Raw genomic sequence first — 56,158 nt, 5'->3', positions numbered from 1 at the left:
CGGCCGCACATCTGGGCGAGGCGCAGGCAGCCAAGAAAGTTGTCGCCGGCGCGAAGGTCGACGCCAAGAAGATCAAGGATCTCAACGGCACGGTCAATCTGTCCACCAGTGACTGCAAGCTGTTGTTGAGCGGCACCGTTGTCGAAGTCTCGGATGGCAGATGCGGGGCTTCCGGCAAATATTGCAAGAGCAGCGCCGGCTCGGCCTGCATCACCGAGCAATAACCCGGCCAACGTTTAGCCGGCCTGGCGGATCTCCGCCTGTTCCTCGGCCCGGAAATGGCTGGGCGGCGATCCGATTACCCGCTTGAAGGCGCGGCTGAAGGAGGCGTCGGATTCGTAGCCGAGGCGCGCCGCGACGACGGAAATCTTGAGCCGGTCGCGGACCAGCCATTGCCGCGCCTGGTGCATCCGTACCTGCGTGACGTACTTTGCCGGTGTTTCGCCGACAATGGTTGCGAAGCGCTCGGCGAAACCTGATCGCGAGGCGCCCATCATCTTCGCCAGAGCGTCCACCGTCCAGTCGCGGCTCGGTTCCAGATGGATCGCGGCCAGCACCCGGCCGATCTCGCGGTCCCTCACCGCCGCGATCCATCCGGAAGAGTCGCCGCAGCCGCGCTCGACCCATGAGCGGATGACGGTCGCGGCGAGCACATCGGCCAGCCGCGCCAGGATGCCGCCGGAGCCGACGCGCTCCATCGTCACCTCGCGGGCCATCGCCTCCAGCAAATGCGGGATACCTGGCTCATAGGCTTCCAACTCATGCGCGCGCATCACGTCCGGCATCATGCCGAGCAAGGGGTGCAAGCCATCGAGATTGAAATACATGCTGCCGAAAAACAGCAAGGTGCCCGGACGGCAGCCGGGCACGCCGTCGTTCGACATGCAATAGACACCCTTGCAGATCTCCTCGACCTCATAGCCGTGGATCGGCGCCGCCTCGATACCCGGCTCGCTCGCCAGCGTGTGGGCTGAACCGCGCGGCAACAACACCGCGTCGCCCGCCTTGAGCTCGACCCATTCGCCGGACGGCTGCAGCAACCAGCAGCCTTTGCGACCGATGAAATGAAACCGTGCCGCCGCCTGAGCCGGAAAATGGATGCCCCAGGGTTCCTTCATCTCGCAACGGCCGTAATCGACGCCTTCGAGGCGCAATCCGCGCAATATGTCTGTCAGCGGATCACCGGTGACAGGGATTTTGGACGAACGGTCAAGCATAATGGTGTTTCTAGCATGGAAACTCCGGACAGTCACTCCCTATGTTGCACTGCAGCCAGATGCTGCGCTGCAACCAGATCGGAGATCCCTCATGACCGAACCCGCGACAGGCGTCATGGACGCCGTTCTCGACCTGACGGAAACCGGCGAACGATCCGAGCCCGCATGGGGGGCGGTGGTCTCCTTGGCGCTCGGAGTCTTCGGCCTGGTGACCGCGGAATTTAGATCGGAAGAGCACACGTCTGANATCTCGGCATCACCGAAGGCGCCGCAGGGCAGGCGGTAACGGCCACCGCCGTCATTGGCGCGATTGCGGCGCCGACAATGGCCATTGTCACCAAGCGGCTGGACCGCAGGCTGGTCATGTGGGCGCTGACGGTGCTGCTTGTGCTGTCAAATCTGGTAGCCGCGTTTGCGTCGTCGCTTCCCGTTCTTCTGATCGCCCGTATCATGCTTGGCATTAGTCTCGGTGGCTTCTGGTCGATGTCAGCAGCCATGGCGATGCGGCTCGTTCCGATGCGGCTGATGCCGCGCGCCATGTCGATCATCCTCACCGGCGTTTCGGTGGCGACGGTCTGTGCGGCTCCGGTCGGCGCCTATGTCGGCGACATCTGGGGATGGCGGACGGCCTTCATGATCGCCGCCGTGGTCGGCGCGCTAGCGCTGCTCGTGCAGGTGGCTACCATTCCGAAGCTGCCGCCGGCAGGTACGGCAGGTTTTCGCACGCTGCTGGAGGTGATGAAGCGGCCGATGATCAGGGTGGCACTGCTGGTGGTGCTGCTGGTCGCCTCGGGACACTTTGCCGGCTTCACCTATGTCCGCCCGTTTCTCGAGAAGGTGCCCGCGCTGGACATCGAGACGATCTCGCTTGTGCTGCTCGCCTACGGCATTGGTGGCTTCTTCGGCAATTTTGCCGGCGGCTTCATGGCGGAACGCAGCCTCAAGGCAGCCGTCAGCCTGGCGCCTCTGCTGATCGCGTTTTCGGCGCTCCTGCTGCTGGTGGTCGGAGGCTCACCCGTCGTGGCTGCAATAGCGGTGGCCAGCTGGGGCTTTGCCTTCGGCGCCGTCCCAGTCGGGCTGCAGACCTGGCTGGTGCGAGCCGCCCCCGATCAGGCGGAAAGCGCCGGCGGGCTGATGGTCATGACGTTCCAGGTCGCCATCGCGTTGGGCGCCGTCTTCGGCGGCCTGCTGGTCGACAATACCGGCGTTGCCAGCGCCTTCGCCTATTGCGCGGCGGCGACGTTGCTTGCGGCATTGGCGGCGTTCTTCCTTGGCCCCAAGCCGATCGACGACCCCAATTCCTAAACGGAACGGCCGTCGAAGTCGAAGACCGGCACGGCGGCGACGTCCAACGCCTCGATGCAATGAATGTTGACATAGGCACTTCGCCCGCTCCCTTCGCCGACATCCTCGGCGAAGGGGTGAATGCCGCAGCTGCGGCAGAAGCGGTGGGCGATGACATGGTTGCCGAAGCTGTAGCGGCCGAGATCATCGCCCCAGGCAAGCACCCGCATGCTCTCATGCGGCACTGCCCATAGCAGTGCACCCTTGCGCGAGCAGATCGAGCAATTGCACCGTACGGCTCCGGTCAGCTCGCCTTCGACCTCGAACGCGACCTTGCCGCAGTGGCAGCTGCCTTCGTAGAGCATCGGGCCTTCCTCCTTCGGTTCGACAGGTGCAAACCTGACCGTGCCGGGCTATGTCTCCTGCGGCCAGTTTGTGGCTGCTACATTAAGACGTTGCAAGCGTGCGGAGTCCGACACCGAAAATGCAATCAGCCCGTGATCGCCTCGAAGCAATTGTTTCGCGTCTTGCTGCTCGCGTGGGCGATGAGAGCGTTTTCGCAAAGCTCTATCCTGAAGCAGCACGGGCGGCGGCCGACGCCGCCGATGCGCGGCGAAAAGCCGGCGTCACGCTCGGGCCGCTCGATGGGGCTATCGTCTCGATCAAGGATCTGTTCGATGTCGCCGGCGAGCCGACGACGGCGGGCTCGCTGCTGCTCGCCACGGCAGCGCCGGCGTTGCGGGATGCCATTGTCGTGGAACGGTTGCGCCAGGCCGGTGCGGTCATCCTCGGCAAGACCAACATGACCGAGTTCGCCTTCACCGCGATCGGCGTCAACCCACATTACGGCACGCCCGGCAATGCAAGTGATGCCCGCCGTATTCCGGGCGGCTCGTCCTCAGGCGCCGCGGTTTCGGTCGGCGAAGGCACCAGCGAAATCTCCATCGGTTCCGATACCGGCGGATCGGTGCGCATTCCGGCATCGTTGAATGGCGTCGTCGGTTTCAAGCCGACGGCGCGGCGCGTGCCGCTCGCGGGTGCGTTTCCGCTGTCGGCCACGCTGGACTCGATCGGTCCGCTGGCCCGCACCGTCGCCGAATGTGCGGCGGCCGACGCAGTGATGGCGGGCGAAAACCTGGCGGCACTGTTGCCGCTTCCGCTGGACGGCCTGCGCATCGGTATTCCGCGCGGCGTGCTGTTCGATGATACGGAGGAAGAGGTCGCGACGACGTTCGACCGGTGTCTTCGCAAGATGGAGCTTAGCGGCGCACGGCTTGTGGAGTTGTCGATCGACGACCTGCTTGTCGATCTGCGCGCGGCAACCAAACGCGCCTCGATCGCGGCAATGGAAGGGGCGGAGATCCATGCCGACTGGCTGGCGACGGGAGCGACGATGCCGGTCGACCCGCGGGTAAGCGGGCCATTGTCGCGCGCCGCCGCCATTCCGGCCCCGGTCTATATCAGAGCAATGCGCCGTCGCGCAGCACTTGCCGCCGCGATGGATGACCGGCTGGCGTCGGTCGACGTGCTGGCCCTGCCGACCACGCCGATGACTGCGCCGACGATCGTCTCGATGACCGGCGACGAGGCCCTGTGCGACAGGACGGAAGGCCTTCTGCTGCGCAACACGCAGGTCGCCAACCAGTTCGATCTTTCAGCCATCTCGCTGCCGATGCCGGGAATGTCGCATCCGGCCGGGCTGATGCTGGTGGCGCGCAATGGCCATGACCACCACCTGCTGCGGATCGCCGCTGCGGTCGAGGCACTGCTTGCAAATTGATCCGATAGCGCGTGTCAGCGCGACGAGCAGTGGCCGCGCTCGTTGTCCTTGGCGGTGCGCTCGATGCTGGTGGCAACCAGCCAAGGCAGGGTGTATCGCTTGCCGTTGAAGGTCCGGGTGCGGTTCTCGATCGAGCCGACAACAACGACCTTGCCGGCATAGAGCTTGTCCGAAAGATCGAGGCCCTTGTCTTGCTGCGGCAGGCGATCGATGTCGATCGAAACGCCTTTGACGAACTTGCCGGTGTCGAGGTCGAGCGCGCTGTTCGATGGACAGGGTGCCATCACGCAGCGCAAGCCGTTGTCGCAGAACACGTAGCTGCCCTGTCCGTTGGCCAAGGCATGCGCCGCCGCCATGCAGACACTGGCGGTCAGCAGGAATTTTGTGGTGTTTCCCATACCGGCAACGTCGCTGGCGAATTCGGGAAAATTGAGGCGTAGCCTTTGCTTAGAAATCGGCAGGGAACCGCCGCCGGTAGTGCTCGACCACTTCGGGATTGCGCAGATTAACCGGCAATCTGTTGGCCAGCACCAGCAAGGCTTCGCCAGCCGCGCCGACGCCCATGCGCATCATCGACTGTTCGGTGATCCCGGCCATGTGCGGGGTGACGATGACGTTGTCAAAGCCGAAGTAGGGATGGTTGGGCGGCAGCGGTTGTGTCGCAAAAACGTCAAGCGCGGCGCCGCCGATGCGGCCCTTCTGCAGGGCCTCGATCAGCGCGTCGTCGTCGATCACCGGCCCGCGCGAAACATTGATCAGCAGCGCATCCGGCTTCATCCGGTCGATACGTTCCCGGCTGATCAGCCCCCGCGTTTCGGGCGTCAGCGGGCAGCACAGAACGATGATGTCGCTCTGCTCGATGAGCGCATCGATCGACAAGAAGCCGACGCTGTCCGGCGCCGGCCGCATGCTGCGCGTCGTTGCCACCACATTCAGATCGAAACCATGGGCGGCGATGTGGCCGACCGCCTGGCCAATTGCGCCGAAGCCGACAATGCCGATCGTCTTGCCGGCAAGCTCATTGGCCATGACGGTGTGTTCGCGGCCGGCCAGCCAGCCCTTCGCCCGCAAGTCGCGGTCCAACACACGAAAGCGCCGAAGCAGCGCCAGTGCCGCGAACATCACATATTCGGCGACCGAGCGCGCGTTCACTCCCGGAACGTTCGCCACCAGCACGCCCGCCGCGTTGGCCGCTTCCATCGGTACCATGTCCAGCCCGGCGCCGTGGCGGATCGCGGCCCTGAGCCTGGTCGCGCCTTCGAAAAGCGCCGCAGGCAAAGGAGCGCGAACGATGATGACATCGGCGTCCCTTGCCTCGGCGGCCAGCGTGTGCGCGTCGAGGGCGGAAGCAACGACGAGTTCGCCGGCCCCTGTCAGCATGGAAGAGGCACGGGGGTGCAGTCTGTGTGTCGACAGGATCTTGGGCATTTCAGGCCTTTTCGAGCGCTGGGCTTTGCGGTTCCGCCTCACGCCCCTCGATCAGCCCCTTCCAATAGCTTTCGGCGCCTTGCAGATGAGCGCTCATCAGCGCCTGGGCGAGGTTGCCGTCGCGGCGCAGCAGCGCCTCGTAGATCTGGATGTGCTCGGCATGCGAGCGCACGCTGCGTTCGGGATCGTTGAAATAGATCGGCAGGCGCATCTCGCCCATCATGTAGTAGACGCTGCAGACATTGTGGAACACACTGTTCTTGGTCGCCCGCACGATCTCGAGGTGGAACTCGCGGTCTTCCCTGGCAAGGCCTTCGCCGGCCGCTATGCGATCCTCTGAGGCCTTCAGGATCTCGCGCAGCCGCTCGAAATTCTCCTCGGTGGCGCGGGAACAGGCAAGTTCGGCGGCCTTGATCTCGTGGATCTTCCGCAACTCGACCGTGTCGTAGATCTGGACAGGATCGAGCGGCAGGCCGGCGCGGGCGAACAGCGCCATAGCCTCGACGCTCGCCTGCTTTGTATCGATGTAGATGCCGGACTTCGCCCGTCGTTCGACGATGCGCATGGCCTCGAGAATGGCCAGCGCCTCGCGGATCTGACCGCGGCTGACGCTGAAATGCTCTGCCAGTTCGCGCTCCGACGGCGTGCGGCCCGTCTCCTTGTCCGAATGGGAGAACAGGTAGGCGGCGAGTTCCGCGAGAAGGTTCTTTTCTTTCATGTCAGCCGTGTTGCGCGTGCGCCTCCAGGAACCGCTCCGAAATAGTGAATCCCAGCCCGGGTCTATCAGGGATCGCTACCATACCGTCCTTTGCTTCGACAGTCTCTTCGATCAGATCGTGGATCATCGGGTTGGCGCCGAGTGAATATTCGACGGTGAAGCTCGCCGGCGAAGCGGCGCAGACATGCAGCCCGGCAAAAAAGCAGGGCGCACCCGCCCAAAGATGCGGCGCAAAGCGCAGATTGAAGGCGCTGGCGATGGTTCCGATCTTCATCGCCTCGCTGATGCCGCCGCAAAAGGCCGGATCCGGCTGGAAGATATCGGCGGATTTGAGCACAGCGAGGTCGCGGAAGGCATAGCGGGTCGCCTCGCTTTCGCCGGTGGCGATCGGGATCGAGCCGCAGGCGCGCACCTCGGCCATGCCGGGCTTGTCGTCGGCGATCACCGGCTCCTCGAACCAGGCGAGATCGAGGTCGCCGGCGAGATGGATGAAGCGCTTGGCTTCGGCCACCGTGTAGGTGCCGTGCGCGTCGACCATCAGGTCGATATCGGGACCGAGCGCCTGTCTTGCGGCGCGGACGCGGGCGGCGGAGACGTGCGGGGCGCCGTCCATGGCGCCGACGCGCATCTTCAGCGCCTTGAAGCCGCCCTTGGCGATGTAGGACTGCAGCTGGTCGCCGATGGCTTCCGCAGTTGCCCAGCCGCCGGAAGCATAGGCCGGCATGCGGTCCAGCTTGCGGCCGCCGAGCAGCCGCCAGACCGGAACGCCGAGCGATTTGCCGAGAATGTCCCACAATGCGATGTCGACGGCGCTGATAGCGGCGATGCTCATGCCGCGTCGTGCCAATTGCGGCATGGCGTGGCCGGCGCGGGCGGCGCTGTCGTGACGCGCGCCATTGTAGAGCATCTCCCAGATGACGCCGATGTCGGCCGGGTCGAGGCCGACCAGCTGCGGCCCGACCTCATGGTTCAGCAAATGGACAAGGGCGCCGTAGCTGCCGGCGCTGCCGGCGGCGTTCTTGCCTTCGCCCCAGCCGACAAGCCCGTCGTCGGTTTCGATGCGCAGGATGGCGGCGTCGAACGTCGCCACCTGACCGAAGTCGCTGCGGTGCTGCTTCGCGGCTTCGATCGGTATGCGAACCCACCAGGCTTGGACCGTCTTGATGCGCATGTTCATCCTCGGCCCGGCCGCGGTGAGGCGGAAGGGCTCTTTCCAAACGGCTTGGCTACTTGATCAGCGGCAGCAGCGTTTCCGCATTGATGCGCATCTGGTCAGTGTAGAATTTTTCCGTGAGCACGCTGGAGCCGTGGTCCTGAATGAATTTCAGCTGCTCTGGCGAGATGTCGACCGGATTGCGTTCGACCATGTCGGGATAGGGGGCTGCCGGCGTGCGGTCGACTGGGGCGACGAATTCATTGGTCAGCGCGCCGTCATAGCCGATCTCCTTCAGCGTGCCGACAATCTTCGGCCAGTCGATCTGCCCGAGGCCGGCAGCGAAGCGGTTGTTGTCGGCGACATGGAAGTCGTACAGGCGCTTGCCGACCTGCCGGATGGCGTCATAGACGTTAAATTCTTCCATGTGGATGTGGTAGGCGTCGAGGCAGACGCCGCATTCGGGGCTGACCGCATCGGCAAGGGCCAGTGCCTGGGCGCCGCGGTTGAACAGGTAGGTTTCGAAGCGGTTGAGCGGCTCGACCGCGATCTTGACGCCGACCTTCTTGGCGTGGGTGAAGCATTCCCGGGTGGCGTCGACCACCCATTTCCATTCCTCTTCCTCGGTGCCGTCCGGCACGACCTTGCCGACGGTGGCGGGAACCAGCGTGATGATCTCGCCGTCGAGCTCGCTGACCATGGTCAGCACGTCCTTGACATATTGCACCGAGCGCTCGCGCTGGCCCTGGTCCTTGGCGGCGAGATTGCGCTCGCCCAGCATCAGCGTCACCGCTCCCCAGCAACGGATGCCGTACTCGTTCAGCAGCGCGCGTGTTTCCTTGGTCTTGTACTGTTCGGGTTCGCCGGAAATCTCGATCGACTCATAGCCGAATTTCTTGATGCGCTTGAGCGTCGTTTCCAGCGGCTCCGCCCGCATCCAATTGTGCGTCGAAAGATGCATGGTCTATCCTTCCCAGAATCGCCTGTACCAGTTCGCCTGCGACGCACTCTGCCGAAGTGCGCTGCATGATTCCTCCCCAAGGCCTCCCAGCATTTTTTGGCAAACTGGTTCGACCAATTGGGCTTGATGGGAGGTCTACAGTAATTTCATCTGGACGGCAAGAAGTGCTACCATCAAGCGCCGTCTCTTGCTTACAGCATTGATTACGTTGAATTATGTTGGGCAGCTCGGCATGGTTGCAGGACTGCGGCCGCGCGTCAAATGGCTTGACCAGATTTCCGCATTTGGTAATACCAGAATAGCGGCGCCGAGCGCGCTGTGCAAAGAGACCAAAGAGGCTGGCCCTGTTTTCAATCGGCGCTATGCTTGGTCGCGAAACATAGGGAGATGCCGATGCCGACGACGATGAAGGGGCCTGGTCTGTTCCTGGCGCAGTTTGCGGGCGACGCCGCTCCGTTCAACTCGCTGGCCTCGATCACCAAATGGGCGGCCGGTCTGGGCTACAAGGGCGTGCAGATCCCGACATGGGACGCCCGGCTGTTCGATCTCGAGAAGGCAGCGTCGTCGAAGGCCTATTGCGACGAGGTGAAGGGCATCTGCGCCGATGCCGGCGTCGAGATCACTGAACTGTCGACGCATCTGCAGGGTCAGCTGGTGGCGGTGCATCCGGCCTACGACGCACAATTCGACGGCTTCGCTCCACCTGCGGTGCACAACAATCCAAAAGCCAGGCAGCAATGGGCGGTCGAGCAGATGAAGTTCGGCGCCAAGGCGTCGAAGAATCTCGGGCTCAAGGCGTCGGTGTCGTTTTGCGGGGCGTTGGCCTTCCCTTACCTCTACCCGTGGCCGCAGCGGCCGGCGGGATTGATCGAGGAAGCATTTGCCGAACTCGGCAAGCGCTGGAAGCCGATCCTCGACGTCTATGACGAGAACGGCGTCGATGTCGGCTACGAAATCCATCCGGGCGAGGACGTGTTCGACGGCGCGACATTCGAGATGTTCCTCGATGCGGTCGGCGGCCACAAGCGCTGCAACATCAACTACGACCCGTCGCACTTCCTGCTGCAGCAGCTCGATTATCTCGAATTCATCGACATCTACCACGAGCGGATCAAGGCGTTCCACGTCAAGGATGCCGAGTTCAATCCGACCGGGCGGCAAGGCGTCTATTCGGGCTACCAGAGCTGGACCAACCGTGCCGGGCGGTTCCGCTCGCTCGGCGACGGACAGGTGGATTTCGGCGGCATCTTCTCCAAGCTTACCCAATACAACTATGATTCATGGGCGGTGCTGGAATGGGAATGCTGCCTGAAGCACCCGGAGGATGGTGCTGCCGAGGGCGCTCCCTTCATCCAGCATCATATCATCAGGGTTACGGAAAAGGCATTCGACGATTTCGCCGGCGGCACGACCGACAAAAAGGTGCTGCGCGGGATGATGGGGATCTAACACAGCTTTCCCTCCCCCTTGAGGGGAGGGTCGATCCGCGCAGCGGATCGGGGTGGGGTCGCTGGGTTGAGCTCGGCATTGACCGACCCTCCCGGCCCTTCGGGCCACCCTCCCTCAAGGGGGAGGGGTATCTCAGACAACGAGGGAGAAAATCATGGTCGGCGCATCGAAGGCGGAAACCGGGGGCGGTCCGATCCGCTACGGCATGGTTGGCGGCGGACAAGGCGCCTTTATCGGCGCGGTGCACCGCATCGCGGCGCGCATGGACAACGAGTTCGTGCTGGTCGCCGGCGCGCTGTCATCGAATCCGGAGCGCGCCAAGGCCTCGGCGGCCGAGCTTGGGCTCGATCCGGCACGCAGCTACGGCTCCTATGCCGAGATGGCCAAGGCGGAGGCCAAGCGGCCGGACGGCATCGAGGTGGTCGCCATCGTCACGCCGAACAATGTGCACGTGCCGGCTGCCAAGGCTTTTCTCGAGGCCGGCATCCACGTCATCTGCGACAAGCCGCTGGCGACGACGCTGGCCGAGGCAAAGAAGCTGGCGGCGCTGGTCGAAAAGACCGGCAAAGTGTTCGTGCTGACGCATAACTACACCGCCTATCCGATGGTGCGGCAGGCACGCGAGATGGTGGCCAAGGGGCAGCTCGGCGATATCCGCATCGTGCAGTCGGAATATCCGCAGGACTGGCTGACCGAGGACCTGGCCGCCACCGGCCAGAAGCAGGCTGCGTGGCGCTCAGACCCCAAGCAGGCGGGTGCGGGCGGTGCGCTGGGTGATATCGGCACCCATGCCTACAACCTTGCCCGTTTCGTCTCCGGGCTGGAGCTCGATTCGTTGTCGGCCGATCTCGATGCCTTCGTGCCGGGGAGGCTGCTCGACGACAACATCAATGTGCTGCTGCGCTTCAAGCCGGTCGGCGGGTCGCACCCGGCCAAGGGCATGGTCTGGGCCAGCCAGGTGGCGCCCGGCCACGAGAACGGGCTGAAATTGCGTATCTACGGCTCGAAGGGCGGGCTCGAATGGGTGCAGGCCGACCCGAACTATCTCTGGTACACGCCGTTCGGCGAGCCGAAGCAGTTGATTACCCGAAATGGCGCCGGCGCGCTCCCCGTCGCGGGGCGCGTCAGCCGCGTCCCGCCAGGGCATCCGGAAGGCTATCTCGAAGGTTTCGCCAACATCTACCAGGAAGCCGCGCGGGCTATTCGTGCGGCGCGCCGGACGGGCGGCAAGCCGGCTAAGGATGTCGTCTTCCCAACCGTGCAAGACGGCGTCGAAGGCATGGCCTTCATCGAAGCCTGCGTGAAGTCGTCGAAGAAGAACGGGGCGTGGACGAAACTCTAATCGCTGCGCCCGGTTAAGGGTGTCCCCCCTCACTCGGATTGCCAGCCGAATTGCAAGGGCAATTCGGGGCAATCCGACTTCTCCCCCAGGGGAGAGGAGATCGCCAGCGCTGCGTCTGACTCTTCTCCCCAGCGGGGAGAAGGTGGCCGCGAAGCGGCCGGATGAGGGGCTTATAGCGAAGTCGGCGGAGGAGCCAGCCGGCCGTCAAAGGGGAGGGGCGTCGATGAAGATCGGCATGTGCATGCTGTTGTGGACGACGGCCGTGTCGAAAAAACACGAGCCGCTGTTGAGAGACATCAAGACGACCGGCTTCGACGGCGTCGAAATACCGGTCTTCTCCGGCGCGCCGGACGGCTACAAGAAGCTCGGTGATCTGCTCGACCGAATCGGGCTGCAACGCACCGCCGTCTCGGCCATGGGCGATCCGGCGATGAACCTGATCTCGCCGGATGCCTCGACGCGCAAGGCCGGTATCGACTACATGAAATGGGCGATCGACTGCGCGCAGGCGCTTGGCGCAGACACGTTGAGCGGCCCGTTGCATTCGACGCTCGGGGCCTTCTCGGGCAGCGGGCCGACGGCGGCCGAGAAAAAACGTTCGATCGCTTCGCAACGCGCTATTGGCGACCATGCCGGCAACAAGAGCGTCACCATCGGGCTGGAGGCGCTCAACCGCTTCGAATGCTATCTGCTCAACACGATGGACGATTTGTCGGAGCATATCGACGCGATCGACCGGCCGCACATCAAGGCGATGTACGACACCTTCCATGCCAACATCGAAGAAGCCGACCCGATCGGCGCCTATACACGCAACCGCAAGAACGTCGTCCATATCCACATTTCGGAGAACGACCGCGGCGTGCCGGGCCGTGGCCATATTCCCTGGGAGGAGACTTTCTCCGCCATCCGTAAGAGCGGCTACGACGATTGGCTGACGATCGAGGCGTTCGGCCGCTCGCTGAAGGATCTGGCCGCGGCCACCAAGGTGTGGCGCGACTTTTCCGAAGGCCCGGAAGCTGTTTACCGCGACGGCTACAGGCACATCAGGAGCGGCTGGAAGAAGGCGGCGTAAAGCCCCTCCCTTCGTCATCCACGGGCGGAGCGGGAGCGAAGCGGACGCGGAGACCCGAGGATCCATGCCGCGACCTTTGAGTCCGACGACGGCGGGTTGTCTTGCGGCCATTCTGAGCCGCTGCGTTTCATGGCCAACGTCACGGCATGGATCCTAGGGTCTACGCCGCGTCGCTTCGCTCCTTGCTCCGCCCTAGGATGACGAGGCGCGGTTAGCAACTGCCGATCACGACGTCAGGTTCATTACCCCTGCTCGGCCTGGATCCTGTTGTAGTCGTGGATCGTCCTGCTCAGGCGGCGGCGCAGGAAATTGGAAATGTTGTCGAAGATGAAAACGACGAGCAGGACCAAGAGCACCATGTAGAAGACGTTGGCCCAGTTGGAGTTGGTGCGCATCGCCTCCCAGAGCTTCAGGCCGATGCCACCGGCACCGACGGCGCCGATGATCGTTGCGCCCCTGGTGTTGGATTCCCACTGGTAGAGCGTCTGGCTGATGAAGACCGGAATCACTTCCGGCAGCACGCCATAGCGCTGCACCAGCAAGCCGTTGGCGCCGGTCGACTGGATGCCCTCGCGCGGCTTGTCGTCGATGTTCTCGAGGCCTTCCGAATAGACTTTGCCGAGCGTGCCGATCTCGGTGAAGAAGATCGCGGCGCTGCCGGCAAGCGGGCCCGGGCCGAAGGCGCGGGTGAAGAACAGCGCCCAGATCAGCATGTCGACCGAACGCATGAAATCGAAGAAGCGCTTGAGCACCTGACTGATCACGCCGCTCGGGGTGATGTTGCGGGCGGCAAAGAAGGCGAGCGGGAAGGCGACGATGCCGCCGAGCAAGGTGCCGAGAAATGCCATGACGATGGTCTGGAACAGCTTCGTCCAGACATCGCCATGCTGCCACTGGGCGTTGTACCAGATGTTGTCGGCGGCCAGCGTGATGTTAGATGTGCCCGGCTTGAGCTGGGGTCCGGACATCAGCAACGAGACCACCTCGCCGGGCGACTTGCCGAAGAAGGGCGAGCGTGTGTCGAAGACGAAATTCGCCCAGCCGAGGAAGCGCTTGCGGACCTTGACGCGATCGACGGTTATGCGGACCTCGCCGGCAAAGCCCATCCTGGCGACGATTTCGTCGTCGTGTGCGGTGATCCAGTCCGGCACCAGGCCGGATATCACCGGCTTGCCGCTGGCCAAGGACACCGGCACCGTCTGGCCATTGGCGACCAGCATCGCCTCGGTCTTGTCGAAGGTAACCGATTTGGCCCGGCCGTCGATCAGAATGGTGTAGGAGCCGTTCGCACTGGTGATGACCCAGTCGGGATGAGGATCTTCGCCGAGCGCGGAAAAACGCGGGTATTTGGGCGTGATCTGAGGCTGATCGAGACGGAATTCCGGCTGCAGATCGTAGCTGATCCATTGCGTCAGAAAGAGCGGCAGGCGCTCCCAGTGGGATTCCCTCAGAACTTGCGGCAGGCTGAAGAACCACAAGGTGTAGACGAGGTAGAGCAGGATGCCGGCGAACAGGACCAGCGGGCCGAAGCGTTTGTACAGGGGCCGCCGGAACACATGGGGGAAGCGCTCCTCGATCGACTGCATCTCATCGGCGGTCATTGCGGCCATGCTCAGGCGCCCATCATGAAAGCCTGCTCGCCGACGAGCTTGCGGCGAAGCCAGGCAGAGAACTGATCGACGAGGAAGATGGTGGTGAACAACAGCAGCACCAGAGCCAGCGTCTTGGCGCCGAAGCCGCGCGAGATGGAGAGCTTCAGCTCCTCGCCGATGCCACCACCCCCGACCGCGCCGATGATGGTCGAGATGCGGACATTGATCTCGATCCTGAGCAGCGTGTAGGACGTGAAATTGGGCAGCACCTGCGGCAGGGCAGCGAAGCGCATGCGCTCGAACCAGTTGGCGCCGACGGCGCGCAGGCCTTCTTCGGCGCGCATGTCGATGTTTTCGTTGATCTCGTAGAAGAGCTTGCCGAGGGCGCCGATCGAATGCAGGCCGATGGCGATGATGGCTGCGACCGGGCCGGTCGAGAGGATGGCTGCGAACAGGCCGGCAATGACGATCTCCGGGAAGGCGCGAAGCAGTTCCATGAAGCGCTTGACGACGAGCCTGAGCACCGGACTGGGCGTCAAGTTGCGCGCCGCGATGAAGGAGAAGGGCACCGCAAAGACGAAGCCGATGAAAGTGGAAACCAGCGCCACGTTGAGCGTGGTGAGCATCAGCTCGAAATATTCGGGTAGATAAAAGCCGCGCCAGAGATAGACGCGGCCAAGCGGGAAGTTGAACTCCTGGCTGCCTTTGTCGTGCGGCGATGCGATGTCGAACAGCGCGCGCCAGACGTCATTCCAGTCCTTGGGAACAAGCCAGCTAAGGAAATCCAGTATGTGCGGCAGCCGATCGAAGAAATGTCCGGCATTGGCCTCGTCGGCGAACCACATGGCTGTGCACATGGCAACAAGCAGCAAGCCGATGCCGAGCGCGGTGTAGAACCGGCGCAAGGACGTCTGGCGTCGCCAGGTGTCGGCCGTCCGCCGGGTCGCGTCTGAACGGATCGTGGCTGAGATGGTCATGATCGGCATGCAAAAAGGGCGGCGCTGGTAAGGCCGCCCTTTTCAATTGCATTCACCCGCCGATCGCGGCTTTGCGGGCTTCGACGATGACGCTGTAGAAGTCCGGCTTCACTGGAACGTAGCCAGTGAAATCGCCGCCTTCGATGGCTTCGAAGCAAGGCTTGTCCTTGGCCGGCAAGCTGGTGAAGAAGTTGGCGAGCTTGGCGCTCATATCGCCGCCGAGCGCGGTGCGCACGACCAGCGGGCCATTCGGGATCAGGCCGGAGCGCCAGACTTCGACGAAGTCGTTGGGGTCGACGGCGCCCTTGGCGACTTCCTTGTGGAAGGTGCCGGACGTGTAACCGTTCTTGAAGTCGCCGATGCCCGAGGAGTCGTCAACCGCCACGTCGACCTTGCCGTCGCGGACGGCGAGAAGGTTGTTCTCGTGGCCGCCATTGAACTGGGTCGAGGCGAAGAAGGTTTCGTTCGAAGCGCCGGTGTCCTTCGGGATCTGGGTCAGCGGGATCAGATAGCCCGACGTCGAATCCGGGTCGGCATAACCGAGCTTCTTGCCCTTGGCCGATTTGATGTCGGTGATGCCGGACGACTTCAGCGCCAGGCCTATCGAATAATAACCGGTCGCACCGTCGGTCTGCTGGGTGGTGAGGATCGGGGTCACCGCGTTCGGATCCTTGAGGTAGACGCTGGCATAGCCCGACGCACCAAGCTCGGCGAAATCGAGCGTGCCGCCGAGCAGGCCCTGGATGACGCCGTCGTAGTCGGCGGCCGGGAACAGCGAGACCTTCTCGAAGCCGAATTCGGACGTCAGGTGATCGGCGAGGCACTGAAAATTGCGCAGCCGGTCCGCTTCATTTTCACCGCCAAGGATACCGATGCGGAATTCCTTGATATCCTGGGCGTGAGCGGCACTGGCCGCGATGGCGAGCAATGAAACCGCGCCAAAAACCATCTTCCTGAACATTGGGTCTCTCTCCTTTGATCCGGCCTCGCGCCGGTTGCGATCGAATTTTGACGAGTGCCTTTGACGCGGGCGGCGATCAGGCCGTTCTCAATAACCAGGAAACGCTGGCTCGAGCGGTCCGGCGGATGCAGCGATTTTCTGTTTGATGGCGACACTGGTCGAGGTGATGGCCTCGGAGATTTCGCCGCCATTGCTGTCGGCGCCATAGACCATGCGCACCGCCTCGCGATTGAGGTCTTCGGGCGGGCCGTCGAAGACGACCTTGCCGGCGGCCATGCCGATGATGCGGTTGCAATAGTTGCGCGCCGTATCCAGCGTATGCAGATTGGTGATGACGGTGATACCCTCGCGCAAATTGATATCCTGCAGCGAATCCATCACCACTTTGGCGTTGAGCGGATCGAGCGAGGCAATCGGCTCGTCGGCGAGCAACACCTTCGGCTGCTGCATCATGGCACGCGCGATCGCAACGCGCTGCTGCTGGCCGCCGGAAAGCGTGCCGGCGGGCTGCAGCGCGGTGCGGGCGATGTCCAGGCGCTCGAGGGCTGCAACCGCCTCGGCGCATTCGTTGCGGGAGAACATGCCGAACAGGTTGGACAGGGTCGAGCGGTGGTTGAGCCGGCCGAGCAGCACATTGGTCAGCACATCGAGGCGCGGCACCAGATTGAACTGCTGGAAGATCATGGCACAGTCGCGTTGCCAACGCCGGAGCGGCGAGCCGCGCAACCCGGAAACCTCGACGCCGTCGAACAGGATGGATCCCTGGCTGGGATCGATGAGGCGGTTGATCATGCGCAGAAGGGTCGATTTGCCGGCGCCGGAGCGGCCGATGACGCCGACCATCTGTCCTTGCGGGATCGAGATGTGAACATTGCTAACGGCGGTGTTCTTGCCGAACCGGCGGGTGACGCCGCGGATTTCGAGCGTAGCTGACATGGTGCAGGCTCCAGTCCAATCGCAATTGAAGGTCTGTTAACCCTCGCTAGCGCAGCTACGTGAACCTGCGGTGTCTGATTGATGTCAGTTTTGTTACCGCCCACAGCCTGGAGCGGGGCGGGATCAACTCGGCGCGAGAAGCTCGAATGGTGAATGGTGATAAGAAAGGCTTTCCTGAGCCTCGAAATTTATTCGCTGCCCGCCATTACCATTCACGATCCTTAGCCACCATACTTCTCCAGAAAAGCCTCCGCCGACAGCTCCCGGAAATCGTCGAGCGCGGCGCGCAGCCTTGCATGATCCCAATCCCACCAGGCGAGCGCCTGATAGCGCTCCGCCGTGCGGCGGTCGAAGCGCTCGCGGATCGGCTTGGCCGGTACGCCGCCGACGATGGTGTAGGGAGTGACGTCCTTCGATACCACTGCGCCGGCACCGACCGCCGCACCGTCGCCAACGGTGACGCCGGGCAGGACGGTCGAGCCATGGCCGAGCCAGGTGTCGTGGCCGATGGTGACGCGTTTGGCGCGGCGCTGAGCGAAGAATTCGCTCTCGTGCTCGGCGTCGTCCCAATAGTCGGAGGCGCGATAGGTGAAATGGTGCAGCGTCGGCCGCCAGGTCGGATGATTGGTGGCATTGATGCGGACGCTGGCGGCGATGTTGGCGAATTTGCCGATTGTCGCGCACCAGACGCTGCAGTCCTGCATCATGTAGGAATAGTCGCCGATCATGCTTTCCGAAACCCGGCTTCGGTCGGCGATCTCGGTCCAGCGGCCGAGCGTCGAGTTCTCGATCTCCGCCGTCTCGTGGACCAGCGGGGCCTCCGACAATTTCCTGGTCATGCGGCGATTTTCCCAGCGGCGAAGGCGGTCACGTCTATGATGCGATCGGCGACGGCTTCGCGCACGTCGTAATCGTGGAAGATGCCGAGCAAAGCGACGCCCGCCGCCTTCTTGGCGGCGATCAGGGAAATCACCACGTCCCGGTTCTTCGCATCAAGCGAAGCGGTCGGCTCGTCGAGCAGCAGGATCGGATGCTCGGTGATGAAGCCGCGCGCGATGTTGACGCGCTGCTGTTCGCCGCCGGAGAACGTCGCCGGCGGCAGCGCCCAGAGTTTTTCCGGCAGGTTCAATTGGGCCAGCAAGTCGCGTGCCTTGCCGCGCGCGGCTTCGCGCTCCTCGCCGCGCTCGACCAGCGGTTCGGCGACGACATCGAGCGCCGAGACGCGCGGCACGGTGCGCAGGAACTGGCTGACATAGCCGATCGTGAGCCGGCGCACGGCTAGCACGGTGCGCGGGCTGGCCGTGGCGAGATCGATGAGCCCGTCCTCGTGCTGGACGATGATCTGGCCTGCGTCGACGGCATAATTGCCGTAAAGCATTTTCAGGATCGAGCTCTTGCCGGCGCCGGACGGGCCGCCGAGCACGGAGCATTCGCCGGCCCTGATCGCGAAAGAGACACCGGCGACGACAGGCAGTTTGATGCCGTCGCGCAGATGCATGGTGAAGCTCTTGGCAACATCGGAGACGACGAGCGGGGTTGCCATCAGAGGGTGCTCCATTCGCCAGTCGTTTGCGGGCCAACACCCCCCTCTGGCCTGCCGGCCATCTCCCCCTCAGGGGGGGAGATTGGCTGTCGCATTCGGTTTCGCCATTCTCCTGTGTCGCAGAACGGGCGGGACATAAAAGCTGCCGATCTCCCCCCTTGAGGGGGAGATGGTCGGCAGGCCAGAGGGGGGTACGCCGGAGCAATCATCGTCACACCTGCAGAATCGAGGAGACAAGCAACTGGGTGTAGGGCGCGCGCGGATCGTCGAGGACGCGGTCGGTGAGGCCGCTTTCGACGACGCGGCCGTCCTTCATCACCATCATGCGCTGCGACAGCAGCCTCGCCACCGCAAGATCATGGGTGACGACGATGGCCGCGAGACCGAGGTCGGTCACCAGCCCGCGCAGCAGATCGAGCAGGCGCGCCTGCACTGAGACATCGAGGCCGCCGGTCGGCTCGTCCATGAACACCAGCCGCGGCCCGGTGACGAGGTTGCGGGCGATCTGCAGGCGCTGGCGCATGCCGCCGGAAAAGGCGCGCGGCTCGTCGTCGATGCGGTCTTCGTCGATCTCGACACGCGACAGCCAGTCGACGGCCGTCGCGCGGATTTTTCCATAGTGACGGTCGCCGACCGCCATCAGCCGTTCGCCGACATTGGCGCCGGCCGACACCGTCATGCGCAGCCCGTCGGCGGGGTTCTGATGGACAAAGCCCCAGTCGGTGCGCATCAGGAAGCGGCGCTCGGCCTCGCTCATGCGGTACAGCTCACGGAACTGGCCGTCGCGCATGCGGTAGCTGGCGGTGCCGGAGCTGGGCAGCAGCCGAGTCGACAGGCAGTTGAGCAAAGTCGTCTTGCCGGAACCCGATTCGCCAACCACCGCCAGCACCTCGCCCGGCCACAGGTCAAAGGTGACGTTCTCGCAGCCGACGCGCGCGCCGTAGAATTTGGACAGCGCCGAAACGCGCAGCAGCGGTGCGTCGGTCATTCAGCTGGCTCCATTTTTCCTGGGGCAAGATGGGTCTCGGGCGCGAGGTGGCCGCGATGGCCTTCGGCGCGCCGCTTCTCNCCGCTTCTCGCAATGATCGGTATCGGAGCAGACGAACATGTGGCCGCCATGGTCGTCGAGGATGACCTCGTCGAGATAGACGTTCTCGGCCGCGCACAGCGCGCAGGGCTGGTCGAAGGTCTGCACTTCGAAGGGATGATCCTCGAAGTCGAGGCTGACCACCTCGGTAAAGGGCGGCAGTGCATAGATGCGCTTTTCGCGGCCGGCGCCGAACAATTGCAAAGCCGGCGAACGATGCATCTTCGGATTATCGAATTTCGGCGTCGGCGAGGGGTCCATGACATAGCGGCCCTCGACCTTGACCGGGTAGGCGTAGGTGGTGGCGATGCGGCCGTGCTTGGCGATGTCCTCGTAGAGCTTCACATGCATGAGGCCGTATTCCTCCAGCGCATGCATTTTGCGCGTCTCGGTCTCGCGCGGCTCGAGGAAGCGCAGCGGCTCGGGGATCGGCACCTGATAGACCAGCACCTGACCGGCACTAAGCGGATATTCAGGGATGCGGTGGCGCGTCTGGATGATGGTCGCCTTGGCCGTCTCGGTGGTGACGGCGACATTGGCGACCTTCTTGAAGAAGGCGCGGATCGAAACCGCATTGGTGGTGTCGTCGGCGCCCTGGTCGATGACCTTGAGTACATCGTCCGGGCCGATGATCGAAGCGGTGACCTGCACGCCGCCGGTGCCCCAGCCATAGGGCATCGGCATTTCGCGCGACGCGAACGGCACCTGATAGCCGGGGATGGCAATGCCCTTGAGGATGGCGCGGCGGATCATCCGCTTGGTCTGCTCGTCGAGATAGGCGAAGTTGTAGGTGGCGATGTCGGTCGGTTGTCCGGTCATTCGGCGGCCTCCCTCTTCTCTTCGGCCTTGCCGGCGTTTTCGCGGGCGTCGTGCGCGGCGCGCATGCGGCGCACGAGGTCGAGCTCGGCCTGAAAATCAACATAGTGTGGCAGCTTCAAATGCTCGACGAAGCCGGTCGCCTGGACATTGTCGGAATGCGAGATGACGAACTCTTCGTCTTGCGCGGCGGCGACGACATCTTCGCCGAATTCGGTTGCACGAAGAGCGCGGTCGCATAGCGCCATGGCCATCGCCTTGCGCTCGCTCTGGCCGAAGACGAGGCCGTACCCGCGGGTGAATTGCGGCGGCGCCTTGGCCGAGCCCTTGAACTGGTTGACCATCTGGCATTCGGTGACGCGGATGCTGCCGAGCGGCACGGCAAAGGGCAGTTCCGGCACGTCCAGTTCCAGTTCGACCTCGCCGATACGAACCTCGCCGACGAAAGGATGGTTGCGCGCATAGCCGCGCTGGGTGGAATAGCCGAGCGCCAGCAGAAACCCCTCGTCACCGCGCGACAGCGCCTGCAGGCGGATATCACGCGCCATCGGGAATTCGAGCGGCTCGCGGGTGATGTCGCCGGGGACATGATCCCCGGGCATGTCGCCGTCGGGCTCGATCAGGCCTTCACGGGCGAGGATGGCGGACACGCGCGGCATCGCCTCCGCCTCGCCTGCACGCTGCTCCGGTTCAGCGACATCGCCGCCGGCGGCAAGCTCGGGGTCGAGCAGCCGGTGGGTATAGTCGAAAGTCGGGCCGAGCAACTGGCCGCCAGGCAGGTCCTTATAGGTCGCCGACACCCGCCGCTCGACCAGCATCGTGCCGGTGTCGATCGCCCTGGTGTAGCCGAAACGCGGCAGCGTCGTGCGATAGGCGCGAACCAGGAAGATCGCCTCGATCATGTCGCCGCGCGCCTGGACGATGGCGAGTGCCGCCAGTTCCCTGTCGTAGAGCGAACCTTCGCTCATCACCCGGTCGACGCCGAGCGCCAGCTGCTCGACGATCTGGTCGAGCCGAAGTGCGGGCACCGAGCGATCGCCGCGCCGGCGGTCGGCGAGCAATTTGTGGGCGTTGCGGATGGCTGCTTCACCGCCTTTTGCCGCGACATACATCCTACGCCTCCATCGTCTTAATGCGCGTCGTGCGCGGCAGGCAGGCAATTGCGTCGGACGTGGCGAGGATGATGTCGACACCCCGCGGAAAGCGCTGATTGTTCTGCTTCCATTGCTCGACGAAATGACGCGGCATTTGCGCCGGCGCGATCGTCGCCGTCCTCTCGATGCCCGGGCCTTCGAGCAGCAGCGGAGCGCCGGAGACGAGATCGCCGACCTCAAGGATCAGCGTCGTCGAACGATCGGGATAATCCTGGGTGCCTTGCGAAAACCCGTCGAGCGCCATCATCTCGGCCGGCGTGGCAATCAGCGCGAAATGCGCGTCGGCCGGGGTGTTGGCCAGCGGCGCGCCGGTATGGAAGCCAAGCCAGGATTTCACCGCCGCCGACCCCTGCAAAGCCGGGTCGAGCCAGAGCGGCGTGTCGTTGTCGCACAGCGCCAGAGCAATGGCACCAGCGGTGGCCGACAGCGGCACGGGGGGGTGGGCGAGGGCCGGCAAGGGCTGCACGCTGCCCGGCCGCGCCATCGCGTCCATCACAGCGCGGAATACGGTCTGCGCGTTGAATACCGGATCGGCGAAGCCGCCTTCGATCGATTGAGTGGCGAGGTCCATCAGTCTTCTCCGCGCACCATTGTGAAGAAATCGACCTTGGTCGCCGCCGTCTCGGCGCGGCGCTGGTCACGGGCCTTGGCCAGTGCCGCCTGCAAGGGCGCGACGAGCCTGGTCTCGACCCCGTTGCGGTGGGCCGGGTCCTGCCACAGCGCATCGGCGATTGCTGCCAGCCTTGCCTTCTGCTTGTCGCGGCCGAGCGCATAGCAGTGGCCGACATGGCCGGACGCAAGCCGCACCGTGGCACGGGTGACCGTCGCCTCGCCGACATTGAACGGCGCGCCGCCGCCGCCGATGCGGCCGCGCACGGTAACCAGGCCGGTTTCGGGGCCACGCAGAAGTTCCGCTTCACAAGGCAGGCCGGCTTCGTCCCAGAGGCGGACAATGTCGTCCCCGGCCGATTGCGCCAGCGTCGCCATTACGGCCTTGCGCTCGGCCTGCTCTCGCGCTTCCCGTCCTCGCATGGCCGCTACTCCTCGTCTGCGTGCATTTGTCGATTGATATAGACAACTATACAAATTATATCTATTATCTAGCGCGTGTCTATGACGTGTACGTGACACGGGCCAAAAGGTCGGCGCAAAGATTGGGGCGGGAAATGATCGGGCAAGCCAACAGCATCGAGCGGCGCAGCGGTGTCGCGCTATGGCGGCAGATCGCCGACCAGATCCTGCATTCGATCGCCGTCGGCGATTTTCCCGAGAATGCCGCGCTGCCGCCTGAGGTGGCACTTGCCGAACGCTATGGCGTCAACCGCCATACGGTGCGCAGCGCTATCGCAGCGCTGGTGCAGGAGGGTGTGCTCAAGGCGGAGCAAGGGCGTGGCACCTTCGTGCTGTCGCGAAAGCGGCTGTCCTATCCGATCGGCGCCCGCACCCGCTTTTCCGAGGGATTGCAAGGACAGGCGTCAGAGCGGCATATCACCTTGCTCGCGTCGTCGGTCGAGCCAGCCAACCGTCGTGTCGCAGAGGGCTTAGGCCTTGTGCAGGGGGCCGACGTGATACGCCTGGAAACGCGGGGCGAAGCCGATGGGATGCCGGTGTCCCGCGCTGCCGGCTGGTTCGATGCCAGGCGCTTTGCCGGCATCGATGCTGCCATGGCAGAAACCGGTTCGATCACGGCATCGCTGGCACGTTTCGGCGTCGACGACTATCTCCGGCAATCGACCGTGCTGTCGGCGCGCCATGCCGATGCCGCCGATCTTGCCGACCTCGACCTGCAGCCCGGCGCCATCGTGCTGGTGACGGTCGCCGTCAACGTCACGCCCGACGGTCAGCCGATCCAGTTTTCGGAGTCGCGCTTCCCGGCCGAGCGGATCGAACTCAAACTGTCGGCGCTTTGAGACGCGGCTATCGTTGTGTCATCCGACCTGGATGACCGCCTTGATCAGCCCGGATTTCTCATGTGCCCAGCGGGCGAGGTCGCGCGGCGTCTCGCCAAGCGTGGTGCGGTGGGTGACTAGCTTTGCCAGCGGCACCGCACCGTTGCGGATTGAAGCGGCGACATGGTCGAAATCGGCGCGCAGAGCGTTGCGGCTGCCGATCAGCATCATCTCGCGCTTGTGGAATTCGGGATCGGAAAAGGCGATGTCGTCCTTGACGACGCTGACCAGCACCAGCGTGCCGCCATGCGCGACATGGGCGAAGGCCGACTGCACCGACTGGGTGTTGCCGGTGGCGTCGAAGACCACGTCAAAACCATCGCCGTCGGTCGCCTGTCGCACCAGATCGGCGGCGGCTCCCCGCGAACCGTCGAGGGTCGCGAAGCCGAGTCCGCTTTCGGCAAAGCCAAGCCGTTCAGCGCTCATGTCGAGCAGCGTCACGTCGAGCCCGGCGATCCGGGCGAACAGCGCCGTGCCGAGGCCGATCGGGCCGGCGCCGATGACCAGGGTACGCGCGCCCGATTGAGCCAGCGAGCGCCGCACCGCATGCGCCCCGATCGCCAGGAATTCGACGGCGGCCGCATCGGCCAGCGACAGGCCGTTTGCCGGATAAAGATTTTGCGCCGGCACCAGGATCTGCTCGCACATGGCGCCGTCGCGATGGACGCCGAGCACCTCGATCCTGACGCAGCAATTCGGCTTGCCTTGCCGGCAGGCGATGCATTTGCCGCAGGCGAGATAGGGATTGACGATCACCGGCTCGCCGACGGTGAGATCGACGCCCTCGCCAACCTCGATCACGGTGCCCGAAACCTCGTGGCCCATGATGCGAGGATAGGCGAGGAACGGGTGCTTGCCGTCGAAAATGTGATAATCGGTGCCGCAGATGCCGACATGGTTGACCGCGACCAGCGCCCAGCCCGAGGGCGGCGCGCCAGGCGCCGGGCGATCTTCCAGGACAAGTTCGCCGGGCGAGCGGCAGACGACGGCTTTCATGCTTCAATCCAGTCGGTTCATGGCACCGCCGGCTCTGCTGTTGCGAGGCCGGCGGCTGTTAGGGGCGATCTATTTGCCGCGGCGGCGCAGCCCGTCGAAATAGACGATGACGATGATCAGCACGCCGGTGATGATGCGCTGCCAGAAGGCGTTGACGTTGAGCAGATTGGCGCCGTTGTTGATGGTGGCAAGGATGAAGGCGCCGAGCAGCGGCCCGTGCACGGAGCCGACAGCGCCGAACAGCGACGTGCCGCCGATCACCGAAGAAGCGATCGCCTGCAATTCCCAGCCCTCGGCCTGCGTCGGATTGCCGATGCCGATGCGCGACGCGAGCAGCACGCCGACGAAGGCCGCACACAGCCCCGACAACGTATAGGCCATGTAGATTGTGCGCTGGACGTTGACGCCCGACAGACGCGATGCCTCGGCGTTGGAGCCGACCGAGAACAGGTAACGGCCCCAGCGGCTGTGGTGCAGGAAGATGTAGGCCGGAATGCCGACCAGGATCACCATCCAGAACAGATTGGGGATGCCGACAAAGGAACTGCGCGAGAACGCGGTGAAGCTGTCGCTGTTGATGTTGATCGAGTTGCCGTTGGTCATCAACAGGCCGATGCCGCGCAGCGAGGTCAGCGTCGCCAGGGTGATGATGAAGGGTGGCAAGCCCATCTTGACGATGCCGAAGCCATGGAACATGCCAATGGCGACGCCGACCAGCAAGGTAATCAGGATGGCTAGGAAAACCGGTGTGCCGGCGTTGATCAGCATCGCGACGATGACGGTGGCGAAGCCGACAACGGCGCCGACGGAAAGGTCGATGCCGCCGGTGATGATGACGAAGGTCTGGCCGACCGCCAGGATGGCGATCATCGACCCTTGCCGCAACAGGTTCGAGATGTTGTTGGCCGAGGCGAAGCTCGGCGTCGCCACCGACAAGATGATCCACAAAAGAACCAGCAGTGCCAGCAGTGTCAGCCCGAACAGGGCGTTGTAGTTGCGTTTCGGCCTTTCGGCAGCGATCGCCTCGGTGCTCATATCCGTCCTCCCGGTCTTTCTTGTTTCTCGGCCAGCGCCTGGGTGAGGATCTCCTCGTGATCAGCGGTATGAAACCCATGCGTGGCCACCAGCTTGCCGCGCCGGAACACGTGCAGCGTGTCGGCGAGCTCATAGACCTCGGGCAGGTAGGACGAGATCAGGATGATGCCGGCGCCCTTGGATAACAGCGCGCCAAACAGGCGGTAGATCTCGGCCTTGGTGCCGACATCGACGCCGACGGTCGGCTCGTCGAAGATGAACAGCTTGGCGCCGTGCGCGAGCCATTTGCCGATGACGATCTTCTGCTGATTGCCGCCGGACAGGCTGGAGGCCAGCGCACTTCGCGTCGGCGTCTTGATGCGCAGGTCGGCGATCTGGCGATCGGCCTGGGCTTTTTCCTGTGCGCGGGAGATCAGCAGATTGCTTGAGATGCGCTTGTAGATCGGCAGATTGAGGTTGAGCCCGACCGGCAGGTTGAGGCAGAGGCCCTGGTCGCGGCGGCTTTCCGGGGCCAGCGCCATGCCGAGCCTGATCGCGTCATGTTCTGAATTGACCTTGACCTCCTTGCCCTCCCAGAGGATCTGGCCGGCCGCCTTGCGGTGGCGGCCATAGAGCGTGGTGACGAACTCGCTGCGGCCGGCGCCGATCAGCCCGTAGAGGCCGACGATCTCGCCGGCGCGGACGGACATCGAGACATTTTCGAAACCCTTGCCGGACAGGTTCCTGGTTTCTACAAGCATCGCGCCCGGGGTGAAATGCTCCTTGTGGTAGACCTGCTCGATCGAGCGGTTGATCATCATCTTGACCAGCTCGGCGTCATTGGTCTCGGCGATATTCCTGGTGCCGACCAGCGTGCCGTCGCGCAGCACCGAGACGCGGTCGGCGAGCTCGAACACTTCTTCCATGCGATGGCTGATGTAGATGATGGTGACGCCTTCGCCCTTCAGCCGGCGGATCAGCGTGAACAGCTGGTCGGCCTCCTTGCGGGTGAGGTAGGCGGTCGGTTCGTCGAAGATCAGGAATTTGGTGCCGCGCACGGTGGCGCGGGCGGCGGCGATCAACTGCTGCTGACCGATGGTCAGGTCACCCAGCTTGACATGCGCCGGCAGGTCGAAGCCGAGATCGTCGATGATCTTCTGCGCCTGCCTGACCATCGCCCGCTGCTGCAGGATACCGAAACGGGAATCCTCCTCGCCGAGGAACATGTTGGCGGCGACGGTGAGATGGCGGCACAGGACGACTTCCTGATGCACGGCATTGATGCCGAGCGCCATCGCCTCATGCGGCGTCGCCAATGCGGCAGGCTTGCCCTCCCAGATGACGTCGCCGGAGGTGCGCGGCATGACGCCGGTCAGAAGCTTGATCAGGGTGGATTTGCCGGCGCCGTTCTCGCCGACGATGGCGTGGATCTCGCCGGCCTTGAAGGCGAGGTCGACCGGCTTCAGCGCGTGAGTGCCGGGATAGCGCTTTTCCAGCCCGCGGAGTTCGAGGATGGTCCTGCCCGGTTCAAGCGTTGGGGCCGGATGGAGTTCCTGCGCCGTCGACATCATGACAATCCTCCCAGATTGGCCCCCAAAGATTGGCCTCGCGATTGGCACGAGTGGGATGTTTCCGGGGCGAAAAGGCCCCGGAAACAGTTCACAGCGGCGATGCTCAGTCGAGCTTCGGGTTGAGCAGCGCGTCGATCTTCGGATCCTTCATGTTGGCCTTGGTGACCAGGTTGGCGCCGGTGTCGACATTGGCTTCGACCTTCTCGCCCTTCGAGGCGGCAAGCGCCGTCTTGATGCCGTCATAGCCCATCCGGTACGGATCCTGGACGACGAGCGCCGAAATGACGCCGTCATTGAGGAACTTGATCAGCTTCTCGTCGCTGTCGAAGCCGACCAGCCCGACCTTGCCTGCGAGGCTGTTCTCGGCGATCGCCTGACCGACGCCCTGCGCCATGATCAGGTTGGAGGCGAAGATGCCCTTGAGGTTGGGGTTGGCGGTGATCAGGTCGGTGGCGATGTTGAGGCCGGTGGTGGCCTGGCCGTCGGCGTATTTGTCGGCGACCAGCTTGAGGCCGGGATATTTGGCGGCGAGCTGTTCCTTAAAACCCTGGGCGCGCTGTTCGAGCGAGCCGGCGCCCGGAAGCGCGGTGATCAGAGCGACGTCGCCCTCGACCTTGCCGCCATTGGCTTCGCCGATGGCTGCGGCAAGGCCGTCAGCGGCGACGCGGCCGCCCTGAATGTTGTCGGTGGTCAGGAACGAGGTGAAGGCCTTGGAGTCGGCGCCGGAGTCGATACCGATGATCTTGACCTTGGTGGCGGCCTCGTCGATCGGCTTGCCGAGCGCCTTGGCTTCGGTTGGCGCGATGACGACGGCGGCCGGGTTGCCGGCGACGGCATTTTCGAGGATCGAGATCTGGCCGTTGACGTCGGTCTCGGCCTGGGCGCCGAGCTCCGGCACGTTGACGCCCAGGTCCTTGCCGGCCTTGCGGGCGCCGGCCAGGACGATCTGCCAGTAGAAGGACGTGGTGTCCTTGACTATGATCGGAATGGTCACGTCGGCCGCGGATGCCGGGGCCGAATGCATCACGCCGGCAAGCATCGAGGCGGCTGTGAGTGCCACGAAGGCGCGGCGATTGAGAATGCTGGTCACGAATTTCATTAGGAGTCCTCCCTAAGTCGCCCGGTGAATGTTATGGAAGCTCCATTCGGATGGCGCGGCCCAAACGGAACTTTATCAATAAAAAACATTTACCGCTTTTTGATAGTGCATCAACTCAGTCGGCGCAAGCGCTGTTTGATGCCTGCTTCGAATGGCTGGGCGGGAGAGTTTTTTCTGTCGGAACTCCGCTGCCAATCTCCTCCAATATGTCGCATGGAATATTAATTCCATCACTCAGTCAATATGGAATGTTCATTCTTTTTTCGGGGATGTACGAACTGTGACACCTGGCGATCACGTCAGGTGTTCGCGACTGTCGCGAGCGGTCCGGCTTAGAGCGTCGCACCGAGGTGCCACGGCACGAACTCGTTGTCGCCGTAGCCGAATTCCTCGCTCTTGGTCTTGCGGCCCGAAGCTGTCTCGACGATCAGTTCGAAGATCTCGCGGCCCATGCCGGCAATGGTCTTTTCGCCCGAGGCGATGACGCCGCAATTCACGTCCATGTCCTCTTCCATGGTGTGGTACATGGTCGAGTTGCTGGCGACCTTGATCGACGGCGTCGGCCGGCAGCCGAAGCAGGAGCCGCGGCCGGTGGTGAAGACGATGACGTTGGCGCCACCCGCCACCTGACCGGTGGCCGAGACCGGGTCGTAGCCAGGCGTGTCCATGAACACCAGCCCGTGCCCGGTGACCTTTTCGGCATAGCCGAAGACGCCGTTGAGCGGCGTCTGGCCGCCCTTGGCGACCGCACCGAGCGACTTTTCCAGGATGGTGGTCAGGCCGCCGCGCTTGTTGCCCGGCGAGGGATTGTTGTCGATGGATGCGCCATGCTTGGCGACATGGTCTTCCCACCATTTCACGTAGCCGTCGAGCTTGGCGGCGATCTCGGGAGTTGCGGCGCGATAGGCAAGCAGGTGCTCGGCGCCATAGATCTCCGTCGTTTCGGAGAGGATGCCGACGCCGCCGACGCCGGCCAAAATGTCGACGGCCGCACCCAGCGCCGGGTTGGCAGTGATGCCGGACATGCCGTCGGAGCCGCCGCATTGCAGGCCGACGACGATCTCGCTGACCGGGATCGGCTCACGCTGAAGCTTGCCGACCTCTTCGGCGATCTCGGCCAGCACGACCAGCGCCTTCTCGACCGATTTGCGCGAGCCGCCGGCTTCCTGGATGTTGAAATGGCGTTTTCCCGCGGCGACGCCCTTCTGGCCATAGAGGGTGAGCTGGTTGACCTCGCAGCCGAGCCCGACCATCAGCACGCCGCCGAAATTCGGGTGACGGGCATAGCCGGCCAGCGTGCGGTGCAGCACCATCATGCCATCGCCGGTGGCGCTCATGCCGCAGCCCTGGCCGTGGACGATCGGGACGAAGCCGTCGATGCCGGGATATTGCGGCAGAAGCGTGCGGTTCGCGGCGTCGGCGATGGCATGGCAGACGGTGGCCGAGCAATTGACGCTGGCGAGAATGCCGATGAAGTTGCGCGTGCCGGCGCGGCCGTCGGCGCGGCGGTAGCCCATGAAGGTGCGGGCGCGGTCGGCCTCGGTCGCATGCACTGCCTCGCTCGGCGGCACCACCGGCAAACGCCCGCTTTCGAAGACCAGATTGTGCGAATGGACATGCTCGCCGGGCGCGATGTCCTGCGTGGCACGGCCGATTGCCTGGGCGTATTTGACCACGGCTTCGCCGGCGGCAATCGGCTTGATCGCCACCTTGTGGCCCGGCTCGATCAGCGCGGCGGCGACGGCGCCACCCGGCAGTACGGTGCCGATCTCGATGCGGCCATTGGCGACCGCGACATTGTCGGCGGGAGACAGAAGAATGCTGTTTGCGGCGTTCACGGGAGCTTCCTGGGTATGTTCCTGGGTGCGCGAGCGGATTGACACGCCGCTCTTAACATATAATGTCTTTTATCGTGAAAAAACATTTTTGCGTCAATTGTTTTTTCGCCAGAGCGCGACGCGCCTTTTGGATGCGCGACGTGGGCTCTACAACCAAAACTAGCGTTGCGCATGATGTTTTCCGAAGCGATTCCGATTTCATGCGCGAGAAAAGCTTCACGCCGGCCGCAAACGCCGGCGCGCCACGGGGCAGGGGATGTCGAAGAGCAACAACGTATACAAGGACGCCTATAATCGCGGTCTTAGGCTGCTCGACGAAACCAGGAGCCTGCCTTCGGAGCCGGAGCTGGGCACGCTGCTCGGCGTCAGCCGCACGACCGTCCGCACCATCCTTGCCCGCATGGAAGAGACCGGGCTGATCGATTGGAACAAGCGCAGCAAGACGGTTCTGCGCGAGCCGCGGCCGGACGATTTTTTTCCCGAGGACGAGACCGACACGCTGGCCGAGATCATCGAACGCTCCTTCATGCGGCGGCTGCTTGCCGGTGGCGCCGAGGCCGGCATGCAGATCAACGAACTCGAACTGGCGCGCGAGATCGGCGTCGGCACCACCAGCGTGCGCGAATTCCTGATCCGCTTCTCGCGCTTCGGCCTGATCGAGAAGCGCCGCAACAGTCATTGGGTGCTGAAAGGCTTTACCCGCGCCTTCGCGCTGGAGCTGACCGAAATCCGCGAGATGTTCGAACTGCGCTCGGCCGCCGCCTTTGCCGCTCTGCCCGAGGACAGCCCGGTCTGGGCCGACCTCGACAGCCTGGAAGACGAGCATCGCCTGCTGGCGCGCGAGATCGCCGTGCGCTTCAACGCGTTCTCCGAGCTCGACGAGCGCTTTCACCGGCTGATCCACCGCGCCTCGCACAACCGCTTCATCGTCGATTTCTACGACGTCATCGCCATGATCTTCCACTACCACTACCAGTGGAACAAGGCGCAGGAGCGCGAGCGCAACGAAGTCGCGGTCCAGGAGCATCTCGCCTATATCGCCGCGCTCAAATCGCGCGATCTCGCCAAGGTCGACGCCGCCTGCCGCAAGCACCTGAAATCGGCCCGCCACACGCTGCTGACGTCGATCCCGGAGGGCAGGCAGCCGCTGCGCGCGTGATTGTGTTGCGTTGCCGCAGCAACGTTTTGGCGATTTTCCGGCCGCCGGCTCCGTGCTAGAGAGCTGACGTTGCTGCGTGAAGAGGCTGGTTCTTGACCATACGCCGGAGACGATGGAGCATGCCGGTCGCGTTCGCCGCGGCCTGGCTTTTCGTGCTCCAGTCGATGTTCGGCGCGTTTGCTTCCGGCATCGAGCCGAACGCCTCGCAATTCGATGCTTTCGGCAACACGATCTGCACCCATGACGGTGCGGCGCAACTCCCGGCCGGGGATCCGCATCAGCAGCACATGCCGGCTTGCTGCATGCTTGGCTGCAACCTCGTTTCGGCGGTCTGCGCGCCGCCCGATGCCACCGGGAGCCTGTCTCGCAGCCCTTCCGTCGAAACCATCGCCTTTTTCCTGCCGGCCTTCCGGCATCGCGATTTCGCCCGCGCCCGCACTCCGTCCAATCCGCGCGCACCACCGGCGACGGCCTGATCCGTTCTGGTTTGCGCCGCGCACACCCTTGGCCGGCGCGTTTATCGACATCGTTCGCGACCGGCATCGGCGCGGTCCCTTAAAATCCACGGAGCAATCATGTCTCACTCTTTTCGCGCTGCCGCATCCAGCCGCAGGCGCTTCGCACTGGGTCGTTTCGAGCAGCGTCTCGGCATCACCCTTTGCGTTCTTGCCTTCCTGTTCGCCAGCGCCCAGACGGTGTCGGCACACGAGTTCAAGCTTGGCGATCTCGAGATCGGGCACCCCTGGTCGCGCGCCACGCCAGCCGGTGCCAAGGTAGCCGGCGGCTACTTCACCATCACCAACACCGGCAGTGCGCCGGATCGCCTGCTGTCGATCACCTCCGACATTTCGGCCAAGGCCGAACTGCACGAGATGGGCGTCAGCAATGGCGTCATGACCATGCGGCCGGTCACCGGCGGCCTCGAAATCCCGGCTGGCGGCAAGGTCGCGCTGGCGCCTAAGGGCTATCATTTGATGTTCATGGATTTGAAGCGGCGGCCCAAGGAGGGCGAAATGTTCTCCGCCACGCTGACCTTCGAGAAAGCCGGGCCCGTGCAGATTGAATTCGCCGTGCAAGGCATCGGCAGTGCGGCACCCCAGGACGACGACTGACTTGGCCGCTTCGAGAGGTACCATCATGAAGAAATCTCTTTTGCCCGGCTGCGTGCTTCTTGTTCTCGGGACCAGCGCGGCCTTCGCCCACATCACGCTCGAAACGCCGGAGGCGGCGGTCGGCTCGACCTACAAGGCGGTTCTTCGGGTGCCGCATGGCTGCGAGGGCAAGGCAACGACCGCCTTGCGCGTGCAGATCCCGGAAGGGGTGCTCTCGGTCAAACCGATGCCGAAGCCGGGCTGGACGCTGCAGGTCAAGAACGGCAAATACGAGAAGTCCTACCAGCTCTACGGCCAGGCAGTGACCAGCGGCGTCAAGGAGGTCGACTGGAGCGCCGGCAGCCTGCCGGACGAATTCTATGACGAATTCGTCTTTCGCACGACACTGGCGTCCGACCTGCCGGCAGGCCAGACGCTGCATTTCCCGGTGGTGCAGGAATGTGACGGCGTCGCCGATCGCTGGATTGAAATTCCGGCGGTCGGGCAGGCTGAGGACGCGCTGGAATTTCCGGCGCCCGGCCTCAAGCTGCTGCCGAAGAAGTGAGCTCCAGCGGCGCGCTTTGGCGGATGAGCGCGCCGCTGCTCTTGGCGGTGAGATGAGCGCGGCATCCTTCCTGCGGCGAGCTTGCATGGCCGGCAACCATTCTGGCCGGCTTGTGGCTGGCCTGCTCGCCGCCATCGTGCTGCTCGCCGTAATTGCCATGCCTGATCCGGCCTTCGCCCATGCGGCGCTGATCAAGGCCGAGCCGGCTGACGGTGCGGTGCTGGCGCAGAGCCCGCCGCAGATGTCGCTGACCTTCAGCGAGCCGGTTTCGCCGCTGGTGCTGACGCTGGTGCGGCCCGACGGCACGGCGGTCCCGCTGAGCTCTTTCCAGCTCAGCGGCCAGACCGTCGAGATCGACAATCCGCAGGCGCTGACATCCGGCACGCATGTGCTGAGCTGGCGAGTGATCTCCGCCGACGGGCATCCGGTCGGCGGCTCGGTGCTGTTCTCGGTCGGCGCACCGAGTGCTGCGCCGGCCGCCTCCGAAGCCGTCGACCGGGTGCTTCGAACGGCGATCTGGATCGGCAAGATTTTTCTATATATCGGCCTGTTTTTCGGCGTCGGGGGTGCCTTTGCGCTGGCCTGGCTGGCGCAAGGCGGGCGATCCGGCCAGCGCCTGATCGTCGCGGCAATCCTGTGCGGGCTGGCCGCCGCAACGCTGTCGCTCGGCCTGCAGGGGCTGGATGCGCTTGGCGCGCCGCTTGCCCGGCTGGCGCAGCCGGTCATCTGGCAGACCGGGCTGGGCACCAGCTTCGGCTGGACGGTGCTGATCGCGCTGATGGCGCTCGGCCTCAGCCTATTATCGCTGGTCGTGCCGCCCGCCGACGCAAAGCCGCTCGCCTTGGCCGGACTGGCTGGCGTCGGCGCAGCACTTGCCGCCAGCGGGCATGCCAGTGCCGCCGAGCCGCAATGGCTGACCAGGCCGATGGTGTTTCTGCACGGAACTGGTATCGCCGTCTGGGCCGGGGCGCTGGCGCCGCTTGGTCTTGCCTTGAAACGGCAGCCGGCCAAAGCCGGGCCATTGCTGCGACGGTTTTCGCGAGCGATCCTGGTCGTCGTGGCCGTGCTTGCGGCAGCCGGCATCGTGCTCGCCGTCATCCAGGTGCAAACGCCGTCGGCGCTGGTCCATACCGCTTATGGCCGGCTGCTGCTGCTCAAGCTGGTGCTGCTCGTCTTTCTGTTCACACTCGCCGCCATCAACCGCTTCAAGCTCACGGCCTCGGCCGAGGCAGGAAATACGGAAGTCCAGCGGCGGCTGGCCCGCTCGATCGCCATCGAGGTGCTGATCGTGCTGGCGATCTTCGGCGTTGGCGCCGGCTGGCGCTTCACGCCACCGCCGCGCGCACTAGCAATCGCCGCGGCACAGCCGGCATCGGTGCATATCCACACGTTGCAAGCGATGGCCGATCTCAGCATTGCGCCCGGCCATGCCGGGCCTGTTGCCGCTTCGATCTTCATCATGACCGGCGATTTCGGCCCGCTCGACGCCAAGCAGGTGACGCTGGTGCTGTCAAAGCCCGATTCCGGCATCGAACCCATCAAGCGCCCGGCGACGAGGCTTGGCGACGGCACCTGGCGCGTCGACGATCTCGTCATTCCGGTCGCCGGCCGGTGGACGGCGCGGCTCGATATGCTGGTCTCGGATTTCGAGATGGTGAAGATCGAGGGACCGATCGACATCAGGCCGTGAGGACAAGCTGGCGGTCTGCAACACAATTCGGCGAGGCGGTTGACGCGGCCTTGAAGGCCCGTCAATCATCGTCATCAAGAATGGGCATCCAACCCAATCGCGGCTCAAAGCAACAAGATCCGAAAGCAGGGAAGAAACAATGGAAAAAGCCGAAATCGGCCTGATCGGCCTTGGTACGATGGGCTCCAACCTGGCGCTCAATATCGCCGAGAAGGGGCACCGCATCGCCGTCTTCAATCGCACCGCGGCGCGCACTGATGCCTTTGTCGAAAATGCCGGCGCGCTCAGGGACAGGGTGGTGCCCTGCTACAGCCTCGAGGAACTGGCCGCCGCGATCCGGCCGCCGCGGCCGATCATCATCATGGTGCTGGCCGGCAAGCCGGTCGACGAGCAGATCGCGGCATTGCGCGGCGTGCTGTCGGCCAACGACATCGTCATCGACGCCGGCAATGCCAATTTCCGCGATACGATGCGGCGCTTCTCCGAGCTTGCGAGCTCCGGCCTGACCTTCATCGGCATGGGCGTGTCCGGCGGCGAGGAGGGCGCACGCCACGGTCCCTCGATCATGGTCGGCGGCACCGAAGAGTCCTGGAAGCGCGTCGAAAAAGTGCTGACCGCAATCTCGGCCAAGTTCAAGGGCGAGCCTTGCGCGGCGTGGCTTGGCACCGACGGCGCCGGGCATTTCGTCAAGACCATCCACAACGGCATCGAATATGCCGACATGCAGATGATCGCCGAGATCTACGGCATCTTGCGTGACGGGCTCGGCATGGGGCCGAAAGAAATCGCTGAGGTGTTTTCCCAGTGGAACACGGGCCGGCTCAACTCGTACCTGATCGAGATCACCGCCAAGGTACTGGCCGCCGACGACCCCAAGACCGGCAAACCGGTGGTCGACATCATTCTCGACCGCGCCGGCCAGAAAGGCACCGGCAAATGGTCGGTGATCGAGGCGCAGCAGCTCGGTATCCCGGCCACAGCGATCGAGGCGGCTGTGGCGGCCCGCGTGCTGTCGTCGATCAAGGACGAGCGGCTGGCCGCCGAAAAGGCCTATGGCGGCGGCGTGAGCAAGATTTCCGGAGACAGGGACGCGCTGCTCGGCGATCTCGAGCTGGCGCTGTTTGCCGGCAAGATCGCCGCCTATGCGCAAGGGTTCGCGGTGATGAGCGGCGCGTCGAAGGAATTCAACTGGAACCTGCCGATGCCGGTCATCGCCAAGATCTGGCGGGCCGGCTGCATCATCCGCTCGCAATTGCTGGATACGATGGCGGAGGCCTTCGGCGCCGGCGGCGCAGCCACCAACCTGTTGATGGCGCCGGCTTTCGTTTCATTGATGCAGGAGGCCCATCCGTCGCTTCGCCGTGTCGTGGCAAGTGCAGCCGAAGCGGGCTCGCCGGTGCCTGCCCTGTCATCGGCGCTTGCCTATTTCGACAGTTACCGGCAGGGCCGCGGCACCTCGAACCTGATCCAGGCGCAGCGCGATTTCTTCGGCGCGCACGGCTTCGAGCGTATCGACGGGCAGGGCGCTTTCCATGGCCCGTGGGGGAGCGGGGCGGCGGGTTAGCGCCTTCAATTCAGACGTTCCAGCAGACTTTGCCCTCGGCGAAAACGGACCTCGTGGACGAATATGCACCGCAGATTGACGCAGCGGCTAAGCTCGCTTGCTTCTTAGTTCAAGCAAGAATGCTGTCACCGTAGCGGTCATGCCGCTGGCGATTTGCCATGCGTTGAAAAGCTCGACGTGCATAGCCTCAAGGTCGGCCATCATCGCATCGCGTCCTTCGTCGGTCTGGATTTTGAAGTTGTGGGATTCATAGAAGCGATGAAACAGCCTGTTCCGCGTTTGCAGCGCGGACGCGAAGCGGCCAGCCAATCCATCGTCAAGCCCTACGCATTTTTTCAAGCTGCGAAGCAGGTGGCCCAGCGTGCTCCGGTCGATGTCGCGAATGAGCTTCCGCGCCTTGTCGGAGTCGGCTTTGAACCTCCAGCCTTGTTCAATCGCGCGGGCGCAGAGAAGCAGCGAGCCTAGTTCAACCTCGAATAGCTGTGCGGCTTCCGCCGTTATGCCGAACTTTGCGTAGAGTTCATCGCGTGTCGCCAATGCCCTAGCCCGCAATTGGCTGTGGCGCTGCCGGACCTAGCTCGGCGATAAATTGGCTCGCATGAAGAAACGCGATGCCATACTGCGTCTGCGCTGGCACGATGCCAGCCCCAAGGGCGGATGCCACCGGCATCGTCTGTGAGTAGGTCAGAATCAGCGTGCCCGGCTTGCCAGCATATTGCGCTGCTTTTACCCGCGTGATGCCGACGTAAAACAGCCGCCGTTGCTCTTCCATTTCTAGGGCTTGCTGCGCAGCGGGGAGTGTGTTGTCGGGCTGCTTTGGGAGCAAGCCTTGAATGCAGCCCGCGATGATTGTGACAGGCGCGCTGAGCCCCTTGCTCTTGTGAAGGCTCATGATCCTCACGTCTTGGATTTCCGAAGGGATGTCGGGCTGGTTTATCGCTTCTTGAAGCCGCGACAGGAACTCGCCGTTGATATCCTCACCTTCAATGCCTTCCTCCATATCCATTTCGGCAAGAATGTCGAGCGACAGTTGCCGGATGTCGCGTGTTGTAAGCTGCCCATCCGGGAATAGCTCGTCGACGATAGACGCTAAGTCCGGACGCGCCTCCAACGCATTAAGCTCCGCTACGAGATCATTGAAGGCAACGACGATCCCGCCAGTATGAGGCAAAGAAAGGTTTCCGGCCGCGATTTGCTCTAGCGCCTGCCACGGCGTCAGGCCGGAAGCCTCGCAATGGTCGCGCACACGACGGTACCCTGCCGCGTGCCAATTATTGCCGTCAATGCCGACCAGCCATCGCAGGGCGACACGGTCGTCTCTGTCGATAAGGAGTTTCAGCTTCGCGAACGCGCGGCGGGCTTCCAATGAGTCAAGTTCCGCTTCCGCATAGTAGGACCGCACTGGAATCTGTCGGGCGACAAGCGCCTCATAGATCGGCGTTCCGATCACGCCACGCTGCGCAAGCACCAATATGTCGCCGGGTGGCGTGCCGTTCGCAACCATCGCTGCGATGATGTTCGCAACGCCGTTCACCTCATTTGCGAGCGACTGATATTGAATAATCCGGACATCGCCCGGCCCATTGGCGGGCACCGGGACCAGCGCGCGCGGGACTGGTCTGATTTGGTTGTGGCCAATTAGGCTATTGGCCATCTGAACGACGCGAGTCGGGCAGCGGCGACAATCATCTAGCCCAAGATCATTCGCGCCAGCATTTGCAACAAGCCATTCGCGAATTCCGTCCGGATGAGCGTGCTTGAAGCTGTAGATCGACTGGTCATCGTCACCGACAATGCAGACGTGTGCGTGATTGGAAAGAAGCTCGATGACCGATTGTTCCGCCCGGTTGAGGTCCTGATACTCGTCAACCAATATGTGCTGGAACTCGCCGCGTTCCTGCGCTGCCGGGTTGTTTCGGAGGTACTGGTATAGCTGAGGGATCACCTCGCCGATTAGCATAGCGCGATGAAAGCGGAGCCAATTTAGTAGGTCCTGTTGAAACGCCGCGTCTGCGGGATCGAGGACATATCCCGGCTGTTCATGTTGCAGTCGAGCCCAGGCCGCCTCATACGCTTGCTTGAACTTCTTTACCGTCTTCTTTCCTCCATGTGCGCCCATTAAGTCGCAAATGATCGGTTCCAGTTCAAAGTCGTTCAGCGGCCTTGGCACTCGGCCGGTTGCGCCAAGCACGTGATTTCGCGTCAGCATACGCATGGCGAGACTGTGGAGCGTAACACCCGCCAATCCGTCGCTACCTGCCACGTCCATGCTGACTAGCTCACGATGGAGGTCTTCTGCGGCGACACGAGTAAACGTGACCGGCAGGATCAACGCTGGCGCGATTCCTTGCTCTAGGAGCCGTGCCACCCGCCGTTTCATCGCGAACGATTTGCCCGTGCCGGGACCTGCCACGACACGCACCCGGAGATTCGTTGAGGACGCAATTTGGTAGGCAGGACTTCCTATTGCTAACCCATCAGACCAAGGCATTTTTCCCCCAAAGATTCCTGTGCCCATATTGGCTGCAATGGCTAGTCCGTCAAAGACTCGACGCCGTTTGCAGCATAAAACTGCGCGAGATACTTTTGGAACTCCTCGCCGCCCATTCCAAGCTTCTTACGGATTGCAGCCAATTCAGCGTAAAGATCGCGATCGATCGCTTCAAACATATCACCGTCATTGTGCAATTCCTCTGCCATCTTGTCGCGGCCGGCGCGATTGCTGAACTCGACTGCCCTTTCCCTAAAGTAGTGATGGCCCAGAAAATCCCTGCGCTTCTTAGCGTCCCTGAGCCTTTCTTTTAGGTCGTCACTAAGCTCGGGCAATGCCGAAACGCGCTTGATAAGATTGCCTAGCGTCTGCGCGTATTGGCTTTCCATAAAGCGATCGAATTCAGCTTCGTATTGTGTCCGATCAAAGGACTTTCCCCGATCAGCCAAGTATTGATCGCGGACGCGGCTCAGGAAATCGATCTGCATGAGCGCAATCGCTAGTCCCGCTTCCAGGACGCCCGCTTCGTAATATGCCCGACCGAAATAGGCGAAGACCTCCTTGACGTGCTCCCCTTCGTCATACGCCGTTTGCGTCCTATCCTTGTAATGTCGCAGCTAAACGGATGGCAGTTGTTCCACCATAGACGCCTGAAAGCCGCCAGTCAGCTTCCGGCCCCAAGGCTGCCAGTCAGCAGCGCGCATTTTGCAGCCAAGTGGAACTACTTGGCGCCGCAGAAATGCGGCTATGAAAATAGATGGAGCGGGAGTTCAATTTGAACGTATCCCGCTCTAGTCGGGGCGGCGATAGGCCTGCACTTCGCCCGGCTCGCTCAGGCTTTGCAGGGTGCCGGGTGCGGCGCCGCCGATCCAGCCCAGCACCGAGCGGGCGAGTTCGGCGCCGGCCAGCCGGAAGTTCTCGTTGACGACCAGCAATTCGCTGCGAAACAGGTGCAGAAGCTCCGACGATTGTTTGGACACTACATCGACATCGCGGCCAAGCTTGAGGCCGGCGTCTTCGATGCCGGCGACGATGGCGAGCGTCGCGGCGGCGGCGCTGCTGATGAAACCGTCTGGCCTGACGTCGCGGCGCATCAGCTGCGCCGTCCGCATTCTGATCTGCTCGATCGAATGATCGATCGAAACGGTGTTGAACGGGATCTCGCTGGCGCCAACCTCGCTCAGCGCATCGGCAAAGCCGGCCAGCGTGTGGCCGTGATAGGTCAGCTCGACCGGCGGCGCCAGCAGTGCCAGCCGGCGGCGGCCGAGACCGGCCAGATGGCGCACTGCCTCGGCCGCAAAAGCGTAATTGTCGAAATCATGGTAGGGATGGATCAGTCCCATATCGGTGCGGCCATGCGTGGCAAAGGGGATGCCGCGCTCCAGCATATAGCGGGCCCTCGGATCGTTCGGCTGCGTGCGCGAAATGATGACGCCGTCGGCTGAACCGGTTTCCACGAGGTAACGGATCGGGTCGAGCGGATCCTGCGAGCGTGAATAGGGCGTCACGATCAAGTGATAGGGCGTATCGGCAATGACTTCCGAAACGCCGTAGATGATGTCCGAGACAAAGCTCATGATCTCGTGCTCGGTGTTGAGCACCAGGCTGATGACATTGGTCTTGCCGGTGCGCAGGCGGACGCCGGCACGGTTGGGCCGATAGCCGATCTGCTTGGCGACAAGCTGGACGCGACGCCTGGTCTCGGCGCCGATCTCGGGCGCGTCCTTCAGCGCGCGCGATACGGTGGTGACGCCCAGCCCGGTCATGAAGGCGAGCGTCTTCAATGTCGGCCGGCCCTGGCCCGACGCCTCGTCGGCCTTCTCTTTTTGATGCCTGTTCATTCGTCCCGCCCCGTCAGGCGCATAGCAGTTGCCGGGCAGGCCGGCAATCGGCGGGCCGCGGGTACGCCGCGGCCCTTCACCGAATGAGACCGCTATATACTGAAACGTTACAGATTGTCACTGCCGTCGCCATATACTGGTGACATGCGCAAAACGCGCGGTACTCCGGTCGGCGCAAAAAAGAACGATTGAAACGGGCTTTTCCGGTTTTCTGGCGTCGCAGCATCAATTTTTTGCAGTGCAACCTCGCTTGTTGCGATGCGGTAGCTCGACGGGCCAGGCGATTTTATTCGCGCTTCGAAAAAATTTGATGCCGGATTTGCCTAAGGGGTTGCGCGTCCGAAGCAATTGCCGTATCCAAAATCTGTAACGTTTCAGATTCTGGGAGGAACGAAATGCGATACCAACTCATGACTGCTGCGCTGGCATTGACGACCGCGCTGCAATTCGCCGGCCCGGCGGCCGCGACGGATCTGGAAGTCACCCATTGGTGGACCTCCGGCGGCGAAGCGGCAGCGGTCGCCGAACTCGCCAAGGCTTTCGACGCAACCGGCAATCATTGGGTTGACGGCGCTATCGCCGGCTCCGGCGGCACGGCGCGGCCGATCATGATCAGCCGCATCACCGGCGGCGACCCGATGGGCGCGACCCAGTTCAATCACGGCCGGCAGGCGGAAGAATTGGTGCAGGCCGGATTGATGCGCGACCTCACCGATCTCGCCACCAAGGAAAAGTGGACGGAAATCGTGCAGCCGAAGAGCCTGCTCGACGGCTGTACCCTCGATGGCAAAATCTATTGCGTGCCGGTCAATATCCACTCCTGGCAGTGGCTGTGGCTGTCGAACGCCGCCTTCGAAAAAGCCGGCGTGCCGGTGCCGAAGAACTGGAATGAATATGTCGCTGCGGCGCCCGCGCTTGAAAAAGCAGGCATCCAGCCGCTCGCGGTCGGCGGCCAGCCCTGGCAGGCCTCCGGCGCTTTCGACGTGCTGCTCGCGGCGGTCGGCGGCACCGATGCCTTCCTCAAGGTCTATAAGGACAAGGACGCGGAATTCGCCGCCGGGCCCGAAGTCGCCAAGGTCTTCAAGGCCGCGGACGACGCCCGCAAGATGGCGAAGAACACCAATGTGCAGGACTGGAACCAGGCCACCAACCTGGTCATCACCGGCAAGGCCGGCGGCCAGATCATGGGTGACTGGGCGCAGGGCGAGTTCCAGGTTGCCGGCCAGACCGCCGGCAAGGACTATACTTGCCTTCCGGGCCTCGGCCTCAACGAGATGATCGCCACCGGCGGCGACGCTTTTTACTTCCCGCTGCTGAAGGATCCCGAAAAATCGAAGGCGCAGGAAGTGCTGGCCCACACGCTGCTTGATCCCAAGACGCAGGTCGCCTTCAATCTCAAGAAGGGTTCGCTGCCGGTGCGCGGCGACGTCGACCTCAAGGCGGCGAACGACTGCATGAAGAAGGGCCTCGAAATCCTCGCCAAGGGCAATGTCATGCCTTGGACGGACCAGTTGCTTTCGCAGGATACGCAGAAGCAAAAGGAGGATCTGTTCTCCGAGTTCTTCGCCAAGCAGGACATGACCGTGGAAGATGCGCAGAAGCGCTTCGCCGCCATCGTCGGTTCGGCCGATTGAGCGATCGATCAAGCGCCTCACTCCCGCCCCTGCGAGCGCAGGGTCGGGAGCTCGGGTCAAGACCTCTTGACCCTCCCGCCCTTACCCGATCCAGCGCGGCTGTGCAGATGAGCAAGAGCGAACGCCCCAGCCAACTCTTTCGCAACCTCAATGCGAAAATCGCCTCGATCCCAATGATCTTCACCGCGCTGGTGATCTTTGTTGGCGGCACCGTCTGGACGGTGTTCTATTCCTTCACCAATTCCAAGTTGCTGCCGCGGCTGCACTTCGTCGGTCTCGACCAGTATTACCGGCTGTGGGCGACGCCGCGCTGGCTGATCTCGATCGAGAACCTGCTGATCTACGGCGTGCTGTCGCTGGTGTTCTCGCTGGTAATCGGTTTCCTGCTTGCTGCCCTGCTCGACCAGAAGATCCGGTTCGAGGACACATTCCGGACCATTTTCCTCTATCCCTTCGCCCTGTCCTTCATCGTCACCGGTCTCGTCTGGCAATGGCTGCTCAACCCCGAGTTCGGTGTCCAGGCAGTGGTGCGCAGCCTCGGCTGGACGAGCTTCAGCTTCAATCCGCTCTATGATTCCAGCATCGTCATCTACGGCATATTGATCGCCGCTCTCTGGCAAGGCACCGGGCTGATAATGTGCCTGATGCTGGCCGGCCTGCGCGGCATCGACGAGGATATCTGGAAGGCCGCGCGGGTCGACGGGATACCGACCTGGAAGACCTATCTGTTCATCATCATACCGATGATGCGGCCGGTCTTCATCACCACGCTGGTCATCGTCGCCTCCAACATTGTTCGCGTCTACGACCTTGTCGTCGCCCAGACCAGCGGCGGGCCCGGTATCGCCTCCGAAGTCCCGGCCAAATATGTCTATGATTACATGTTCTTCGCCCAGAACCTCGGCCAAGGGTTCGCCGCTTCGACGATGATGCTGCTGTCGGTGATCATCGTCATCGTGCCGTGGGCCTATCTCGAGTTCGGAGGCAAGAAGCGTGTCTGACCATGTCGTCTCATTGCCTGCCATTGGCGGCGCCGGCGGGCTCGAAGCCTACGGGCCGAGCGGACCGAAGCCGCGCCACACGTTCTCGCGCCGCAACATCTTCCTCTACGGCACGCTGATCGTGGTGGCGCTCTACTATCTTTTGCCGCTCTACGTCATGGTGGTGACATCGCTTAAAGGCATGCCTGAGATACGCCTTGGCAACATCTTCTCGCCGCCGATGGAGATCACCTTCGAGCCCTGGGTCAAGGCCTGGTCGAGCGCCTGCACCGGGCTCAACTGCGACGGGCTGTCGCGTGGCTTCTGGAATTCGGTGCGCATCACCATCCCGTCGGTGATCCTGTCGATCGCGCTCGCCTCGGTGAACGGCTATGCGCTGGCCAACTGGCGCTTCAAAGGGGCCGACACTTTCTTCATCATCCTGATCGTCGGCGCCTTCATCCCGTATCAGGTGATGATCTATCCGATCGTCATTATCCTGCGCGAGGTCGGCCTCTACGGCAGCCTCAGCGGCCTGGTGATCGTCCATTCCATCTTCGGCATGCCGATCCTCACGCTTTTGTTCCGCAACTACTTTACCTCCATGCCGGAGGAGCTGTTCCGGGCAGCGCGTGTCGACGGCGCCGGCTTCTGGGGCATCTATTTCCGCATCATGCTGCCGATGTCGCTGCCGATCTTCGTCGTCGCCATCATCCTGCAGGTGACCGGCATCTGGAACGACTTCCTGTTCGGCGTCGTCTACACCCGCCCCGACACCTATCCGATGACGGTGCAGCTCAACAACATCGTCAACTCGGTGCAAGGCGTGAAGGAATACAACGTCAACATGGCAGCCACCATCCTGACCGGCCTGGTGCCGCTGATCGTCTATTTCCTGTCCGGAAAATTGTTTGTGCGCGGCATCGCCGCCGGCGCGGTGAAAGGATGATGGCGATGAACGCAAACGGCAGTGTTGAGGTAAACGGCAGCAGCGGGGCAAACGGCACCAGCGTCTCGATCCAGAACCTGTCGCTGAATTTCGGCGCGATATCGGTGCTGCAGACGCTCAACCTCGATGTCGCAGAAGGCGAGTTCATCGTGCTGCTCGGCCCGTCCGGCTGCGGCAAGTCGACCCTGCTCAACTGCATTGCCGGGCTGCTGGACGTTTCCGAAGGCCGCATCTTCATCAAGGGCAAGAACGTCACCTGGGAAGAGCCCAAGGATCGCGGCATCGGCATGGTGTTCCAGTCCTACGCGCTCTATCCGCAGATGACGGTGGAGAAGAACCTGTCGTTTGGGCTGCGCGTTGCCGGCCTCGCCAAGGACGAGATCGCCAAGCGCATCGCCCGGGCCGCCGAGATCCTGCAGATCGAGCCGCTTTTGCATCGCAAGCCGGCGGCTCTGTCCGGTGGCCAGCGCCAGCGCGTGGCGATCGGGCGCGCACTTGTGCGTGACGTCGATGTCTTTCTGTTCGACGAGCCGCTCTCCAACCTCGACGCCAAGCTGCGCGCGGAATTGCGCGTCGAGATAAAGCTGCTGCATCGCAAGCTCGAGAACACCATGATCTACGTCACCCACGACCAGATCGAGGCGATGACGCTGGCCGACCGCATCGCGGTGATGAAGGGCGGCGTCATCCAGCAGCTCGATGCACCGCAGACCATCTATAACCGGCCGGTCAACCGGTTTGTCGCCGGCTTCCTCGGCTCGCCGGCGATGAACTTCCTTGACGGCAGGCTGGAGCAGGCGGACGGCGACTGGCACTTCGTCGCCGAGGATGTACGGATTCCGCTTGCCACCTATGCTTTCGAGAAGGACCCGGTGCCGGGGCCGGCCGTGTTCGGCATTCGCCCCGAGCACGTCGCGTTCAACAGCGGCACGGGATGGCCATTCGCAGCCACGGCAAGTGTCGAGGTCGTCGAGCCCATGGGTTCCGACACGCTGGTCTGGCTGAAGCTCGGCGGCCAGAATTTCACGGTACGGGTGACAGCCGAGCGCACGCCAAACAACGCCGAGGCGGTCGGCATCGGTTTTGATCCGATGCGCGCCTCGCTGTTCGACGCCGCCACAGGTAACCGCCTCTAGAGCAGATCTAGCCACCCAAGACTCTTCCATTCCCCCCAAGACTCATCCCCCCAAGACTAACCATCCACAAGAAAACGGACAGAGACGATGAACTGGTCATTCCAACTTTACAGTGCCCGCAATTTCCAGCCCTGGGAGGGCGTGCTCAAGATGCTGGGCGAGCTTGGTTACAGCCAAGTCGAAGGGTTCGGTGGTGTCTATGACGATCCCAAGGCATTCCGTGCGGAACTCGACAAGAACGGGCTTGCCATGCCGACCGGGCATTTCTCGATCGACGCGCTCGAGAAGGATTTCGATGGCGTGCGCAGGACGGCCGACGCGCTCGGCATCACGCTGCTCATCTGCCCGTTCCTGAACGCCGAGTTCAGGCCGGCCGACACAGCCGGCTGGCGCGGCTTCGGCGAACGCCTGGCCAAGGTCGGCGAGACGGCCAGGAAAGCCGGCTATGGCTTTGCCTGGCACAACCATGATTTCGAGTTCAAGGCGCTTGCCGACGGCTCGGTGCCGCAGGACCATATTCTGTCCTCGGCGCCTGACATCGGCTGGGAGATGGACGTCGCCTGGGTGGTGCGCGGCGGCGTCGATCCGCTGCCCTGGATCGAGAAGCACGGCAAGCGCATCGTCGCCGTCCACGTCAAGGACATGGCCAAGGCGGGCGAGGGACTCGACGAGGACGGCTGGTCGGATGTCGGCCACGGCACCATCGACTGGCCCGGCCTGATCAAGGCGCTGCGCGCCAAAAGCGCCGCAAAATACTACGTCATGGAACAGGACAATCCCAACGATATCGCGCGCTTCGCCCGCCGCTCGATCGCAGCCGCCAAGACCTATTAGGAGCACACCAGCATGGCAACAAAACTTGGCATCGGCGTCATCGGCTGCGGCAACATCTCGAAGGCGTATTTCTCGCTGGCGCCGCTGTTCCGTGGCATCGAGATGCGCGCCTGCGCCGACATCAACATGGAAGCGGCGAAAGCGCGGGCAAAAGAGTTCAAGCTGCGCGCCGAGACCGTCGAGGGGCTACTCAAGGCCGACGATATCGACATCATCGTCAACCTGACCATTCCGGCGGTGCATTACGAGGTGTCGAAGCAGATTCTCGACGCCGGCAAGCATGTTTATTCGGAGAAGCCCTTCGTGCTCTCGGTCAAGGAAGGGCTCGACCTGAAGAAACGGGCCGAAAGCAAGGGGCTGCGCATCGGTTCGGCGCCCGACACCTTCCTCGGCGGCGCGCACCAGCTTGTCCGCGACCTGATCGACACCGGCAGGCTCGGCAGGATCACCAGCGGCACCTGTCATGTGATGAGCCATGGGATGGAACATTGGCACCCCAATCCGGACTTCTTCTTCCAGCCGGGCGCCGGGCCGGTGCTCGATATCGGACCGTATTACATCACCAACCTGATCCAGCTGATCGGGCCGGTGAAGCAGGTCGCGGCTTTTGCTTCGATCCCGATGACGGAACGCATCATCAGCTCGAAGCCGCGCGCCGGCGAAAAGATCCCGGTCTCCACGCCGACGACGATCCATGGCGTGCTGGAATTCGAGAACGGCGCCGTGGTGACGCTCAACACCAGCTGGGATGTCTGGAGCCATGGCCACGCGCCGATGGAGCTCTATGGCGAGGTAGGCACGGTGTTCGTGCCGGATCCGAATTTCTTCGGCGGCGAGGTGCGCTACACCGAGGCCGCCAAGCCGGTGAAGAAGCTGCCGAAATGGCGGCATCCGTTCGGCGTGCCCAACGAGATGCATTCGCATGGCATGATGGCCAACTACCGCACCGCCGGCCTTGCCGACATGGCGATCGCGATTACCGAAGGCCGGCCGCACCGCTGCTCGATGGAACTGGCGCTGCATGCCGTCGATGTCATGACCGGCCTGTTGCGTTCTGGCGAGACCGGAAAGTTCGTCGCCATGCAGACCAGCTGCGAGCGGCCCGCGGCACTCGGCGTCAAGGCAGCGAAGGAGCTGCTGGCGAAGAAGAAAACGAAGTAGGCGGCGCACCTCCCAAGCACCGTAAAAGCCTCTCCCCGTTTGCGCGGGGAGAGGCTAAAGGTGCGGAAGGCTCGGCTGCCGTGCGTCGCGGCGACAGCCGTCGGGCTCGTTTCGATATGAGGATTTCCCATGCCCTATGTTCCCGCCGAGAACCGCTACGAAAAGATGGTCTACAATCGCTGCGGGCGGTCCGGCCTGAAGCTGCCGGCGATCTCGCTCGGGCTGTGGCACAATTTCGGCGATGACACGCCGCATAGAACCAAGCAGGCAATCACGCGCAAGGCCTTCGATCTCGGCATCACGCATTTCGATCTCGCCAACAATTACGGCCCGCCGCCCGGCTCGGCGGAGCGGGCCTTTGGCGAGATCCTGCGGACGGACTTTGCCGGTTATCGCGACGAGCTGATCATCTCGACCAAGGCCGGCTACGAAATGTGGGCAGGACCTTACGGCGAATGGGGCGGCCGCAAATATGTGCTGGCCAGCCTCGACCAGAGCCTGAAGCGGATGGGGCTCGATTATGTCGACATCTTCTATTCCCATCGCTTCGACCCCGACACCCCTCTGGAAGAGACGATGGGCGCGCTCGATCACGCGGTGCGCTCGGGCAAGGCGCTCTATGCCGGCATTTCCTCCTATAATTCACAGCGCACCCGCGAAGCCGCCGACATTTTGAAGCAGCTCGGCACGCCTTGCGTGATCCATCAGCCGAGCTATTCGATGCTCAACCGCTGGGTCGAGGATGATGGCCTGCTCGATACGCTCGAGGGGCTTGGCGTCGGTTCCATCGTGTTCTCGCCGCTGGCGCAAGGCATGCTGACCGACAAATATCTCGGCGGCATCCCCGATGGCAGCCGCGCCAGCCAGGGCAAGTCGCTGCGCCCGGCATTCATCAACGACAAATCGATCGGCAATATCGAGGCGCTGAACGTCATCGCCCGTCGCCGCGGCCAGACGCTGGCGCAGATGGCGCTGGCCTGGGTGTTGCGCCGGGGCAGGGTGACGTCGGCGCTGATCGGCGCCAGCCGGCCGGAACAGGTCGTGGATTGCGTCGGCGCGCTCGAGACGCTCGACTTCAGCGATGCCGAGCTCGCCGAGATCGACACCTTTGCCCGCGAGTCGGACATCAATCTCTGGGCGACGTCGGCCGAGCGCAAGGGGCCGCCAAGGAAGTAGGCGAAGACGGTCCGCGGTCCGTTTTCATCGAAAGACGCGGCAGCGCAAACTGATAGCTGTCTTCGACACGGTGGCCAGCGGCTAACTTTCGGCTGCCTTGAGGTTCCGCGCGGCTTCTTCGAGTGCGGCTCTGTCGTTGCCGAGCCTGTCGATCAGCTCTTGCGCCTGATCACCGGTTATCCCGGTGCGCATCGCCAGTGCCTCGACCGTCAGAACGTCGGAACTGGCGATCACTCCAGCCGGACCGCGATCCGCGTCGTCGAGGTCAAGCTCTCGCTTCGCCTGCTGCCAATGACGCTCATGTTCGCCGTGCGGGCGGCCTTCGCGCACCCAGATTTCATAGGCTCGCTGCCGAATTTTTTCATGTCGATCGTCATCCATGGCGGTTCCTCCCTTGTGGCGTTTTCACCAACGCGGGGAGCGCTGGAACGATCCGATGTTGATGCCGAATTCGCACACATGCCGAACAAATCCCGGGTTCTCACCGAACAAACACCGGACAGAATCGTTTTGCCGAGGAACCTGCACAGTGGGCCGACCGTTGAGCCGAGCCTTCCGCAAAGGAGATTACCATGGCCGACGACCCGAACGAATCCGCAGCACCCAAGATGACTCAACGTGAAGCTCAGGAAGCCCTGGAGAAGCAGGTCGCGCAGCTGAGGCGTGAGATCAGCAAGATCAATCGGACCTTGGCCGAACGCGCGGAAGAGGCGATCGAAGAGGCCGGCGACTGGTATGACAGCGCTGCTGACCGCGCGTCCCGGACGGCGCAAGCCCTGCGCAACAGGGCGCAGACGGTTTCCGGGGTCGTCCAGGAGAATCCCGGCACAGTATCGTCCGCATTCATACTCGGAGCGGCCGTAGGGGCGCTACTGGGCCTCGCCTTGGCCGCCACAGACCAGCGCCGCGATCGCTGGTTCTAGTTCCGACCAAAAGTTTCCGGGCAGAAGCGGCGGGATTGCTCGCGCCGTTCGTTCGTTCAGCGGGTGACGCCGGTCAGGGGGTCGCCGGCTTCTGCGCCGTGCCGAGGGCTTTGGGTGCTGCGGGCACGGGCGCTGCCCTTTTCATCTTCTCCTCGATCCAGCCGGTGTAATTGGCCAGCCGCGTGTAGATGCCGTAGGCGTTCTTGTGGCCGCAGGCGGTGCCGCCGTCGGCCGGACCTTCGCCCCAGCTGACGACGCCGACCTGCACCGGACCATCGGCGCCGGTCATGAACAGCGGTCCGCCGCTGTCGCCATTGCAGGCGTCGCGCTCGCCGCTGGCCGTTCCGGCGCAGATCATGTTGCCGGTCAGCGGATCCGCCATGTCGGCAGCAATCGCGTTGGCGGCCGCCTCGATGCCCCTTTCCGAATAACGCATGCGGCGGGCGAGCTCGCCGAGCGCTGCTTTCAAATCATGCGCATAAATCGCCTTGATGCCGCTGTTGCAGGTTGCGTTCGGCTGGAGGTCCAGGTCGGCGACCATCAGCGCGGTGGGAAATGTTCCGTCCTGCATCTTGCCCCAGCCGGTGACTGTCGTCTTGCCGGCGTCGGGGGTCGGCTCACTGGCAATTTTGATGGTCGGGGCATCGGCCGGCTCGGCCAGCCGGATCAGGCCGAGATCGTTGTCCAGCGTCTGCTCGCTGTAGCCCTCGTTGACGATGATCTCCACCGCCTTGTAGCGCTTGCCCTCGCTGAGATCGGTGGCGCCGGTGAGCACGGTGACCACATCAGGCGAAATCGGCTCGCCGTCGTCATTGAGGCAGTGCGCCGCGGTCAGCACCCATTGCGGCGCGATCAGGCTGCCGCCGCAGAACTGCGCATTCGCCTGCGAGGCCGGGCTTTTGTCCAGCTTGCCCGTGGTCAGCAATGCCACCTGGAACGGGTAGGCGCCCGTCTCGGCCTGCTTGCCGCCGTAGACGCGATCGGCGCCGTCGGGGTTCTCCGCCCTGGCCTTTGCCCTGGCCTCGGCCACGCGTTTCATCGGCGAGATCGCCGCCTCCGGCCGGGCGGCCGCGTCCGTGGCATGAACGGAATCAACGACCGGCAAGGCCGCCGCGATGCCGAGCAGCGCGGCGGCGGCAATCGGTCTGAACCTATGGATGATCTTCACCTCGAACCCCCTGAGACAATATTCCGACAGGTCAGCCACGGACGCATGATCCACTGAAATGGAACCGGCCGGTGAGATCATGCTCCAAGGCGGAGCGCGATCCGTCACAAAACCGAGCACCACTTTTGCTAATCGTGCTGTCGAACCAAGCCCGCCCAAATCCTATAGCCCCCCACGGGCTATGTGAAAGCAATTTGTCATTGCCAATGTTGGATTAATTTAGGCAGTATACCGTTGCGGGCATTTTTGGCGGGGACCTAAACTGGCTGCACTGAATAATGGCCCGGTAAAGGCGCCGGCAACCAATTTCATTTTTCGTCACCACCACGATCTCGACAATATTTCTCTATCTTGATCCAGTCCTTGCTGACTTTTGGGAGAGTCTCACCATGACAAAACTGACACATAGCATTATTGCGTCCGCGTTGCTTTCCACCGCAATGTGGGCGGTTCCTGCCTTGGCTGCCGATCCAGGCTCCGCCAATGCTGGCAACGGCGAAAGCATGCGGGACGTGACATCGGGCGATTACAAGCCCGGCCGGGCGAAACCGATCGCCCCGCCGAAACTGACCGACGACGAGGCCAACCGCGCCGCGCCGCTCGCCGACGAAGCAACGGCAGTCAAATCTTATGGCATCGTCGGCCGCTCCGCCGATGGCAAGGACATCAAGATCGACCCGAACGAGACGCTGAAGGACCTTGTCATCAAGGAAATGAACGCGCCCGCCGACGGGCAGAAGTCCGATAATTCCGGACTAAGCGGAGGCGAAGAGGCCGGCCGCCAGGTGTTCGGGACGGACGACCGCGAGCAGATCAAGAATACCAAAACCTACCCGTTCACCGCGATCGGCTATCTCGAAGGCAAATCGAAGAGCGGCAGCTATGGCAGCTGCTCGGCGACACTGATCGGCCCGCGCACGGTGCTCACCGCGGCGCACTGCCTCTACAGCCACGAGGACAAGGCCTGGCTCGACGATATCCTGTTCGTGCCGGCTCTCAATGGCAAGACCGCCGACGACGCTCCGTTCGGCGCCTTCACCTATGAAAGCGCCTATATCGTCCAGGGCTTCATCGACAATTACCAAGGCTTTTACGGCTCTGTCGTGCCGTGGGATCTCGGCATCGTCACTCTCAAGCAGGATGTCGGCACCAATCTCGGCTGGCTGGGCTATGCCAACTATGTGGATCTCGGCGATTTCACCGCCAACATCATTGGCTATCCCGGCGACAAGCCGATGGGCACGATGTGGAAGGCGACCTGCGAAGTGCACGCCGAAAACATCGCCACCGAGTATTTCCAGTACGACTGCGACACGTATCCAGGTTCGAGCGGCAGCTCGGTCTATGCCTATGACAATGGCTCCAAGCAGCGCGTCATCACCGGCGTGAACGTGGCCGAGAGCCCGGATGCCAATACCGCCGTGCGCCTGAACGCCATCAACGTCCAGTGGATCAACAGCCTGTACAAATAGGCCTGCAGAGTGCGCGCCGCGATCATCGGGGCGGGTTATCTATTTTAGCGGCATTTCTGCGACGCCAAATGTGATCACACTTGGCTGCAAAATGCTCCAATCAAAACCGGCGGCGGAGCATTTCCGTCGCCGGCTTTCGCATTTTCGGGGATTATCTGGATTGGGCCGGGGGTGGCGCCTGGCGGACATAGTTCTCGATTGGCAGGGCGAAGGTCGGCGAACCGGCCTTGCGCTCCTTGTCGATATAGCCGGCAAAATAGCTCCAGAACGAGGCGGCATAGTCGCGGAAATAGGAGTCGGCGACCTGACGCGAGCAAAGCCTGCCTTCGACGCAGAAGGAAAGACGGTTGAGGAAATAGACGATGCGGTCGAAATTGTCGCTGAACTCGGCAAGCGGCATGTCGCCGCCGGTTGCGCTCATCGCCTCGATGCCGATGCGTTGCCGATAGACCTGTTCCTCGGTCGGCGTGGGATTGGCGCTGAGCAGATTGCCGTATTTGGCATTGAGCGTCGCCAGGCGTTGCTTGAGGGCCCGTTGCGCCTGCTGGTAATCCTTGCTTTCCCAGAGCTCCACCAGCGACATCGTCTGTTCGACACGCTTCTGCTCCTGGTTTGCCAGGAACTGGTAGACCGAAAAGATCAAGGTGAAGATGATCGCCAGCCGTACCAGCAATCCGGACCAGGCATAGACAAGCATGCGCCAGTCGCCATCGGTGAACGGGTTCGCCTCCTTCTTGACCTCGTGATTGCTCACCCAAGGCAGGCCTTCGACGGTTTCCGGCAGTGACGCCGGCTTCTTTTGCGGTACCGGCGCCGCCCCTGCCTGCTGCGTTGCGTCGCTCCCTGCTTTCGTCATCCGCAGCTGTCCAGTTCGATGATAGCTGACGGATCGAGCACGATGCCCGGCGTCTCCAGCTTCTTCTTCAGGCAATCCAGCTGCGCCCGCGAAACGATGAACTGCACGTCAGGCTCCACCTGCGGCTTGCCCGGCGACGGCAACGGCTCGACCACGCCGCGTGAGGTGCAGCTGCTGAGATCGACGGCGACGGCGGTGTTGCCGGTTTTGGCGATCTGGTCGTACTGATCGAGAAAGCAACTCGCCAGTTCGGAGTTGATGACGACCTCCTTGGCGCAAAGGCCGCAGATCTCGTCCGCCGAGGCATTGGCGGCCAGCAACAGCCCGGCGACAAGGCCGGCGGTTGTTGCGCGCCACGAAAATACCATCCTGTTCACGAACGCCCTCATCCGTTCCGTTCGGCCGCCGACAGCGGCGGTCGAAGAATGTTCATTATCAGCCGATCAGGCAAGAGGCCTGGCCGGGCGCTTGATCCCGCCTCAGGCGCGCGGCACCGTCTCCATCGGGAAGATCATCACGGCGCCCTTCGATGCCTTGTCGTCGGTGAGCCGCATGGCCGACCGCGTCGCCGGCGCCATGCCGATATCGGCCAGCATATCGGAGAAACTTGGCTGTCCCAGTCCGCGCGTTACCGAGACAACCCCCGCTTGCGCCAGGAAGCTCAGGTCCTGCTTCTCGCTCTGCGGCGGCGCCTCGGTCAAGACGGCGATCATCTGCTCCATGCCGAAGCTGGTGTCGGTGAATTTGAACAGGCCTTCCTCGAGCACGGCGCCCTCGGTCAGGCGCTCGGCAAGAAAATGCTGGATGGAATAGTCGGAGCCGACATAGAGCACGTTGATGTCAACCAGGTTGGTCGAGCCGTTCCTGACCAGCACATGCACCTGATCGTCGGGCGAAACACGCGGCACCGTCGACGGCTCGATAGGCTGCAGCGCGTCACTGTCCAGACGCTTGATCCGGAACTCGACGTCGACCTCTTCCGGCCGATAATCCGAAGCGGCGGCCAGCCTCGACAGGCCGATGGCGCGGAAGATTTTCGTCAGGTTCCTGGCCGCGGCGTCGATCAGCTTTTCGCGGCCGTCCGGATGAATGACGATCAGCGGCGGCTTGCTGCCATCCTTGAGCGTCATGTCGCCCGAAGCTGGCAGGAACCACAGCGCCGGCGCGTCGGTGGCGTCTTCTGCGGCGCCGGCAATGGCATTCTCGCGCAGCACGGCGAGACGCAGATCTGCGCTCTTGCCCGGCTCGACCAGCGCGATGTGGAACCCTGAGTTCTCCCTGGCCGCCAGATCGTCGAGAACCGAGTTCGCCAGCGCAGCCTCTTTCTCGAGGCCTTTGGCCGCTGCCGGCCGCGCGACCACGAGCTTGTAGTCGACGGCGAGCTCGGCGAGCCGGGCATAGGCATTGGCGGGGATGTCAGCCAGCTTGAGCGCCGGCTTGCCGCCGAACTCGACCGGCTGGACCCGGCTCTCCAGGTTCTTTGCCGATCGCACCTGGAGATAACCAAGCGCCTCGGACAGCGGCGACAGCGCCGACGGCAAGATTGCCAGCTTGCTGCCGGGGGTGAGGCGATGCAGCAGTCCGGCGCCGATCGTGGCTTTGTCGTCCTTGACGACGATCGGCCATTGCATGACCGCATCGGTCTTGTCGGTGCCGAAGACGCGTGCGTCGAGTTCTCCCTCGAACAGCGGCGTTGGCCGGGTGCGGCCGTCCGCCGAATATTGCTGCAGCACGGCCTGGCCGAGCTGGCGGTAGGTGATGTTGGGGTTCTCGGCCAGTTTCGACAGGATGGTGAAGGTGAACAGCCCGAAACGCGGCGCATCGGCCGTGCCCCTGGGCAGCGGCATCTCAGGCGTCGTCTCCACCGTCTGCGCCGCGTAGAAGGCGACCAATCTACCCTTGGTGGTCGGCTCGGCGCCGGTCGGCGCCAGCTTGAAGGCCGGCTTGCGCTGCCCGTCCTCGTCAAAGCCGCGCGGCGCGGCCGACGCAATCCCGTCATAGGCTTTCACCGCAGCCGCCCTGGCAGCATCGTCGCCGCCGACCAGATCGGCGAACTCGACCTTGCGTTCCAGCTCGTCGTCGACCTCGGCGGCGCGCGTCGCCGTGCCGGAATGGCAGCAGTCGAACACGGCCCAGATAAAGGCGCCCTTGTCGCGAATGGCGTCGAGCGCGGTGCCGATCTCGTTGTCGACCAGCGCATTGGGCACGCCCTGTTCGCGGTTGACCCATTTGTCGATGTCGGACGGCAAGAAAATTTCGTCGAGGCCGTCGGTCTCGTCGCCCTTGGTCGCCGCGGGCTGTTGCGCGCCGTGACCGGACAAATGCAGATAGACGAAATCATCACGCTGGACCTTGGCGGCAAGGTCGGCGAGTGCTGCCTTGATCGCCGCATGTGTCGGCGGTCCGTCGGCGCCTTCGACATCCTTGGCGAGCAGCGTAACGTTTTCGGCCAGGAATTTTACCGGCGCGGGCGTGTTCCCCAGGAGGTAATCGCGCACCAGGCCGGCATCGTTTTTCGGTCCGATCAGCCAGTTTTTCTTCGGCAGGTTCGGGTAATCGGTGCAGGCAACAAGCAGCGCATGGTAGGTGCGCGCCGCTGCGAATGCCCGAAACGGCACCAGGCCGGCAGCGGCCAGCGCAGACGTGCCGGCAAGCAGCGTCCGCCGCGTCACTTTGATCATGGTTGCTTCCCCAAGCCCGATCGAATTTCCAAGCACGGCCAGCCTGGCTGACGATTTTGTCAGTATTTTGAATATGGCGCCGCCGGCCAGCCGACCACCGGCTGCGAATAGAAACAGTAGCAAAAATAGCAGTTCGTCGCTATCTCAGTGCAAGAGGTCGGATTGCATGCGAACTGGCAGTGATCGGCACGGAGCGGCTTGGAACGGGATCATGGCGGCAAGGGATGTACTGACGAAGAACCAGCTTTGCGTTCTCGAGAAACTCGAGGCCGCCAGCGGGCCGCTCAGCGCCTATACGTTGCTCGACCAATTGCGCGAGCGCGGTTTTCGTGCACCGCTGCAGGTCTATCGGGCGCTCGACACGCTGGTGAAGTCCGGCTTCGTGCACAGGCTCGAAAGCCTCAATTCCTTCGTCGCCTGTGCCGAGCCGCACGACCACAGCCATTCGATGACGGCATTTGCCATCTGCGACAGCTGCGGCCAGGTGACCGAGTTCTCCGACCACGATGTCGGCCACCGGCTCGACGAATGGGTGCGCTCGACCGGCTTCGCCGCCAAGAAGGCGGTGATCGAGTTTCGTGGGACTTGTGCGAAGTGTTTGGCCGAAGCGGCTTGAGGGCTTACTAAGCCGCGAGATGCTGGCGGGACAGCGCCCCCCTCTGTCCTGCCGGACATCTCCCCCGCAAGGGGGGAGATTGGCAGCTTCAATTTCACCGCCCATTTTTGCAACGCCGACGGTTGGCGAAAGCCGGGGCGACATCCGATCTCCCCCTTGCGGGCAGGGGAATCGCATATGGCGATTTTGGGGTTGAGTTTAGGCTGAGAAAGGATTCTTTGGAGAGGCAGT

At 63.2% G+C, this 56,158-nt stretch carries 54 protein-coding genes and 2 pseudogenes (1 of these 56 cut by a window edge); 24 read left to right on the top strand and 32 right to left on the bottom strand.

All coding sequences use genetic code 11. From position 1 onward, the window contains the following. Nucleotides 1-224 carry the 3' portion of a hypothetical protein gene (locus X760_RS68305; RefSeq protein WP_023721992.1) on the top strand. 58 nt of this gene lie to the left of the window's left edge, so the window shows 224 of its 282 coding nt (coding positions 59-282); its start codon lies off the left edge, out of view; it ends in the stop codon at nt 222-224. A 12-nt stretch (nt 225-236) separates the two neighbouring features. Here the strand turns inward: X760_RS68305 and X760_RS68300 are convergent, their stop codons facing one another. Continuing rightward, the gene (locus tag X760_RS68300) at nt 237-1,217 is read right to left on the bottom strand and encodes an AraC family transcriptional regulator (protein WP_023721991.1); all 981 of its coding nucleotides are present in this window, start codon (nt 1,215-1,217) and stop codon (nt 237-239) included. Nucleotides 1,218-1,308: 91 nt separating this feature from the next. Here X760_RS68300 and X760_RS68295 point away from each other — a divergent pair. Beyond that, nucleotides 1,309-2,522 (top strand): annotated as a pseudogene (locus X760_RS68295) (MFS transporter). On the opposite strand, the gene X760_RS68290 reads toward X760_RS68295, so the two are convergent. Further along, nucleotides 2,519-2,866: a GFA family protein gene (locus tag X760_RS68290; protein ID WP_023721988.1), complete on the bottom strand. Its 348-nt coding sequence runs from the start codon at nt 2,864-2,866 to the stop codon at nt 2,519-2,521. The pseudogene X760_RS68295 and the gene X760_RS68290 overlap by 4 nt on opposite strands. 119 nt (nt 2,867-2,985) lie before the next feature. Between X760_RS68290 and X760_RS68285 the strand changes: the two genes are divergently transcribed. Then, nucleotides 2,986-4,281, top strand: a complete 1,296-nt coding sequence (locus X760_RS68285; protein WP_031194937.1) for an amidase — start codon at nt 2,986-2,988, stop codon at nt 4,279-4,281. 14 nt (nt 4,282-4,295) lie between these two features. Here X760_RS68285 and X760_RS68280 read toward each other — a convergent pair whose 3' ends face one another. Genes X760_RS68280 through X760_RS68260 form a run of 5 tightly spaced genes read right to left on the bottom strand, consistent with a single transcriptional unit; the run spans nt 4,296 to nt 8,541 of the window. Next, nucleotides 4,296-4,679 carry a hypothetical protein gene (locus X760_RS68280; RefSeq protein ID WP_023721986.1) on the bottom strand — a complete coding sequence of 128 codons (384 nt, stop codon included), beginning with the start codon at nt 4,677-4,679 and terminating at the stop codon, nt 4,296-4,298. A 49-nt stretch (nt 4,680-4,728) separates the two neighbouring features. Next, complete coding sequence (locus X760_RS68275; RefSeq protein WP_031194935.1) at nt 4,729-5,709, bottom strand: hydroxyacid dehydrogenase; 981 nt, start codon at nt 5,707-5,709, stop codon at nt 4,729-4,731. Nucleotide 5,710: 1 nt separating this feature from the next. Then, a complete protein-coding gene (locus X760_RS68270; RefSeq protein ID WP_023721984.1) occupies nt 5,711-6,427 on the bottom strand; it encodes a FadR/GntR family transcriptional regulator in 717 nt (238 codons plus the stop codon). A gap of 1 nt (nt 6,428) precedes the next feature. Then, nucleotides 6,429-7,598 carry a mandelate racemase/muconate lactonizing enzyme family protein gene (locus tag X760_RS68265; RefSeq protein ID WP_031194933.1) on the bottom strand — a complete coding sequence of 390 codons (1,170 nt, stop codon included), beginning with the start codon at nt 7,596-7,598 and terminating at the stop codon, nt 6,429-6,431. A gap of 55 nt (nt 7,599-7,653) precedes the next feature. Further along, entirely contained in the window at nt 7,654-8,541 is an 888-nt protein-coding gene (locus X760_RS68260; protein ID WP_023721982.1) for a sugar phosphate isomerase/epimerase, read from the bottom strand. 393 nt (nt 8,542-8,934) lie between these two features. Here X760_RS68260 and X760_RS68255 point away from each other — a divergent pair, with 393 nt between their 5' ends. The 3 genes from X760_RS68255 (at nt 8,935) to X760_RS68245 (ending at nt 12,407) form a co-directional block, all read left to right on the top strand. Beyond that, nucleotides 8,935-9,990: a sugar phosphate isomerase/epimerase gene (locus X760_RS68255; RefSeq protein WP_031194931.1), complete on the top strand. Its 1,056-nt coding sequence runs from the start codon at nt 8,935-8,937 to the stop codon at nt 9,988-9,990. Between the two features lie 154 nt (nt 9,991-10,144). After that, nucleotides 10,145-11,332 carry a Gfo/Idh/MocA family oxidoreductase gene (locus tag X760_RS68250; RefSeq protein ID WP_023721980.1) on the top strand — a complete coding sequence of 396 codons (1,188 nt, stop codon included), beginning with the start codon at nt 10,145-10,147 and terminating at the stop codon, nt 11,330-11,332. A 223-nt stretch (nt 11,333-11,555) separates the two neighbouring features. Further along, a complete protein-coding gene (locus X760_RS68245) occupies nt 11,556-12,407 on the top strand; it encodes a sugar phosphate isomerase/epimerase (protein ID WP_023721979.1) in 852 nt (283 codons plus the stop codon). A gap of 242 nt (nt 12,408-12,649) precedes the next feature. Here X760_RS68245 and phnE (X760_RS68240) read toward each other — a convergent pair whose 3' ends face one another. The 11 genes and pseudogenes from phnE (X760_RS68240) to phnG all read right to left on the bottom strand — a co-directional run bounded on the left by phnE (X760_RS68240) (nt 12,650) and on the right by phnG (nt 22,505). After that, on the bottom strand, nt 12,650-14,017 hold the full coding sequence (gene phnE / locus X760_RS68240; RefSeq protein WP_023721978.1) for a phosphonate ABC transporter, permease protein PhnE: 1,368 nt from the start codon (nt 14,015-14,017) through the stop codon (nt 12,650-12,652). A 2-nt stretch (nt 14,018-14,019) separates the two neighbouring features. Beyond that, a complete protein-coding gene (gene phnE, locus X760_RS68235) occupies nt 14,020-14,976 on the bottom strand; it encodes a phosphonate ABC transporter, permease protein PhnE (RefSeq protein WP_031194926.1) in 957 nt (318 codons plus the stop codon). A gap of 52 nt (nt 14,977-15,028) precedes the next feature. Continuing rightward, entirely contained in the window at nt 15,029-15,937 is a 909-nt protein-coding gene (phnD, locus tag X760_RS68230) for a phosphonate ABC transporter substrate-binding protein (RefSeq protein WP_023721976.1), read from the bottom strand. Nucleotides 15,938-16,024: 87 nt separating this feature from the next. Beyond that, nucleotides 16,025-16,873 carry a phosphonate ABC transporter ATP-binding protein gene (gene phnC / locus X760_RS68225; protein WP_023721975.1) on the bottom strand — a complete coding sequence of 283 codons (849 nt, stop codon included), beginning with the start codon at nt 16,871-16,873 and terminating at the stop codon, nt 16,025-16,027. 221 nt (nt 16,874-17,094) lie between these two features. Continuing rightward, entirely contained in the window at nt 17,095-17,712 is a 618-nt protein-coding gene (locus tag X760_RS68220; protein ID WP_023721974.1) for a DapH/DapD/GlmU-related protein, read from the bottom strand. Further along, complete coding sequence (gene phnL, locus X760_RS68215; RefSeq protein WP_023721973.1) at nt 17,709-18,416, bottom strand: phosphonate C-P lyase system protein PhnL; 708 nt, start codon at nt 18,414-18,416, stop codon at nt 17,709-17,711. The genes X760_RS68220 and phnL overlap by 4 nt, the downstream gene beginning before the upstream one ends. Nucleotides 18,417-18,627: 211 nt before the next feature. Further along, nucleotides 18,628-19,404: a phosphonate C-P lyase system protein PhnK gene (gene phnK, locus X760_RS68210; protein ID WP_023721972.1), complete on the bottom strand. Its 777-nt coding sequence runs from the start codon at nt 19,402-19,404 to the stop codon at nt 18,628-18,630. Continuing rightward, nucleotides 19,401-20,322: pseudogene (locus X760_RS68205) on the bottom strand (alpha-D-ribose 1-methylphosphonate 5-phosphate C-P-lyase PhnJ). Before X760_RS68205 ends, phnK begins: the two are co-directional and overlap by 4 nt. Beyond that, complete coding sequence (locus tag X760_RS68200; protein ID WP_023721970.1) at nt 20,319-21,431, bottom strand: carbon-phosphorus lyase complex subunit PhnI; 1,113 nt, start codon at nt 21,429-21,431, stop codon at nt 20,319-20,321. Before X760_RS68200 ends, X760_RS68205 begins: the two are co-directional and overlap by 4 nt. 1 nt (nt 21,432) lies before the next feature. Further along, nucleotides 21,433-22,044, bottom strand: coding sequence for a phosphonate C-P lyase system protein PhnH (phnH, locus tag X760_RS68195; RefSeq protein ID WP_023721969.1), 612 nt, complete (start codon nt 22,042-22,044; stop codon nt 21,433-21,435). Then, complete coding sequence (phnG, locus tag X760_RS68190) at nt 22,044-22,505, bottom strand: phosphonate C-P lyase system protein PhnG (RefSeq protein WP_023721968.1); 462 nt, start codon at nt 22,503-22,505, stop codon at nt 22,044-22,046. The genes phnH and phnG overlap by 1 nt, the downstream gene beginning before the upstream one ends. Nucleotides 22,506-22,639: 134 nt before the next feature. Between phnG and phnF the strand changes: the two genes are divergently transcribed. Then, a complete protein-coding gene (gene phnF, locus X760_RS68185) occupies nt 22,640-23,383 on the top strand; it encodes a phosphonate metabolism transcriptional regulator PhnF (protein WP_023721967.1) in 744 nt (247 codons plus the stop codon). An 18-nt stretch (nt 23,384-23,401) separates the two neighbouring features. Here the strand turns inward: phnF and X760_RS68180 are convergent, their stop codons facing one another. From X760_RS68180 to X760_RS68165, 4 genes are all read right to left on the bottom strand, one after another. Further along, complete coding sequence (locus tag X760_RS68180; protein WP_023721966.1) at nt 23,402-24,418, bottom strand: zinc-binding alcohol dehydrogenase family protein; 1,017 nt, start codon at nt 24,416-24,418, stop codon at nt 23,402-23,404. A gap of 69 nt (nt 24,419-24,487) precedes the next feature. Further along, nucleotides 24,488-25,453 (bottom strand): ABC transporter permease, encoded by a 966-nt coding sequence (locus X760_RS68175; protein ID WP_023721965.1) that lies wholly within the window; start codon nt 25,451-25,453, stop codon nt 24,488-24,490. Next, nucleotides 25,450-27,003, bottom strand: coding sequence for a sugar ABC transporter ATP-binding protein (locus X760_RS68170; protein ID WP_023721964.1), 1,554 nt, complete (start codon nt 27,001-27,003; stop codon nt 25,450-25,452). Before X760_RS68170 ends, X760_RS68175 begins: the two co-directional genes overlap by 4 nt. A gap of 103 nt (nt 27,004-27,106) precedes the next feature. Beyond that, nucleotides 27,107-28,102: an ABC transporter substrate-binding protein gene (locus tag X760_RS68165; RefSeq protein WP_023721963.1), complete on the bottom strand. Its 996-nt coding sequence runs from the start codon at nt 28,100-28,102 to the stop codon at nt 27,107-27,109. A gap of 50 nt (nt 28,103-28,152) precedes the next feature. Between X760_RS68165 and X760_RS76700 the strand changes: the two genes are divergently transcribed. Then, nucleotides 28,153-28,386 (top strand): hypothetical protein, encoded by a 234-nt coding sequence (locus X760_RS76700; protein WP_156948245.1) that lies wholly within the window; start codon nt 28,153-28,155, stop codon nt 28,384-28,386. A 48-nt stretch (nt 28,387-28,434) separates the two neighbouring features. Here the strand turns inward: X760_RS76700 and X760_RS68160 are convergent, their stop codons facing one another. Next, entirely contained in the window at nt 28,435-29,940 is a 1,506-nt protein-coding gene (locus tag X760_RS68160) for an altronate dehydratase family protein (RefSeq protein ID WP_031194923.1), read from the bottom strand. A 256-nt stretch (nt 29,941-30,196) separates the two neighbouring features. Between X760_RS68160 and X760_RS68155 the strand changes: the two genes are divergently transcribed. The 6 genes from X760_RS68155 to gndA all read left to right on the top strand — a co-directional run bounded on the left by X760_RS68155 (nt 30,197) and on the right by gndA (nt 36,009). Continuing rightward, complete coding sequence (locus X760_RS68155) at nt 30,197-31,099, top strand: GntR family transcriptional regulator (protein ID WP_023721961.1); 903 nt, start codon at nt 30,197-30,199, stop codon at nt 31,097-31,099. Between the two features lie 119 nt (nt 31,100-31,218). Next, nucleotides 31,219-31,575 (top strand): DUF2946 family protein, encoded by a 357-nt coding sequence (locus tag X760_RS68150; protein WP_023721960.1) that lies wholly within the window; start codon nt 31,219-31,221, stop codon nt 31,573-31,575. A 99-nt stretch (nt 31,576-31,674) separates the two neighbouring features. Further along, a complete protein-coding gene (locus tag X760_RS68145; RefSeq protein WP_023721959.1) occupies nt 31,675-32,211 on the top strand; it encodes a copper chaperone PCu(A)C in 537 nt (178 codons plus the stop codon). Between the two features lie 25 nt (nt 32,212-32,236). Then, nucleotides 32,237-32,755 (top strand): YcnI family protein, encoded by a 519-nt coding sequence (locus tag X760_RS68140; RefSeq protein WP_023721958.1) that lies wholly within the window; start codon nt 32,237-32,239, stop codon nt 32,753-32,755. An 85-nt stretch (nt 32,756-32,840) separates the two neighbouring features. After that, complete coding sequence (locus tag X760_RS68135) at nt 32,841-34,445, top strand: copper resistance CopC/CopD family protein (RefSeq protein WP_023721957.1); 1,605 nt, start codon at nt 32,841-32,843, stop codon at nt 34,443-34,445. Nucleotides 34,446-34,584: 139 nt separating this feature from the next. Next, nucleotides 34,585-36,009 carry an NADP-dependent phosphogluconate dehydrogenase gene (gene gndA, locus X760_RS68130; RefSeq protein ID WP_023721956.1) on the top strand — a complete coding sequence of 475 codons (1,425 nt, stop codon included), beginning with the start codon at nt 34,585-34,587 and terminating at the stop codon, nt 36,007-36,009. A gap of 87 nt (nt 36,010-36,096) precedes the next feature. Here the strand turns inward: gndA and X760_RS68125 are convergent, their stop codons facing one another. The 4 genes from X760_RS68125 to X760_RS68110 all read right to left on the bottom strand — a co-directional run bounded on the left by X760_RS68125 (nt 36,097) and on the right by X760_RS68110 (nt 40,341). Beyond that, complete coding sequence (locus X760_RS68125) at nt 36,097-36,546, bottom strand: DUF3037 domain-containing protein (protein ID WP_023721955.1); 450 nt, start codon at nt 36,544-36,546, stop codon at nt 36,097-36,099. Nucleotides 36,547-36,550: 4 nt separating this feature from the next. Then, nucleotides 36,551-38,500 carry an ATP-dependent helicase gene (locus X760_RS68120; RefSeq protein WP_280940432.1) on the bottom strand — a complete coding sequence of 650 codons (1,950 nt, stop codon included), beginning with the start codon at nt 38,498-38,500 and terminating at the stop codon, nt 36,551-36,553. 41 nt (nt 38,501-38,541) lie between these two features. Then, nucleotides 38,542-38,988, bottom strand: a complete 447-nt coding sequence (locus X760_RS68115; protein ID WP_023721953.1) for a hypothetical protein — start codon at nt 38,986-38,988, stop codon at nt 38,542-38,544. Nucleotides 38,989-39,291: 303 nt separating this feature from the next. Next, nucleotides 39,292-40,341, bottom strand: coding sequence for a LacI family transcriptional regulator (locus X760_RS68110; protein ID WP_023721952.1), 1,050 nt, complete (start codon nt 40,339-40,341; stop codon nt 39,292-39,294). A 395-nt stretch (nt 40,342-40,736) separates the two neighbouring features. Between X760_RS68110 and X760_RS68105 the strand changes: the two genes are divergently transcribed. From X760_RS68105 to mgrA, 7 genes are all read left to right on the top strand, one after another. Then, on the top strand, nt 40,737-41,975 hold the full coding sequence (locus tag X760_RS68105; protein WP_031194918.1) for an ABC transporter substrate-binding protein: 1,239 nt from the start codon (nt 40,737-40,739) through the stop codon (nt 41,973-41,975). 107 nt (nt 41,976-42,082) lie between these two features. Continuing rightward, nucleotides 42,083-42,976 carry a sugar ABC transporter permease gene (locus X760_RS68100; RefSeq protein WP_023721950.1) on the top strand — a complete coding sequence of 298 codons (894 nt, stop codon included), beginning with the start codon at nt 42,083-42,085 and terminating at the stop codon, nt 42,974-42,976. Next, entirely contained in the window at nt 42,969-43,904 is a 936-nt protein-coding gene (locus X760_RS68095) for a carbohydrate ABC transporter permease (protein ID WP_031194916.1), read from the top strand. The genes X760_RS68100 and X760_RS68095 overlap by 8 nt, the downstream gene beginning before the upstream one ends. A 5-nt stretch (nt 43,905-43,909) precedes the next feature. Next, nucleotides 43,910-45,040 carry a sn-glycerol-3-phosphate ABC transporter ATP-binding protein UgpC gene (ugpC, locus tag X760_RS68090; protein WP_051409752.1) on the top strand — a complete coding sequence of 377 codons (1,131 nt, stop codon included), beginning with the start codon at nt 43,910-43,912 and terminating at the stop codon, nt 45,038-45,040. 87 nt (nt 45,041-45,127) lie between these two features. Beyond that, entirely contained in the window at nt 45,128-45,874 is a 747-nt protein-coding gene (locus X760_RS68085) for a sugar phosphate isomerase/epimerase (protein ID WP_023721947.1), read from the top strand. A gap of 12 nt (nt 45,875-45,886) precedes the next feature. Beyond that, nucleotides 45,887-47,035 carry a Gfo/Idh/MocA family oxidoreductase gene (locus X760_RS68080; protein WP_023721946.1) on the top strand — a complete coding sequence of 383 codons (1,149 nt, stop codon included), beginning with the start codon at nt 45,887-45,889 and terminating at the stop codon, nt 47,033-47,035. Between the two features lie 129 nt (nt 47,036-47,164). Next, the gene (mgrA, locus tag X760_RS68075; RefSeq protein WP_023721945.1) at nt 47,165-48,211 is read left to right on the top strand and encodes an L-glyceraldehyde 3-phosphate reductase; all 1,047 of its coding nucleotides are present in this window, start codon (nt 47,165-47,167) and stop codon (nt 48,209-48,211) included. An 81-nt stretch (nt 48,212-48,292) separates the two neighbouring features. Here mgrA and X760_RS68070 read toward each other — a convergent pair whose 3' ends face one another. Beyond that, the gene (locus tag X760_RS68070; RefSeq protein WP_023721944.1) at nt 48,293-48,592 is read right to left on the bottom strand and encodes a DUF2934 domain-containing protein; all 300 of its coding nucleotides are present in this window, start codon (nt 48,590-48,592) and stop codon (nt 48,293-48,295) included. Nucleotides 48,593-48,783: 191 nt separating this feature from the next. Here X760_RS68070 and X760_RS68065 point away from each other — a divergent pair, with 191 nt between their 5' ends. Next, complete coding sequence (locus tag X760_RS68065) at nt 48,784-49,134, top strand: hypothetical protein (protein WP_023721943.1); 351 nt, start codon at nt 48,784-48,786, stop codon at nt 49,132-49,134. A gap of 73 nt (nt 49,135-49,207) precedes the next feature. Here X760_RS68065 and X760_RS68060 read toward each other — a convergent pair whose 3' ends face one another. Further along, complete coding sequence (locus X760_RS68060; RefSeq protein WP_245278721.1) at nt 49,208-50,341, bottom strand: trypsin-like serine protease; 1,134 nt, start codon at nt 50,339-50,341, stop codon at nt 49,208-49,210. A gap of 350 nt (nt 50,342-50,691) precedes the next feature. On the opposite strand from X760_RS68060, the gene X760_RS68055 reads away from it, so the two are divergent. After that, complete coding sequence (locus tag X760_RS68055; RefSeq protein ID WP_031194911.1) at nt 50,692-51,774, top strand: serine protease; 1,083 nt, start codon at nt 50,692-50,694, stop codon at nt 51,772-51,774. 151 nt (nt 51,775-51,925) lie between these two features. Here X760_RS68055 and X760_RS68050 read toward each other — a convergent pair whose 3' ends face one another. The 3 genes from X760_RS68050 to X760_RS68040 form a co-directional block, all read right to left on the bottom strand. After that, the gene (locus X760_RS68050) at nt 51,926-52,630 is read right to left on the bottom strand and encodes a hypothetical protein (protein WP_023721940.1); all 705 of its coding nucleotides are present in this window, start codon (nt 52,628-52,630) and stop codon (nt 51,926-51,928) included. Next, entirely contained in the window at nt 52,627-52,998 is a 372-nt protein-coding gene (locus X760_RS68045) for a hypothetical protein (protein WP_245278722.1), read from the bottom strand. The genes X760_RS68050 and X760_RS68045 overlap by 4 nt, the downstream gene beginning before the upstream one ends. A 111-nt stretch (nt 52,999-53,109) precedes the next feature. Continuing rightward, nucleotides 53,110-55,311 carry a caspase family protein gene (locus X760_RS68040; RefSeq protein WP_031194909.1) on the bottom strand — a complete coding sequence of 734 codons (2,202 nt, stop codon included), beginning with the start codon at nt 55,309-55,311 and terminating at the stop codon, nt 53,110-53,112. A 211-nt stretch (nt 55,312-55,522) separates the two neighbouring features. Here X760_RS68040 and X760_RS68035 point away from each other — a divergent pair, with 211 nt between their 5' ends. Beyond that, the gene (locus tag X760_RS68035) at nt 55,523-55,927 is read left to right on the top strand and encodes a Fur family transcriptional regulator (protein WP_023721937.1); all 405 of its coding nucleotides are present in this window, start codon (nt 55,523-55,525) and stop codon (nt 55,925-55,927) included. Nucleotides 55,928-56,158: the final 231 nt, after the last annotated feature.

Source organism: Mesorhizobium sp. LSHC420B00, assembly GCF_000503055.1.
Lineage (GTDB): Bacteria > Pseudomonadota > Alphaproteobacteria > Rhizobiales > Rhizobiaceae > Mesorhizobium.
This window is presented reverse-complemented; position numbering and strand designations above follow the sequence as displayed.

Bases quoted from the DNA above. Each gene is read 5' to 3' on its own strand.
- X760_RS68250 (WP_023721980.1), top strand. From the start codon at position 10,145: ATGGTCGGCGCATCGAAGGCGGAAACCGGGGGCGGTCCGATCCGCTAC.
- X760_RS68220 (WP_023721974.1), bottom strand. From the start codon at position 17,712: ATGACCAGGAAATTGTCGGAGGCCCCGCTGGTCCACGAGACGGCGGAG.
- X760_RS68280 (WP_023721986.1), bottom strand. From the start codon at position 4,679: ATGGGAAACACCACAAAATTCCTGCTGACCGCCAGTGTCTGCATGGCG.
- ugpC (WP_051409752.1), top strand. From the start codon at position 43,910: ATGAACGCAAACGGCAGTGTTGAGGTAAACGGCAGCAGCGGGGCAAAC.
- X760_RS68140 (WP_023721958.1), top strand. From the start codon at position 32,237: ATGAAGAAATCTCTTTTGCCCGGCTGCGTGCTTCTTGTTCTCGGGACC.
- X760_RS68110 (WP_023721952.1), bottom strand. From the start codon at position 40,341: ATGAACAGGCATCAAAAAGAGAAGGCCGACGAGGCGTCGGGCCAGGGC.
- X760_RS68040 (WP_031194909.1), bottom strand. From the start codon at position 55,311: ATGATCAAAGTGACGCGGCGGACGCTGCTTGCCGGCACGTCTGCGCTG.
- phnG (WP_023721968.1), bottom strand. From the start codon at position 22,505: ATGCGAGGACGGGAAGCGCGAGAGCAGGCCGAGCGCAAGGCCGTAATG.
- X760_RS68105 (WP_031194918.1), top strand. From the start codon at position 40,737: ATGCGATACCAACTCATGACTGCTGCGCTGGCATTGACGACCGCGCTG.
- X760_RS68155 (WP_023721961.1), top strand. From the start codon at position 30,197: ATGTCGAAGAGCAACAACGTATACAAGGACGCCTATAATCGCGGTCTT.
- X760_RS68055 (WP_031194911.1), top strand. From the start codon at position 50,692: ATGACAAAACTGACACATAGCATTATTGCGTCCGCGTTGCTTTCCACC.
- phnF (WP_023721967.1), top strand. From the start codon at position 22,640: ATGATCGGGCAAGCCAACAGCATCGAGCGGCGCAGCGGTGTCGCGCTA.
- X760_RS68035 (WP_023721937.1), top strand. From the start codon at position 55,523: ATGGCGGCAAGGGATGTACTGACGAAGAACCAGCTTTGCGTTCTCGAG.
- phnC (WP_023721975.1), bottom strand. From the start codon at position 16,873: ATGTCAGCTACGCTCGAAATCCGCGGCGTCACCCGCCGGTTCGGCAAG.
- X760_RS68180 (WP_023721966.1), bottom strand. From the start codon at position 24,418: ATGAAAGCCGTCGTCTGCCGCTCGCCCGGCGAACTTGTCCTGGAAGAT.
- phnE (WP_031194926.1), bottom strand. From the start codon at position 14,976: ATGACCATCTCAGCCACGATCCGTTCAGACGCGACCCGGCGGACGGCC.
- X760_RS68080 (WP_023721946.1), top strand. From the start codon at position 45,887: ATGGCAACAAAACTTGGCATCGGCGTCATCGGCTGCGGCAACATCTCG.
- phnD (WP_023721976.1), bottom strand. From the start codon at position 15,937: ATGTTCAGGAAGATGGTTTTTGGCGCGGTTTCATTGCTCGCCATCGCG.
- phnL (WP_023721973.1), bottom strand. From the start codon at position 18,416: ATGGCAACCCCGCTCGTCGTCTCCGATGTTGCCAAGAGCTTCACCATG.
- X760_RS68115 (WP_023721953.1), bottom strand. From the start codon at position 38,988: ATGCAGATCGATTTCCTGAGCCGCGTCCGCGATCAATACTTGGCTGAT.
- X760_RS68070 (WP_023721944.1), bottom strand. From the start codon at position 48,592: ATGGATGACGATCGACATGAAAAAATTCGGCAGCGAGCCTATGAAATC.
- X760_RS68260 (WP_023721982.1), bottom strand. From the start codon at position 8,541: ATGCATCTTTCGACGCACAATTGGATGCGGGCGGAGCCGCTGGAAACG.
- X760_RS68050 (WP_023721940.1), bottom strand. From the start codon at position 52,630: ATGACGAAAGCAGGGAGCGACGCAACGCAGCAGGCAGGGGCGGCGCCG.
- X760_RS76700 (WP_156948245.1), top strand. From the start codon at position 28,153: ATGGCGCGGCCCAAACGGAACTTTATCAATAAAAAACATTTACCGCTT.
- X760_RS68265 (WP_031194933.1), bottom strand. From the start codon at position 7,598: ATGCGCATCAAGACGGTCCAAGCCTGGTGGGTTCGCATACCGATCGAA.
- X760_RS68275 (WP_031194935.1), bottom strand. From the start codon at position 5,709: ATGCCCAAGATCCTGTCGACACACAGACTGCACCCCCGTGCCTCTTCC.
- X760_RS68065 (WP_023721943.1), top strand. From the start codon at position 48,784: ATGGCCGACGACCCGAACGAATCCGCAGCACCCAAGATGACTCAACGT.
- X760_RS68300 (WP_023721991.1), bottom strand. From the start codon at position 1,217: ATGCTTGACCGTTCGTCCAAAATCCCTGTCACCGGTGATCCGCTGACA.
- X760_RS68100 (WP_023721950.1), top strand. From the start codon at position 42,083: ATGAGCAAGAGCGAACGCCCCAGCCAACTCTTTCGCAACCTCAATGCG.
- X760_RS68175 (WP_023721965.1), bottom strand. From the start codon at position 25,453: ATGAGCACCGAGGCGATCGCTGCCGAAAGGCCGAAACGCAACTACAAC.
- X760_RS68270 (WP_023721984.1), bottom strand. From the start codon at position 6,427: ATGAAAGAAAAGAACCTTCTCGCGGAACTCGCCGCCTACCTGTTCTCC.
- gndA (WP_023721956.1), top strand. From the start codon at position 34,585: ATGGAAAAAGCCGAAATCGGCCTGATCGGCCTTGGTACGATGGGCTCC.
- X760_RS68135 (WP_023721957.1), top strand. From the start codon at position 32,841: ATGGCCGGCAACCATTCTGGCCGGCTTGTGGCTGGCCTGCTCGCCGCC.
- X760_RS68200 (WP_023721970.1), bottom strand. From the start codon at position 21,431: ATGTATGTCGCGGCAAAAGGCGGTGAAGCAGCCATCCGCAACGCCCAC.
- phnH (WP_023721969.1), bottom strand. From the start codon at position 22,044: ATGGACCTCGCCACTCAATCGATCGAAGGCGGCTTCGCCGATCCGGTA.
- X760_RS68255 (WP_031194931.1), top strand. From the start codon at position 8,935: ATGCCGACGACGATGAAGGGGCCTGGTCTGTTCCTGGCGCAGTTTGCG.
- X760_RS68145 (WP_023721959.1), top strand. From the start codon at position 31,675: ATGTCTCACTCTTTTCGCGCTGCCGCATCCAGCCGCAGGCGCTTCGCA.
- phnE (WP_023721978.1), bottom strand. From the start codon at position 14,017: ATGGCCGCAATGACCGCCGATGAGATGCAGTCGATCGAGGAGCGCTTC.
- X760_RS68290 (WP_023721988.1), bottom strand. From the start codon at position 2,866: ATGCTCTACGAAGGCAGCTGCCACTGCGGCAAGGTCGCGTTCGAGGTC.
- X760_RS68170 (WP_023721964.1), bottom strand. From the start codon at position 27,003: ATGATGTCGACGGCGCAGGAACTCCATCCGGCCCCAACGCTTGAACCG.
- X760_RS68085 (WP_023721947.1), top strand. From the start codon at position 45,128: ATGAACTGGTCATTCCAACTTTACAGTGCCCGCAATTTCCAGCCCTGG.
- X760_RS68245 (WP_023721979.1), top strand. From the start codon at position 11,556: ATGAAGATCGGCATGTGCATGCTGTTGTGGACGACGGCCGTGTCGAAA.
- X760_RS68120 (WP_280940432.1), bottom strand. From the start codon at position 38,500: ATGCCTTGGTCTGATGGGTTAGCAATAGGAAGTCCTGCCTACCAAATT.
- X760_RS68285 (WP_031194937.1), top strand. From the start codon at position 2,986: ATGCAATCAGCCCGTGATCGCCTCGAAGCAATTGTTTCGCGTCTTGCT.
- X760_RS68045 (WP_245278722.1), bottom strand. From the start codon at position 52,998: ATGGTATTTTCGTGGCGCGCAACAACCGCCGGCCTTGTCGCCGGGCTG.
- X760_RS68165 (WP_023721963.1), bottom strand. From the start codon at position 28,102: ATGAAATTCGTGACCAGCATTCTCAATCGCCGCGCCTTCGTGGCACTC.
- X760_RS68150 (WP_023721960.1), top strand. From the start codon at position 31,219: ATGCCGGTCGCGTTCGCCGCGGCCTGGCTTTTCGTGCTCCAGTCGATG.
- mgrA (WP_023721945.1), top strand. From the start codon at position 47,165: ATGCCCTATGTTCCCGCCGAGAACCGCTACGAAAAGATGGTCTACAAT.
- phnK (WP_023721972.1), bottom strand. From the start codon at position 19,404: ATGACCGACGCACCGCTGCTGCGCGTTTCGGCGCTGTCCAAATTCTAC.